Origin of the sequence: Albimonas donghaensis (genome assembly GCF_900106695.1) — a bacterium.
GTDB lineage: Bacteria > Pseudomonadota > Alphaproteobacteria > Rhodobacterales > Rhodobacteraceae > Albimonas > Albimonas donghaensis.
This window is the reverse complement of record NZ_FNMZ01000002.1, coordinates 452250-507924: the sequence shown is the minus strand read 5'-3', so window position 1 is coordinate 507924 and position 55675 is coordinate 452250. Positions and strand designations below refer to the sequence as shown.

General features: G+C 72.8%; 51 protein-coding genes (2 of these 51 only partly in view). 25 read left to right on the top strand and 26 right to left on the bottom strand.

Annotation, left to right across the window (positions count from 1 at the left end; translation table 11 throughout):
* A protein-coding gene (locus BLV24_RS08210) for a metallophosphoesterase (protein WP_092680680.1) crosses the window boundary here: on the bottom strand, positions 1-740 show its 5' portion. The gene continues 76 nt to the left of window position 1, outside the view; the window shows 740 of its 816 coding nt (coding positions 1-740); its start codon is at positions 738-740; its stop codon lies off the left edge, out of view.
* Positions 741-765: 25 nt separating this feature from the next.
* Complete coding sequence (locus BLV24_RS08205) at positions 766-3066, bottom strand: xanthine dehydrogenase family protein molybdopterin-binding subunit (protein WP_092680679.1); 2301 nt, start codon at positions 3064-3066, stop codon at positions 766-768.
* A gap of 278 nt (positions 3067-3344) precedes the next feature.
* Here BLV24_RS08205 and BLV24_RS08200 point away from each other — a divergent pair, with 278 nt between their 5' ends.
* Positions 3345-3599: a DUF3253 domain-containing protein gene (locus BLV24_RS08200; RefSeq protein ID WP_176954678.1), complete on the top strand. Its 255-nt coding sequence runs from the start codon at positions 3345-3347 to the stop codon at positions 3597-3599.
* A gap of 79 nt (positions 3600-3678) precedes the next feature.
* Here the strand turns inward: BLV24_RS08200 and BLV24_RS08195 are convergent, their stop codons facing one another.
* Genes BLV24_RS08195 through BLV24_RS08185 form a run of 3 tightly spaced genes read right to left on the bottom strand, consistent with a single transcriptional unit; the run spans position 3679 to position 6460 of the window.
* On the bottom strand, positions 3679-4617 hold the full coding sequence (locus BLV24_RS08195) for a hypothetical protein (RefSeq protein WP_092680678.1): 939 nt from the start codon (positions 4615-4617) through the stop codon (positions 3679-3681).
* Complete coding sequence (locus BLV24_RS08190) at positions 4614-5795, bottom strand: alpha/beta fold hydrolase (RefSeq protein WP_143040257.1); 1182 nt, start codon at positions 5793-5795, stop codon at positions 4614-4616. The genes BLV24_RS08195 and BLV24_RS08190 overlap by 4 nt, the downstream gene beginning before the upstream one ends.
* Complete coding sequence (locus BLV24_RS08185; RefSeq protein WP_092680676.1) at positions 5792-6460, bottom strand: uracil-DNA glycosylase family protein; 669 nt, start codon at positions 6458-6460, stop codon at positions 5792-5794. The genes BLV24_RS08190 and BLV24_RS08185 overlap by 4 nt, the downstream gene beginning before the upstream one ends.
* A 616-nt stretch (positions 6461-7076) precedes the next feature.
* Here BLV24_RS08185 and BLV24_RS08180 point away from each other — a divergent pair.
* From BLV24_RS08180 to folD, 4 genes are all read left to right on the top strand, one after another.
* The gene (locus BLV24_RS08180) at positions 7077-8261 is read left to right on the top strand and encodes an NAD(P)/FAD-dependent oxidoreductase (protein ID WP_176954677.1); all 1185 of its coding nucleotides are present in this window, start codon (positions 7077-7079) and stop codon (positions 8259-8261) included.
* 301 nt (positions 8262-8562) lie between these two features.
* Entirely contained in the window at positions 8563-9159 is a 597-nt protein-coding gene (locus BLV24_RS08175; protein WP_092680674.1) for a hypothetical protein, read from the top strand.
* 14 nt (positions 9160-9173) lie between these two features.
* Positions 9174-9635, top strand: a complete 462-nt coding sequence (queF, locus tag BLV24_RS08170; protein WP_092680673.1) for a preQ(1) synthase — start codon at positions 9174-9176, stop codon at positions 9633-9635.
* 118 nt (positions 9636-9753) lie between these two features.
* Complete coding sequence (gene folD / locus BLV24_RS08165; protein WP_092681004.1) at positions 9754-10674, top strand: bifunctional methylenetetrahydrofolate dehydrogenase/methenyltetrahydrofolate cyclohydrolase FolD; 921 nt, start codon at positions 9754-9756, stop codon at positions 10672-10674.
* A 193-nt stretch (positions 10675-10867) separates the two neighbouring features.
* Here folD and BLV24_RS08160 read toward each other — a convergent pair whose 3' ends face one another.
* The 6 genes from BLV24_RS08160 to BLV24_RS08135 all read right to left on the bottom strand — a co-directional run bounded on the left by BLV24_RS08160 (position 10868) and on the right by BLV24_RS08135 (position 17223).
* Positions 10868-11353: a PaaI family thioesterase gene (locus BLV24_RS08160; RefSeq protein WP_092681002.1), complete on the bottom strand. Its 486-nt coding sequence runs from the start codon at positions 11351-11353 to the stop codon at positions 10868-10870.
* Positions 11354-11605: 252 nt separating this feature from the next.
* Positions 11606-12052, bottom strand: a complete 447-nt coding sequence (locus BLV24_RS08155) for a PaaI family thioesterase (protein ID WP_092680672.1) — start codon at positions 12050-12052, stop codon at positions 11606-11608.
* Between the two features lie 100 nt (positions 12053-12152).
* Complete coding sequence (pdeM, locus tag BLV24_RS08150; protein WP_092680671.1) at positions 12153-12941, bottom strand: ligase-associated DNA damage response endonuclease PdeM; 789 nt, start codon at positions 12939-12941, stop codon at positions 12153-12155.
* Between the two features lie 396 nt (positions 12942-13337).
* A complete protein-coding gene (locus BLV24_RS08145) occupies positions 13338-13898 on the bottom strand; it encodes a GNAT family N-acetyltransferase (protein ID WP_092680670.1) in 561 nt (186 codons plus the stop codon).
* A complete protein-coding gene (locus BLV24_RS08140) occupies positions 13895-14566 on the bottom strand; it encodes an MliC family protein (protein ID WP_092680669.1) in 672 nt (223 codons plus the stop codon). Before BLV24_RS08140 ends, BLV24_RS08145 begins: the two co-directional genes overlap by 4 nt.
* 140 nt (positions 14567-14706) lie before the next feature.
* Complete coding sequence (locus tag BLV24_RS08135) at positions 14707-17223, bottom strand: ligase-associated DNA damage response DEXH box helicase (RefSeq protein WP_092680668.1); 2517 nt, start codon at positions 17221-17223, stop codon at positions 14707-14709.
* A 569-nt stretch (positions 17224-17792) separates the two neighbouring features.
* On the opposite strand from BLV24_RS08135, the gene BLV24_RS08130 reads away from it, so the two are divergent.
* The 8 genes from BLV24_RS08130 to BLV24_RS08095 all read left to right on the top strand — a co-directional run bounded on the left by BLV24_RS08130 (position 17793) and on the right by BLV24_RS08095 (position 27756).
* Positions 17793-19199: a circularly permuted type 2 ATP-grasp protein gene (locus tag BLV24_RS08130; protein WP_425426084.1), complete on the top strand. Its 1407-nt coding sequence runs from the start codon at positions 17793-17795 to the stop codon at positions 19197-19199.
* A 55-nt stretch (positions 19200-19254) separates the two neighbouring features.
* Positions 19255-20190, top strand: a complete 936-nt coding sequence (locus BLV24_RS08125) for an alpha-E domain-containing protein (RefSeq protein ID WP_092680667.1) — start codon at positions 19255-19257, stop codon at positions 20188-20190.
* A gap of 13 nt (positions 20191-20203) precedes the next feature.
* On the top strand, positions 20204-21088 hold the full coding sequence (locus BLV24_RS08120) for a transglutaminase family protein (RefSeq protein ID WP_092680666.1): 885 nt from the start codon (positions 20204-20206) through the stop codon (positions 21086-21088).
* Between the two features lie 172 nt (positions 21089-21260).
* The gene (locus BLV24_RS08115; protein ID WP_092680665.1) at positions 21261-21998 is read left to right on the top strand and encodes a proteasome-type protease; all 738 of its coding nucleotides are present in this window, start codon (positions 21261-21263) and stop codon (positions 21996-21998) included.
* A 395-nt stretch (positions 21999-22393) separates the two neighbouring features.
* Positions 22394-22795, top strand: coding sequence for a TadE/TadG family type IV pilus assembly protein (locus BLV24_RS08110; RefSeq protein WP_092680664.1), 402 nt, complete (start codon positions 22394-22396; stop codon positions 22793-22795).
* A complete protein-coding gene (locus BLV24_RS08105) occupies positions 22788-24203 on the top strand; it encodes a pilus assembly protein TadG-related protein (protein ID WP_092680663.1) in 1416 nt (471 codons plus the stop codon). The genes BLV24_RS08110 and BLV24_RS08105 overlap by 8 nt, the downstream gene beginning before the upstream one ends.
* Before the next feature lie 335 nt (positions 24204-24538).
* A complete protein-coding gene (locus tag BLV24_RS08100; RefSeq protein ID WP_092680662.1) occupies positions 24539-26023 on the top strand; it encodes a pilus assembly protein TadG-related protein in 1485 nt (494 codons plus the stop codon).
* A 284-nt stretch (positions 26024-26307) separates the two neighbouring features.
* A complete protein-coding gene (locus tag BLV24_RS08095; protein WP_092680661.1) occupies positions 26308-27756 on the top strand; it encodes a TadG family pilus assembly protein in 1449 nt (482 codons plus the stop codon).
* 187 nt (positions 27757-27943) lie between these two features.
* On the opposite strand, the gene BLV24_RS08090 is transcribed toward BLV24_RS08095, so the two are convergent.
* The 4 genes from BLV24_RS08090 to BLV24_RS08075 all read right to left on the bottom strand — a co-directional run bounded on the left by BLV24_RS08090 (position 27944) and on the right by BLV24_RS08075 (position 33000).
* Entirely contained in the window at positions 27944-29959 is a 2016-nt protein-coding gene (locus BLV24_RS08090) for a lytic transglycosylase domain-containing protein (RefSeq protein ID WP_092680660.1), read from the bottom strand.
* A gap of 124 nt (positions 29960-30083) precedes the next feature.
* A complete protein-coding gene (locus BLV24_RS08085; RefSeq protein ID WP_245710453.1) occupies positions 30084-30887 on the bottom strand; it encodes an SDR family NAD(P)-dependent oxidoreductase in 804 nt (267 codons plus the stop codon).
* Positions 30884-31708 carry a purine-nucleoside phosphorylase gene (locus BLV24_RS08080; protein WP_092680659.1) on the bottom strand — a complete coding sequence of 275 codons (825 nt, stop codon included), beginning with the start codon at positions 31706-31708 and terminating at the stop codon, positions 30884-30886. Before BLV24_RS08080 ends, BLV24_RS08085 begins: the two co-directional genes overlap by 4 nt.
* Positions 31705-33000 (bottom strand): amidohydrolase family protein, encoded by a 1296-nt coding sequence (locus BLV24_RS08075; RefSeq protein WP_092680658.1) that lies wholly within the window; start codon positions 32998-33000, stop codon positions 31705-31707. The genes BLV24_RS08080 and BLV24_RS08075 overlap by 4 nt, the downstream gene beginning before the upstream one ends.
* Positions 33001-33195: 195 nt before the next feature.
* Here BLV24_RS08075 and BLV24_RS08070 point away from each other — a divergent pair, with 195 nt between their 5' ends.
* The 6 genes from BLV24_RS08070 (at position 33196) to miaB (ending at position 37942) form a co-directional block, all read left to right on the top strand.
* Entirely contained in the window at positions 33196-33651 is a 456-nt protein-coding gene (locus tag BLV24_RS08070; RefSeq protein ID WP_092680996.1) for a universal stress protein, read from the top strand.
* Positions 33652-33876: 225 nt separating this feature from the next.
* Complete coding sequence (locus BLV24_RS08065) at positions 33877-34443, top strand: NifU family protein (RefSeq protein ID WP_092680657.1); 567 nt, start codon at positions 33877-33879, stop codon at positions 34441-34443.
* Positions 34444-34455: 12 nt separating this feature from the next.
* The gene (tsaB, locus tag BLV24_RS08060; RefSeq protein ID WP_092680656.1) at positions 34456-35262 is read left to right on the top strand and encodes a tRNA (adenosine(37)-N6)-threonylcarbamoyltransferase complex dimerization subunit type 1 TsaB; all 807 of its coding nucleotides are present in this window, start codon (positions 34456-34458) and stop codon (positions 35260-35262) included.
* Positions 35262-35819: a GNAT family N-acetyltransferase gene (locus BLV24_RS08055; protein WP_245710451.1), complete on the top strand. Its 558-nt coding sequence runs from the start codon at positions 35262-35264 to the stop codon at positions 35817-35819. Before tsaB ends, BLV24_RS08055 begins: the two co-directional genes overlap by 1 nt.
* Positions 35820-36020: 201 nt before the next feature.
* Positions 36021-36437: a Ros/MucR family transcriptional regulator gene (locus BLV24_RS08050; RefSeq protein WP_092680655.1), complete on the top strand. Its 417-nt coding sequence runs from the start codon at positions 36021-36023 to the stop codon at positions 36435-36437.
* A 200-nt stretch (positions 36438-36637) separates the two neighbouring features.
* Positions 36638-37942: a tRNA (N6-isopentenyl adenosine(37)-C2)-methylthiotransferase MiaB gene (gene miaB / locus BLV24_RS08045; protein WP_092680654.1), complete on the top strand. Its 1305-nt coding sequence runs from the start codon at positions 36638-36640 to the stop codon at positions 37940-37942.
* A 358-nt stretch (positions 37943-38300) separates the two neighbouring features.
* On the opposite strand, the gene BLV24_RS08040 is transcribed toward miaB, so the two are convergent.
* Positions 38301-39530, bottom strand: coding sequence for an FAD-dependent monooxygenase (locus BLV24_RS08040; RefSeq protein ID WP_092680992.1), 1230 nt, complete (start codon positions 39528-39530; stop codon positions 38301-38303).
* Positions 39531-39646: 116 nt separating this feature from the next.
* Between BLV24_RS08040 and BLV24_RS08035 the strand changes: the two genes are divergently transcribed.
* Positions 39647-40984, top strand: coding sequence for an amidase (locus BLV24_RS08035; protein ID WP_092680990.1), 1338 nt, complete (start codon positions 39647-39649; stop codon positions 40982-40984).
* 56 nt (positions 40985-41040) lie between these two features.
* Here the strand turns inward: BLV24_RS08035 and BLV24_RS08030 are convergent, their stop codons facing one another.
* The 8 genes from BLV24_RS08030 to BLV24_RS07995 form a co-directional block, all read right to left on the bottom strand.
* A complete protein-coding gene (locus BLV24_RS08030) occupies positions 41041-42372 on the bottom strand; it encodes a DUF8689 domain-containing protein (protein ID WP_092680653.1) in 1332 nt (443 codons plus the stop codon).
* A 284-nt stretch (positions 42373-42656) separates the two neighbouring features.
* Positions 42657-43658: a cysteine synthase A gene (cysK, locus tag BLV24_RS08025; RefSeq protein WP_092680652.1), complete on the bottom strand. Its 1002-nt coding sequence runs from the start codon at positions 43656-43658 to the stop codon at positions 42657-42659.
* A 63-nt stretch (positions 43659-43721) separates the two neighbouring features.
* Positions 43722-44171, bottom strand: a complete 450-nt coding sequence (locus tag BLV24_RS08020; protein ID WP_092680651.1) for an RrF2 family transcriptional regulator — start codon at positions 44169-44171, stop codon at positions 43722-43724.
* Positions 44171-44647, bottom strand: a complete 477-nt coding sequence (gene dut / locus BLV24_RS08015) for a dUTP diphosphatase (RefSeq protein WP_092680650.1) — start codon at positions 44645-44647, stop codon at positions 44171-44173. Before dut ends, BLV24_RS08020 begins: the two co-directional genes overlap by 1 nt.
* Entirely contained in the window at positions 44644-45885 is a 1242-nt protein-coding gene (gene coaBC, locus BLV24_RS08010; protein WP_092680649.1) for a bifunctional phosphopantothenoylcysteine decarboxylase/phosphopantothenate--cysteine ligase CoaBC, read from the bottom strand. Before coaBC ends, dut begins: the two co-directional genes overlap by 4 nt.
* Positions 45886-46212: 327 nt before the next feature.
* On the bottom strand, positions 46213-47214 hold the full coding sequence (locus BLV24_RS08005) for an adenosine kinase (protein ID WP_092680648.1): 1002 nt from the start codon (positions 47212-47214) through the stop codon (positions 46213-46215).
* Entirely contained in the window at positions 47211-47915 is a 705-nt protein-coding gene (nth, locus tag BLV24_RS08000; protein ID WP_092680647.1) for an endonuclease III, read from the bottom strand. The genes BLV24_RS08005 and nth overlap by 4 nt, the downstream gene beginning before the upstream one ends.
* 208 nt (positions 47916-48123) lie before the next feature.
* A complete protein-coding gene (locus tag BLV24_RS07995) occupies positions 48124-49350 on the bottom strand; it encodes an MFS transporter (protein WP_092680646.1) in 1227 nt (408 codons plus the stop codon).
* 418 nt (positions 49351-49768) lie between these two features.
* Here BLV24_RS07995 and BLV24_RS07990 point away from each other — a divergent pair, with 418 nt between their 5' ends.
* On the top strand, positions 49769-50059 hold the full coding sequence (locus BLV24_RS07990) for a DUF1127 domain-containing protein (protein WP_245710450.1): 291 nt from the start codon (positions 49769-49771) through the stop codon (positions 50057-50059).
* Between the two features lie 126 nt (positions 50060-50185).
* On the opposite strand, the gene BLV24_RS07985 is transcribed toward BLV24_RS07990, so the two are convergent.
* Positions 50186-51004: a methylated-DNA--[protein]-cysteine S-methyltransferase gene (locus BLV24_RS07985; protein WP_245710485.1), complete on the bottom strand. Its 819-nt coding sequence runs from the start codon at positions 51002-51004 to the stop codon at positions 50186-50188.
* 433 nt (positions 51005-51437) lie between these two features.
* Between BLV24_RS07985 and BLV24_RS21945 the strand changes: the two genes are divergently transcribed.
* The 4 genes from BLV24_RS21945 (at position 51438) to BLV24_RS07965 (ending at position 54685) form a co-directional block, all read left to right on the top strand.
* Positions 51438-51971 (top strand): acyl-CoA thioesterase, encoded by a 534-nt coding sequence (locus BLV24_RS21945; RefSeq protein WP_176954675.1) that lies wholly within the window; start codon positions 51438-51440, stop codon positions 51969-51971.
* 335 nt (positions 51972-52306) lie between these two features.
* The gene (locus tag BLV24_RS07975) at positions 52307-53500 is read left to right on the top strand and encodes an acetyl-CoA C-acyltransferase family protein (RefSeq protein WP_245710449.1); all 1194 of its coding nucleotides are present in this window, start codon (positions 52307-52309) and stop codon (positions 53498-53500) included.
* Positions 53501-53754: 254 nt separating this feature from the next.
* Positions 53755-54075, top strand: coding sequence for an ElaB/YgaM/YqjD family protein (locus BLV24_RS07970; protein ID WP_092680643.1), 321 nt, complete (start codon positions 53755-53757; stop codon positions 54073-54075).
* Positions 54076-54157: 82 nt separating this feature from the next.
* The gene (locus tag BLV24_RS07965) at positions 54158-54685 is read left to right on the top strand and encodes a hypothetical protein (protein WP_092680642.1); all 528 of its coding nucleotides are present in this window, start codon (positions 54158-54160) and stop codon (positions 54683-54685) included.
* A 507-nt stretch (positions 54686-55192) separates the two neighbouring features.
* On the opposite strand, the gene BLV24_RS07960 is transcribed toward BLV24_RS07965, so the two are convergent.
* Positions 55193-55675 carry the 3' portion of an alpha/beta fold hydrolase gene (locus BLV24_RS07960; protein WP_092680641.1) on the bottom strand. Its footprint extends 300 nt past the window's final position, so only the last 483 of its 783 coding nucleotides appear in the window; its start codon lies off the right edge, out of view; its stop codon occupies positions 55193-55195.

Below are 55675 nucleotides of genomic sequence, written 5' to 3'. Positions count from 1 at the left end.
GTGTCCACCGCCACCCGCCCCTGCGAGACATGGGCCTCGTCGACGACGTAGTGGCCGTAGACGCACCACAGCCCGTCCTTGCGCGTCACCTGGAAGAAGCGCGGCGCGCCCCAGATCAGGGTGCGTTCCGATTGCAGGTCCGGGGGCAGGTCGGGGTCGGCGCCGGCATGGCTGAACAGGACCGTGCCGAAGCGCAGCCAGACCGGCAGCTCCGCGATCATCTTCAGGTCGGCGTCCGCCGCGGCGGCGAGGGCGGCGGCGGAGGCGGTCAGGTCCGCGCCCTCGCGCGTCAGCTCCACCCCGCCCACCCCGTAGGAGACCATGGTCTGAAGCCCGCCATTGCGCAGCCAGCGGGGGCCGGCCTCGGGGGCCTCGGCGAAGGCGGCCATCATGGCTTCGTGGTTGCCGCGCAGGGCGTGAGTTTCGCCGGCGGGACTGTCGCCGGCCAGCAGGCCGCGGATGCGGGCGAGGACCTGGGCCGACTGCTCGCCCCGGTCCACGTAGTCGCCCATCAGCACCAGCCGCCAGTCGCGCCCGTAGCCACGCGCGGCGGCGTCGGCCTCGATGGTCCCGAGCAGGCGGGCGAGCAGGTCGTCCCGCCCGTGCACGTCGCCGATGGCGTAGGTCGGCAGGTCGATCTCCAGCGGGGCGTCGAAGGCGCGCGGATTGCGGGAGGGCTTGCCCCCTCCCGCGCCATCCTTGCCGCCGCCCCCGAAGAGGCGCCTGAAAAAGCCCGTCATGCGCCCCCCGACGTCATGGCCAGCCTCACTCGGCCGCGATCCTGGCCGAGGACAGCCACGACCAGACCCGCTGCGGGGTCAGCGGCATGTCCACATGGCCCACGCCCGCCGCGGACATGGCGTCCAGCGCCGCGTTGGTCACCGCGGCCAGCGCGCCGACCGTCCCGGCCTCGCCGCAGCCCTTCATGCCGATGGCGTTGGCGGTCGACGGGGTCGGCTCCGAGTGGAAGGTCATCTCGGGCATGTCGGTCGCGCGGGGCATGGCGTAGTCCATGAAGGTCGCGGTCAGAAGCTGGCCGCTTTCGTCATAGACCACCTGCTCCGTCACCGCCTGGCCGAGCCCCTGGGCCACCCCGCCATGCACCTGGCCGATGGCCAGAACCGGGTTCATCAGCAGCCCGAAATCGTCGGCTATGGTGTAGCGGTCGACGGCCAGCGTGCCGGTGTCCGGGTCGATCTCCAGCTCCACGATATGGCAGCCATTGGGGAAGGAGCGGCCGGGGACCACGTTCTCGGTCTCATGCACCAGCAGCTCGACCATGCCCTTGGTCCGGGCGGTCTCGGCCAGCTTTTCCAGCGTCACCGACTTGTCGGTGCCGGCGACGGAGAAGGCGCCGTCTTCGAACACCAGGTCGGCGGCGGCGGTTTCAAGCTCCTCCTCCGCGAGCGGGCGGAACCGCTCCACCATCTCGTCGGAGGCGGCGTTGATGGCGTTGCCCTGCATGGTCACGGAGCGCGAGCCGCCGGTGCCGCCGCCCTTGGCGATCAGGTCGCTGTCGCCCTGCACGATGCGGATCTTGTCATAGGTCAGGCCCGAGCGCTGGTGCAGGATCTGGGCGTAGACCGTCTCATGCCCCTGGCCGTTGGACTGGGTGCCGACATAGAGGTTGATGCCGCCATCCTCGGCGAACTCGATCTTGGCGGTCTCGTTCTGGGCGCCGAGGATCGACTCGATATAGGTGGCCATGCCGCGCCCGCGCAGCAGGCCCCTGGCGGCCGAGGCGGACTTGCGCGCTTCGAAGCCGGCCCAGTCGGCCTCCTTCATCGCGCGGTCCATGACCTTTTCGAAATTGCCGACGTCGTAAACCTGGCCGACCAGGGTCGTGTAGGGGAACTTGTCGGGGGCGATGAAGTTGCGGCGGCGCAGCTCGTCGGGCTCGACGCCCAGCTGGCGGGCGGAGAACTCCATCAGCCGCTCGATCTGGTAGATGGCTTCGGGGCGACCGGCGCCGCGATAGCTGTCCACCGGGCAGGTGTTGGTGTAGGCGCCCTTCACCTCGAACAGGCCGACCTGCACGTCATAGACGCCCGGCAGCACGTTCTTGGCGACCTCGGAGGGAATGTACTGGCCGAAGGGCGAGTTATACGCCCCCAGCCCGGCCACGACCGAGAACCAGATCGCCTGCAGCTTCAGGTCCTTGTCGAAGGCGGCGCGGGCCGTGGTGACGTGATCGCGCCCCATGGCGTCGGTCATCATCCCTTCGGAGCGGTCGGACATCCAGCGCACCGGACGGTTCAGCTCGCGCGAGGCGAAGCCCACCGCGAAATGCTCGGGGTAGGAGAAGGCCTTCATGCCGAAGCCGCCGCCCACGTCGGGATTGGTCACGCGGACCTGCCCGGCGTCGAGCCCCAGCTTCTTGGCCATCTCGTTCTTGAGGTTCCACACCCCCTGGCCGTTGGTGGAGATGTGCAGACGCTCGCCCGCCCATTCCGCCCAGGCGCCGCGGGGCTCCATCGGGTTGGCGATGACGCGGTTGTTGACCAGCGGCAGTTCGACCACATGAGCGGCGGCCTCGAAGGCGGCGCGGGTGGCGTCCTCGTCGCCGAAGGCCCAGTCGAAGGCGAGGTTCTTCGGGGCCTCGGGGTGAACTTCGGGTTCCTCGAAGGCGCCTTCGGTGGAGAACGCGGCCGGCAGCTCGTCGAAGTCGATCTCGATCAGTTCGGCGGCGTCGCGGGCCTGCTCGAAGGTCTCGGCGACCACGATGGCGATGGCCTCGCCCACATAGCGCACCTTGTCCACGGCGAGGATCGGCCGGGTGGGCGCGGCGCCGTTGGAGCCGTCGCGGTTCTTCACCACGCCGGCGTTGACGAAGTTCTTCATCTTTCCGTCGAGATCGCCGGCCGCATAGACGCCGATGACGCCGGGGGCGCCGCGGGCCGCGGTCAGGTCGGGCGCGGAGAAGGTCGCGTGCGCGATCGGGGAGCGCAGGAAGAAGGCGTGGGCCGCGCTTTCAGGCGCGATATCGTCCACGTAGCGGCCGTGGCCGGTGAGAAGTCGGACGTCCTCCTTGCGGAGCACGGGCTGGGAAACGCCGAACTTTTCCATGAATCCACCCTGTCATTCTGGCGGGCCAGGCGGCCCTGTTTCGCTGCGAACCCTAACCGCGAGAGCCGCGAAGTCCATGCCCGAGGGGCGCCCGGCGCATGCGTCCTGATGCGCTTCGGCTTGCCTTGAGGGGGCTGGTAAGCCAAATGACGGGTCCGGTCCCGTCGCAACCCTCCGCTTCCCCGGCGGGGGTCGGCGCGCGCGCCGGAGCGTGGCCCGCATGTCATGGCGACCGCCCCATGCATGATACGATGGGCCCAAGGGAGGAGCGAATCATAATGACCACAACCGACGATCGAATCGCGGAGACGCTTCTGGAACTCGCTCGCAGCGGCTCGCTGGGCCCCAGCTTCTGTCCGTCCGACGCCGCGCGTCACCTGAACCCCGACGACTGGCGCCCCCTGCTGCCGCGGGTGCGCGAAGTGGCCGGTCGGCTTCAGCGCGACGGCCTGATTCACGTGACCCAGTCCGGCAAGGCGGTCGACGCCCTGTCCGTCAACGGTCCGATCCGGCTGTCCCGCCCCCTTCACTAAGCCCGCCCCCTCCACCAAGCCCGACCACAGCGTCGCCCGCCAGGGGCGGCGCCGTTTCGGTCAGCGTTCCGCGCGCGTCTCAGCGCAGTTTCGGCGGCTTGGCGGGGTCCATGCCGGGCGCCGAAGGGCCCGTTGCGCGCGGCGCTTCGGGTTCGGGCAGCTCGAAGCCCAGGCCGAAGCGGCGCGCGGCGGCGAGCGCGGGGGCGGTCTCCTCCACGAACATGGTCGCGAAGTCCGGACCCTCCGGCGCCGCCAGCCGGGCGGAGCGGGCGAGCGCCGAGACCATCGCCTCCCGCCGCGCCTCCGCCGCCATGTCCAGCGCCTTCTTGCCCGCGAGGTCGAGGCCCGGACGCTCCCGCAGGATCATCAGCAGGGTCGGGGCGGTCTCTTCCGCGCCGTCCTTGCCGTCCGCGCCGTCCGCACCGTCCGCGGGGGCTTCGGGGGCTTCGGGCGCCGCGGCCTGCACCAGCCAGGCTTCGGCCAGGTAGGTCGCCAGCGCGGCCAGGCGGCCGTCCAGCGCCGCCACCAGCGCCTCGGTCGCGGCGCGGGGCGGGCCGAGACGGCCGACGCGGGCGGCCTCGGCGCGGGTCTCGGCCTCTGCGGACTCCGCCATCCAGGTCAGCGCCGCGGCTTCATGGAACAGCTCCGACGGCGCGACGCCCGGGTTCACCGCCAGGTTCACCCCCTGCGCGCCCAGCAGCCGGGCCAGCGCCAGGCCGTTGATCTCGGCGTAGTCCGAGCCCCCGCCGAAAGCCGCCAGCCGGGCCTCCGCGTCGAAGGCGAGCGCGGTGGCGCCGGCCTCCAGCTCCAGGATCACCGGGCGCATTCGGTCGCCCTGAAGGGGGGCTTCGAGCAGCAGCAGCAGCTCCGAGCCCATCAGCGCGTCCACCGCCCGCCCGTCCGCGGCGTCGCCCCCGGCCATCCGCAGGGCGCGGTCGAGCGGGGTCTCGGCATCCGCGCCCGCATCGGGCTCGACGACGATTTCAGGGGCGGAAGTCGGCTCGTGGGCGTCGGTCATCGTGGGGTCGGGTCCCTGTTGTCTTGCGCCTCGGGCGGCGCGAGGGGCGCGGGCGCCCCGCGCGCGAGGATCCAGTCGGCGACCAGGTCATGCACCCGCTCCGCCTCCAGGTCGCGCAGCAGCATGTGCCAGCCGGTGGGCACATATTCGAAGGTCTTGGGGCCGGGCAAGGCGTCGAATGCGCGCCGCACCGAGCTTTCGGGCACCACCTCGTCATGGGCGCCCATGACCACCAGCGTGTCGATCCGGTCGCCGGGCGCGGCCAGCACCGCCCGGTCCATCAGCCGGATCAGCCCCATGAACTCCCGCGGGGAGGGGTTGGCGAAACGGGTCTTGTCGCGCGACAGCGCGATCAGCATGGGGATGTTGTCCGAGGGCATGATCCGCACCGGCGCCTTGGTGGGGGCGATGCGCATGTCCGGCGCCACCGTCGCCATGGTCCAGGCCGAGGCGCGGTAGAGCGGGTTCAGCGTGTCCCCGCCCCAGACCGCGGGGGCGAGCAGGGCGACCCCGCGCACGCCCTCCAGCCGCCCCTCGCCCGCCGCGGTCAGGGCGACGCCGCCGCCCATGGAATGTCCGGCGACGAAGAGGGGAACGCCGGGGCGCATCTCGGCGATGCGGGCGGCGGCGGCCTCCAGGTCCTCGACCAGCGCGTCATGGCCGGGCCAGCGTCGGTTCGACGGGTTCCGCCCGAAGCCCCGCTGGTCATAGGCGAAGGTCTCGATCCCGGCGGCGGCCCAGCGGCGGGCGGCGACGTCATAGGTGGTGGGCGCGTAGTCGCCATAGCCGTGCAGGGCGAGCAGCACGGCCCGCGGCGCCGCCGCCGGCCAATGCGACAGGGCGAGCCGGCCGGCGGGCAGGTCCAGCCATCCGTCGATGCGGGCCGGGGCGTCGGGGCTCCGCTCGGCGTCGGTCCGGGAGGGCGCGGCGTCCGCGGTCCCGCCCTTGGCCTCGCCCTCGGCCTCGGCCGGGGGCGAAGGCGCGATCCCCGCGCCCGCCGCGGGCGAAGGCGCGCCCCCCATCGCCACCGGCGTCGCGACCGGCCCGCCCGGCGTCGCGCAGGCCGCCAGCGCCAGCGAAAGCCCCGACAGGGCCCACCCCAGCCCGATCCGCCGGACCACCCGCAACGGAGCGGCGGGGCCACGGCCAGGCGTCGCGGCCGGCGCGGGGCGGGTCATGTCAGCTCGGACACGCGGCGACGCAGCCATGGGACCAGCTCCTCCTCGAACCACGGGTTTCGCTTCAGCCATCCGGTATTGCGCCAGGACGGGTGGGGCAAGGGCAGGACGCCGGGCGGCGCCTCGCGCCAGGCGGCGACGCGGGCGGTGACGGTGGCCCGTCCCGGCTCCCGCCCCTTCATCGCCCAGGCCTGGGCATGGCCGCCGACCAGCAGGGTCAGCTCCACCTGCGGCATGACGGCGAGCGCCCGGTCCCGCCAGGTCCGCGCGCAGATCGCGGGCGGCGGCAGGTCGGCGCCCGCGGCGTCGTAGCCGGGAAAGCAGAAGCCCATGGGCAGGATGGCGATGCGGGCGGCGTCGTAGAAGGTCTCGCGCCCGATCCCCATCCAGTCCCGCAGCCGGTCGCCGGAGCGGTCGTCGAAGGGCAGGCCCGAGGCGTGAACCCGCGCCCCCGGCGCCTGGCCCGCGATCAGCAGGCGGGCGGTGGAGGAGAGCCGCACCACCGGCCGCGGCTGATGTCCCGTGCGGGTGGCGGCGAAGCGCGGGGCGCAGAGCCGGCAGCCCTCGATCGCCCCCGCCAGCGTCGCCGGCGTCTCTTCCGGGGCGCGGTCGTTCGCGCGGAACCCGGAGGGCCGGGGCCTCGCGTCGCGCGGGGCTCGGGTCATGCGGCGCGGTCTCCTGTCAGCGCGGCGCGGCGCGCGGAGGGGCGTGGGTCCCGCGCAAGATGGGGCGGGGCGCCGTCGGGGCGCAACCCATCCGGCGCGCGCCCGGCGCGACGCGCGAGTCGATGGGCCGGGGCGCCGAGCTCCGCGGAACGAAGGGGGGGAGCGAAGGAGGAGAGGCATTCCATCGGCCCATCGGCGCGCGCGGCTGTCGTTCCCGTCCCGTGCCCCGCCGGTCCATGCGGACTCCTTGTCCGCCCCCGCGTCCGGCCCCGGCCGAGCCATGCGTGTTCGCATGGAGCGGCGCGAAACGATCTCGCCCGGCGGTCCCGCCTTGGGCGGTCAGCCCTGGGCGCCGGCCCGTCTGAAGATCAGGGACGATGACGCGGATCGCCTCCGCGCCATCCCGGGGCCATCCCCGCGCCATCCTCGCGCCGAGTTCCAGCGACCCGGGTCGCCAACCCGCCCCGAGGGCGGTCAGGACGGCCGCCGTCACCGCCTCGTTCGCAGGTCCGGGCCCCGGCGCGGCGCCCGGTTGCCTGGCCTGGCCTGCGATCCCGCCGCGCCGCGCGCCGCCGGCACTTGCCTGCGCGGGCCGGGCGGGCCATTCACGGGGACCATGCCGCGCCTCCCCGCCTCCCGTTCCGCACCGCCCGTCCCGTCCGATGCGCCCGACCTGCTGGTCATCGGCGCCGGCGCCTTCGGGCTCTGGTCCGCCCGCGCCGCGCTGGCCCGGGGACTGAGCGTCATCATCGCGGGCGAGCACGCGGCCCCCGCCGCCTCCGCCACGCCGGTCGGCGCCCTCGCCCCCCATCTCGCCGAGCCCTGGACCCCGCTCAAGGCCTTCCAGCTCGCCGCTCTTTCGGCGCTGGGCCCGGAGATCGCGGCGCTGGAGGCGGAGACGGGGCTTTCGGCCGGCTACGCCCGCCCCGGGCGGCTCAGCCCCCTGACCTCCGAGGCGCAGCGGGCCCATGCCGAGGCCCGCGTCGCCGATTGCGCGGCGCGTTGGGGGGCGGGGGCGGGGGTGACCTTGATCGACCGGCCGGACGCGGCGGGCGCGTGGGATCCGGCCTGGCTCGCCCCCGCCGCCCATGGCGCGCTGCATGACGACCTGACGGCGCGGGTCGATCCGCCGGCCCTGCTCGCCGCCCTGCGCGCCGCCTGCGCCGGGGCCGGCGCGGGGTTCGCGGACCTGGGCGGGTTTCTCGGCTGGTCCGCCGGGGCGGCGGGGTTCGAGCGCGGCGAGATCCGGGCCGGCGCCGCCATCCTCGCCGCCGGGACCGCGACGCTGCGGCTGTTCCCGTCGCTCGGCGGCGGGCCGGTCCACGGGCAGGCGGCGCGGTTGCGGGTGGCGGCGCCAAGGGGCGCGCCGCTGATCGGGGCGCCGGGGTTGTGGATCACGCCGCATGCGGGCGGCCGGGTGGCGGTGGGGGCGACGTCGCAGGGCGGGCGCGCCGACCTGACCACCGACAAGGCGCTGGACCGGCTGCTGGCCCGGGCCGAGGCCCATTGCCCCCTGCTGGCCGGCGCCGAAGTCGAGACCCGCTGGGCCGGTCTGCGCCCGCGGGCGGCGAGCTCTTCGCCCGTGGTCGGCCCCGCGCCCGGAGCGCCCGGGCTGGTGCTGGCCACGGGCGGCTACAAGATCGGCCTGGGCGTGGCGGCCGCCTGCGGGCGCGCCGCGGCGGCCATGGCGACGGGCGCGACGCCGGATGACCTCCCCGCCGAATTCCTTCCCCCCGCCGATGCGCCTCTGCCGGAGTTCCGCCGTCCGGGCGGCGCCGGGGCCGGTTCCGGCGAGGCCTGACGCGGGCCTTCGGCCAAGGCGCGGAGTCGGGGCCGGGCGCTTCCCCCTCCGGGGCTGGCGTCGCCCGGAAGACGCCGCCTGCGCAACGGGGCCGCCCGCGCCGGGCGCAGCCCTCGCCACGCCCGCCGCGCGCCGCGGGCGCGGCCCGTCCACCCGCGGGGCCTCGACGCGGCGCCTGGCCCCCCCGTCTCCGGCCCGCGGCGCCGCGACCGTCTTTCCGCGGCCGCCCGTCGGGCGTATGAGGGGGCCGGACACCGAGCGGCCCGGCGCCAGGCGCAGGGCGATGACGGGAGCGACCGACATGCAGCAGACAGTCCCCGAGGCCGGGATCTCCGGCCGCCCCGCTCGCCCCCCGGTTTCGCCGGGCGAGGCGCCCCGGGCCAAGGGCCGCGCCGCGCGGCGTAAGGGCCTGCGCGCCGGCGCGGCGCTGATGGCGCTGGGCCTCGCGGTCGCCGCCATCGCCGGGGGCGCGCCGGGCGCCGCAAGCGCCAACGACGGCGAGGACTACTACTTCCCGCCCGTCACCTCGCAGGAGAAGTTCGAGCGCTCGATGCTCGCCGGCCCCCGCCGCGACGGGCTCGACCGGGAGGCCTTCGTGGGCGCCATCGCCCGCGCCCAGGCCGAATCCGCCCAGACCCCGCGCTTCGCGCTCTTCGCCAAGGGCGACGGCTCCCGGCGGCTGATCATGATCGGGCTCGACGACCAGTCCTTCCGCACCCTGTTCCGCGCCCGCGCCGTGCTCGCCCAGCTCACCTATGGCATGCGCGCCACGCCGCTGTTTCGTTCCCAGGGGCTGGAGGCCAGCGCCACCTTCTTCGACGCGCTCAAGCTGCTGGGGTTCACGAGCCTGACCGTCTCCGACGGCGCCACCTGGACCCACCGCATCGACTTCGAGTGACGGGAGCTTCCGCCATGACCGACGACCTCGCCGCGATCACCACGCTGGGCCAGGCGGCCGAGCAGCCCGCCTCCCCCGAGGAGGCGCGGCTCGACCCCGTGCCCAACCCGCAGCGGGGGGAGCTGTTCCTCGCCCGCTTCGTGGCGCCGGAATTCACCTCGCTCTGCCCGGTGACCGGCCAGCCGGATTTCGCGCATCTGGTGATCGACTACGCGCCGGACGAATTCCTGATCGAATCGAAGTCGCTGAAGCTGTTCCTGACCAGCTTCCGCAACCACGGCGCCTTCCACGAGGACTGCACCGTGTCGATCGGCAAGCGCATCGCGGCGGTCGCGAAGCCGACCTGGATCCGCATCGCCGGCTACTGGTATCCGCGCGGCGGCATCCCGATCGACGTGTTCTGGCAGTCGGGACCGGCGCCGGAAGGCCTGTGGGTCCCCGATACCGGGGTCGCGCCCTACCGTGGGCGCGGTTGAGCGCGACGGCGTGCGGGGATTTGAGCGCCACTGCGCGCGGGGCTGTGAGCGCGAATGCGCGCGGGGACGTGAGCGCGAATGCGCGCGGGGATGAGCGGATGAGAGGAGCGGGCCGATGATGGATGCGAGCGCGAATGCCGGGTCGGCCCGGCGGATCGACGGCAAGGCCTTCGCCGAGGGCCTGCGGGTCCAGGTCGCCGCCGAGGTGGCGAAGCTGGCCGCGCAGGGCGTGACGCCCGGCCTTGCGGTGGTGCTGGTGGGCGAGGATCCGGCCTCGCAGGTCTATGTGCGCAACAAGGGCCGGCAGACGCTGGAGGCGGGCATGGCCAGCTTCGAGCACAAGCTGCCCGCCGACGCCTCCGAGGCCGAATTGCTGGAGATCGTCGCCCGGCTCAACGCCGACCCGGCGGTGCACGGGATCCTGGTGCAGCTGCCGCTGCCCGGCCACATGGACGCCGACCGGGTGATCGACGCCATCGCGCCGGAGAAGGACGTGGACGGGTTCCACGTGATCAATGTCGGGCGTCTGGCGGCGGGGCTGCCGGCGATGGTGTCCTGCACGCCGCTGGGCTGCCTGATGCTGCTGCGCGACCAGCTGGGGCGCCTCTCGGGGCTCGACGCGGTGGTGGTCGGGCGCTCGAACATCGTGGGCAAGCCGATGGCGCAACTGCTGCTGCGCGAGAGCTGCACGGTGACCGTCGCCCATTCCCGCACGAAGGACCTGGCCGAGGTCTGCCGGCGCGCCGACATCCTGATCGCCGCCGTGGGCCGGCCCGAGATGATCCCGGGCGACTGGATCAAGCCGGGGGCGACGGTGATCGACGTGGGCATCAACCGCATTCCGGCGCCGGAGCGGGGCGAGGGCCGGACCCGCCTGGTGGGCGACGTGCATTACGCGAGCGCGGCGCAGGTCGCCGGCGCGATCACCCCGGTGCCGGGCGGGGTCGGGCCGATGACCATCGCCTGCCTGCTGGCCAACACCGTCACCGCCGCCTGCCGCATCCACGGGATCGAGCCCCCCGCCGCCTTCGCCTTCTGACGTCGCCTTTTTTGACGGGGCCTTCTGACAGGGCCTTTTGGCGGGGCCCTCTGACGGGGCCGGCCGGTTCCGGACGCCCCCCGCGGCGTCCGGCCGGGGCCGCGCAGGCCCCGCGGACGGCGCCTCCGCGCCCGGCGCCGCGAGGCCGCCGCCCGGCCCGCCCGGCGGGGGCGGTCGCGCGGCGAGGCGCCGCTCAGGCCCGCGGGCGGATCACCGCCATCGTGCCGAGCATGATGGCGGCCCGCGTCGCCACGCCGTCCGCGTCGATGCTGTCGACCTCGGCCCGCACCACCACCACGCTGCGCCCCGCCCGCTCGACCCGTCCGCGGGCCAGCACCCGCGCGCCGTTCACCGGGGCGAGGAAATTCGTCTTCATCTCCAGCGTCACCACGCTGTCGCCCGGCGCCAGCATGGTCGCCGCCGCGATCCCCGCCGCCGTGTCGCCCCCGGCGAAGGCCATGGCCGCATGGGCGGCGCCCAGCTGCTGGCGGGTGGCCTCGCCGACGGGGGCCGAGAGATCCGCCGCGCCGGGGCGCAGGGTTTCGAGCCGGTAGCCGAGCAGGCGCATCATGTTCTGCACCTCGAACAGCGCGCGGGCGCGGGCTTCCCAGTCCGGGTCGCGGGGCGTGAAGGCGGGAGGCGCGGGGGCGAAACCGGGGGCGGGGCTGTCGAGGGTCATCATGTTCCGGAGCGTGAAGGGGGCGGAGGGGCCAGCAGATCCCCCGCCCGGCGGCGCATCAAGATCCGGGAGGTCGCGGGGCGCATCGGCCGCGGGGCGCGCGCCGGTCATGATCGGGCGAAGCGGGATCGCGAGCCTTGAAGGCCGCGCGCCCCGCCCACCCCGCCCGCCCCGCCCCGCGCGTCGGCGGGGTCGAGCCGTGCCGGGGCCTCGGAAGGCGGGCCGGATCGCCGGCTGGCCGTGGCGCTCCGGTCAGTCCATGCCGCCCATCACCGCCATCGTGCCCAGCATGGTGGCGATCGGCGTCTCCGCCCCCGCCTGATCCAGCGCGACCACGTCGGAGCGGACCACCGTGACCGTCCGCCCCGCGCGCTCCACCCGTCCCGTCGCCCGGATCGCCTGCCCGCGGGCCGGGGCCAGCAGGTTGATCTTCATCTCGATGGTCAGCACGCCGAAGCCCGGCGCCATCAGCGACTGCGCCGCGATCCCCGCCGCCGTGTCGCCCGCGGAAAAGGCCAGCCCCGCATGGGCGAACCCGTGCTGCTGCGAGATCTCGGGCCGGATCGGGGCGGTCAGCACGGCGATCCCGGGGGCGAGGCTTTCGATCGCGATCCCCAGATGGCCCATCATGCCCTGAAGGGCGAAGACCTTGCGGATCCGCTGCTCCCAGTCCGGGTCGCGAGGGGTGAAGGCGCTCATTTCGGGCTCCGTGTCGGGGGGGCGTGGGGGCGGATTGCGTGGGGGCGAGCCTGGATGCGGGGGCGCGGGCGTCCTGCGTGGCGGAGCCTCGCGGGCGGGTTCAGCGCCCCGTCGACGCCAGCCTTGCGATGGGGCGCAGGGCGGAGAGCGGGACGGGCGTCACCCGCGGGCCAAGCAGCAGGGCCAGCCCCTCGGGCGCCAGGGCGCGGATCGCCGGGTCGCGGGCGCAGAGGCCGCCGGTATAGCGCCCGAAGGCCGGCAGGATCAGCCGCCCGTGGGAGAGCACGAAACAGGCGCGCGCGCCGCCGCCGCCGGGCAGCCGTCCCTTGGGGTGATAGTGGCCGGAGACCTCGCCCCCCTCGCGCTCGCCCCCCTCGCCCGCGATCCCGCCCGCCCGCCAGCCCGGCGCGGCGATGTGGCGGAAGACCAGCGGCCCCGCCCGCAGTTCCGCCGCATGGGTCATGCCGGGAGCGGTCAGGCCGTTGGGGCCGGGATCGTGGTTGCCCTCCGCCCAGGTCCAGCGCCGGCCCTCGGCCATCTCCGCCAGCCGCGCCCGGGTCGCGGGGGCCAGCGCCGCGGCCGCGGCGGGGTCGTCGAAACTGTCGCCCAGGCAGACCACCTCGGCGGGGGCGAGCGCCGCGATCTCGGCCGCCAGCCGATCCAGCGTCTCCTCGGTCTCGTAGGGGGGCAGCAACGGCCCGCCGCGCCGCGCCATCCGTCCGGATTTGCCCAGATGCAGGTCGGCGACCGTCAGCATCCGCCGCGCCGGCCACCACAGCGCGCCCGAGGGCCGGGCGACCAGCGCCGCGCCCCCCAGCGCGAAGCCGAGCCCCTCCGCAGGGGCGGCGGTAGGCGAGGGGCAGGGGGGCAGGGGAAGCGAGTCGCTCATGTCCGCGATGTTAGCGAAATGTTCCCCCCGTCGCCAAGGGGCCGCGACGTGGGGACGAGGGCGCCCGCCGGGCCTCGCCCGGCGCGGGGCGGAGGGGGCTCGACGCCCCCTCCGGCCCGTCTCCCTCCGGCCCGTCTCCCTCCGGCCCGTCTCCCTCCGGCCCGTCTCCCTCCGGCCCGTCTCCCTCCGGCCCGTCTCCCTCCGGCCCGTCTCCCTCCGGCCCGTCTCCCTCCGGCCCGTCTCCCTCCGGCCCGTCTCCCTCCGGCCCGTCTCCCTCCGGCCCGTCTCCCTCCGGCCCGTCTCCCTCCGGCCCGTCTCCCTCCGGCCCGTCTCCCTCCGGCCCGTCTCCCTCCGCCCCGTCTCCCTCCGCCCCGTCCCCTTCCCCAAGGACCGTCCTCAGCCCAGCGTCTTGACCATGCGCAGGACCGGCACGGTCCGGCCCGCGACCGCCGGGGCCTCCATCCGCTCGACCTCCCGCCAGCCGGCGGCGCGGTAGAGCGGCGCGCCCGCCAGCGTGGCGATCAGCATGCCCTGGGAAAATCCCGCCTCGGCCGCGGCCGCCTCCGCCGCCGCGAGGATCGCCCGGCCGATCCCCCGCCGCGCGTGGTCGGGATCGGTGTACATGGCCCGAACCCGCGCCGGCTCCGTCGCCGGGTCGACCAGCGCGTCGTCGCGCCCCGCGCTGTGCCCGCCGCCATGCGACGTGCGCCGCTTCGACCAGCCGCCGCAGCCGATCACGGCGCCGGACGCGTCCTCGACCAGGAAATAGGTTCCGTCCGCCACCAGCTGCGGGTCCATGCCCATGATCGCGACGCTGTCCGCGACTTGCTGCGGCGTCAGGAACCCGTCCAGCAGCCGCCCGATGGCGCGGTCCATCACCGCGGTCATCGCGGGAATGTCCGCCGCCCGCGCCAGGCGCAGGGTCCAGGCGGGCCGCGTATCCGGGCGCGCGCTCATCCCGGCTCCTCGATCCCGCAGGTCATCGGCTCGCGGCCCGGAAGCTCGAACCGCGCCGCGTCGCCCTTCACCCAGAACAGGATCTCGCCGTCGCCCAGCCAGGGCGCGGCCTCGCCCGCCTCGGCGGCGTAGCGGGCGCCCGAGGCGCTGCGGCCCTGCGGCAGAACCACCGTCGCCTCCGCCCAGTCGAGCACCGCCAGCCCCGGCTCGGCGTCGATGAAGGTCAGCCCGACCAGCGCGTCGAGCCCCGGGCAGGCGGCGACGTAGGGGCCGGTGGAGATGCCGGCCGCGTCCTGCATCCGCGCGTCGGCGTAGCCCTGGCGCAATGCGTGGATCCGGATGGCCTGTTCGGCCCGCACGCAGGCCGCGAGGTCGTCGGCCTTCCAGCAGTCGTCGCGTCCCTTGATCCATCCACGCTGGGTGGGTTTGAGCGTGGCGAGCCGCTCGGCGTTCATATGCGGGCTCTCGACGGCGAGGCGGTAGAGCCGCGCCACCTCGCGGTCCAGCGCCGCCTGGGCGGGATCGGCGCAAATCAGCTTTTCGGCCGAGGATTCGGCCCTGGCGCAGTCGAAGGACGGGCCGGCGCCCTCGGCGCGCGCGCCCGGCGCGGCGGCCATAAGCGCGAGGCCGAGCGCGCAGGCGCCAAGACCGGAACGGGGATGGAGCATGCGCGGTTTCCTCCTCATCGCGCCCGAGCGGCCCGAGCCGCCGGATCGCCGGGCGAGGGGCGCGGGACGACTCGGGCAGCGGCCAATCTGCACCGGGCCGCCCGGTTGCGCCAGCGCGGGGCGAACCCGCGGACGGAGGCTCAGGGCTCCGGCCCCTCCTCCCGCACAAGCCCCTCCTCCCGCACAAGTCCCGCCTCGCGCAACAGGTCGGCTTCGCGCATCAGCGCCGCGGCCTCGCCCTCAAGAAGGCGCTGGCGGCCGTCGCCCTTGATCGGAACCTTGCCGACCTCAAGCATCAGGGGCGCGGCGAGCGGGGTGATCCGCTCGGCCCGCACCACCCGCACGTCGCTGCGGGCGCGGGCGCAGAGCGCCTCGATCCTCGCGAAGTCCACCAGGCCCCGCTCCGCTTCCCGCCGCGTGATGCGCATCAGCAGGTGGTCGGGGTCGAAGCGGCGCAGGGTGTCGTAGAGGATGTCCGAGGAAAACGTCGCCTGCCGCCCGGTCTTGCGCATTCCGGGCAGGTTGCGCTCGATCAGGCCGGCGATGATGGCGGCGGCCCGAAACGTCCGCTTCATCACCGCGTTCTCGCCCAGCCAGCCCTCCAGCCCCTCGCGCAGCCCTTCGGCGTCGAGCAGGGCGGCGGGGTCGGGGGCCTCCTCCAGCGCCCAGGTCATCAGGGCGTAGTCATTGGCGACGAAGCCGAGCGGACCCAGCCCGGCCGTCTCCATCCGCCGCGTCACCAGCAGCCCCAGCGTCTGGTGCGCGTTGCGCCCCGCGAAGCCGTAGATCACCAGGTGGCGGCGGCCGTGATGGGGGAAGGTCTCGCACAACAGGCCGCGGCGCGACGGCAGCGCCGACCGCTCGGCCTGAAGCGCCAGCCAGTCGGCGGTATGCGCGGGCAGGGCGCGGACGGCGGCGGGATCCTCCAGCAGGTCCATCACCCGGTTCGACAGCAGGGTGGAGGTGGAGAGCTTCGAGCCCCCGAACACCGCGATCCTGGGGGCCTTCGTCCGTTCCCGCGACACCAGGATGGTCAGGTCGCGCAGCCCCTCGAAGCGCACCACCTCGCCGCCGATCAGGAAGCTGTCGCCGGGCGTGAGGGTGGCGGCGAAATCCTCCTCGATCTCGCCCAGCTTGTAGCCGCCCCCGCCCCGTTTGCCGCCAAGCCGGACGGCCAGCGTCTCGGTCCCGATGATCGTGCCGAGGTTCATGCGGATCGCGCGCGAGGCGCGGGGGTCGCGCAGGCGGAAGGTTCCGGGGGGCCCCTCGGCGAGGCGTTTCCACTTGTCGTAGGCGCGCAGCGCGTAGCCGCCGGTGGCGCAGAATTCGAGGCAGTCGTCGAACTCCGCGCGGGGCAGGTCCGCGTAGGGCCCGGCGCCGGCGCGGATTTCGTCATAGAGCGCGGTCGCCTCGAACGGCCCGGCGCAGGCGGTGGCGAGGATATGCTGGCAGAGCACGTCCAGCGGCCCGTCCCGCGTCTCGTCGCCGTCGAGGTCATGATCCAGCACCGCGTCCAGCGCCGCCCGGCATTCCAGCACCTCGAAGCGGTTGGCGGGCACGATCAGCGCGCGGGACGGCGCGTTGTAGCGGTGGTTGGCCCGCCCGATGCGCTGCACCAGCCGCTTGACGTTCCTGGGCGCGCCGACCTGCACCACCAGGTCCACGTCCCCCCAGTCGATGCCCAGATCCAGCGAGCCGGTGCAGACCACCGCGCGCAGCGTCCCCTCGGCCATGGCGGCCTCGACCCTCTGCCTGGCCTCGCGGTCGAGGCTGCCGTGGTGGATGCCGATGGGCAGGGCGTCGTCGTTGACCGCCCAGAGCGCCTGGAAGAACAGCTCCGCCTGGGCGCGGGTGTTGTGAAAGACCAGCGTGATGCGATGGGCGCGGATCAGGTCCATGACGGCGGAGGCCGCGTGCCGCCCGCCCTGGCCGGACCAGGGCGGCGGGGCCTCGGTCTCCAGCATCCCGATATCCGGCTCGGGGCCGGGATCGGCGAGCAGGACGCGGCAGCCCGACGGGGCCAGCCAGCGGCCGAGGGCGGGCGGATCCTCGACCGTAGCGGACAGCCCGACGACCGACAGGCCGGGGGAGAGCCCGCGCAGCCGCGACAGCAGCAGGGTCAGCTGGTCGCCCCGCTTGGATTCGGCCAGCGCGTGGGCCTCGTCCACGATGACCCGCCTGAGGCCCGCGAAGATGCGCGGCGCGTCCTCGTAGGACAGCAGCAGCGCGAGGCTCTCAGGCGTGGTCAGCAGGATATGCGGCGGGGTCGCGCGCTGGCGGCGGCGGGCGGACTGGGTTGTGTCGCCGGTGCGGTCCTCGACCCGGATCGAGAGCCCCATCTCCTCGATCGGGCGGGCGAGGTTGCGGCGGATGTCGGCGGCCAGCGCCTTGAGCGGCGAGAGATAGAGCGTGTGCAGCCCCGGCGGCGGGTCCCCCTCCAGCGCCACGAGGGAAGGGAGGAACCCGGCCAGCGTCTTGCCGCCCCCCGTGGGCGCGACGAGCAGGTCGGCGGCGCCGGGGCGGGCGGAGGCGAGCAGGTCAAGCTGATGGGGATGCGGCGTCCAGCCCCGCCGGGCGAACCAGTCGGCGAAGCGGGGGGGCAGGGCGCCGGGCGCGGCGGAGGGCGGCGCGGGCGAGGGCGGGGCGGAGGCATCCATGGGACGGAGCATAGCCCGGCATGCGGTCGGGCGGAACAGGCCGGGAACACGAGCGCGAGAGCGAAGCGCCCGTCCCGCGCGGGCGCCCCGGGTTTGGGCGCCCGCGCGGGGCGGGCGCTCGGATTGGGCGGCGCGAATTTTCTTCCGGTCGCGGCGATGCGGCGATGACGCGGCGGGGGCCGGCGGCGCGCGGCGCGTTCCGGGGCGGGCGAAGGGCGGGAGGGCGCGTCGCGGCTGCGCGCCGCCGGGGACGACCGGGGCTCCGCCCGCCGCCCGGAACATGACGTCGGGGCTTCAGCATCTTGCCCTGGTCAGACCTGCGGAGGGCGGCCGCGGGGCGCCTCCGCCCCGAGGGTTCCGGGAGCGCCGGCGGCCGGTTTTCGCGCCCCTCTCGCGCCCCGCGCCGAGGGGGCGCGCAGCCCCGCCGGCCTCCCTGCGGCGACGCGGCGCGGGCTCGCAAGTTTCTGGGCGCCGCACTTGACCTTCCCCCATCGTCCGTCTCTGATTGCTCTGTAATCACCTGCGCCGCCGCCCTTCGCACGGGGGCGCGGCAAAGAGGGGGACGGACCGTGTTCAACGAGATGTCCGGATCGGACGGCAAGCTTCGCGACCCCTATGCGGGGATCGCGGAATGGCTGGAAAGCAGCGGCGTCGATCTGCTCAACCGCCGCTCGGAGGAGGCCGAGGCCATCTTCCGGCGCATCGGCATCACCTTCGCCGTCTACGGCGAGGGCGGCGACCCCGAGCGCCTGATCCCCTTCGACCTGATCCCCAGGGTCTTCGCGGCCGCCGAATGGCGCCGGCTCGACCGCGGCATCCGCCAGCGGGCGCGGGCGCTGAACGCCTTCCTCTACGACGTCTATCATCGCGGCGAGATCCTGCGCGCCGGCATCGTTCCGGCCCACCTGGTCTACCGCAACTCGGCCTTCCTGCCCGAGATGATGGGGGTCAAGCCGCCGGGCCGGGTCTATTCCCATATCGTGGGCATCGACATCGTGCGCACCGGGGCCGACGACTTCCAGGTGCTCGAAGACAACTGCCGCACGCCGTCCGGCGTCTCCTACATGCTGGAGAACCGGGAGATCATGATGCGCATGTTCCCCGAACTGTTCGACGGCGGCGGGGTCGAGCCGGTGGACGACTATCCCGACGCCCTGCGCAAGACGCTGGAGGAGGTCGCGCCGCCGGCCTGCAAGGGCGATCCGACCTGCGTGGTGATGACGCCGGGGCCGCTGAACTCGGCCTATTACGAGCACTCCTTCCTCGCCGACCTGATGGGCGTGGAACTGGTGGAGCCGCAGGACCTGTTCGTCGACGACGGCCTGGTCTGGATGCGCACCACCCGCGGCCCGCAGCGGGTGGACGTGATCTACCGGCGCATCGACGACGATTACATCGACCCGCTGTCCTTCCGCCCCGACAGCCTGCTGGGCGTGCCCGGCCTGTTCGACGCCTACCGGGCGGGGGGCGTGACGCTGTGCTCGGCGCCGGGCGCGGGGGTCGCGGACGACAAGGCGATCTACACCTTCGTGCCGGACATGATCCGGTTCTATCTCGGCGAGAAGCCGATCCTCGACAACGTGCCGACCTGGCGCTGCGCCGAGACCGACAGCTGCAAGTATGTGCTGGAGCATCTCGACGAACTGGTGGTCAAGGAAGTCCACGGCTCGGGCGGCTACGGCATGCTGATCGGCCCGAAGGCGACGAAGGAGGAATGCGAGGCCTACGCCAAGCGCATCCTCGCGGACCCCTCGGACTTCATCGCCCAGCCGACGCTGGATCTCTCGGCCACGCCGACGATTTCGGGCGGAGTGGTGTCGCCCCGCCATGTCGACTTCCGCCCCTACTGCCTCGTGGGGCAGGAGATGCGGCTGGTCCCCGGCGGCCTGACCCGCGTGGCGCTGCGCGAGGGCAGCCTGGTGGTGAACTCGTCGCAGGGCGGCGGGGTCAAGGACACCTGGGTGCTGAGCGAATGAGCATGACCGCGCACGCGCCGACCCACGGTCGGATCACCCCCCAGGGAGCTTTCGGATGCTGAGCCGGACCGCCGAGAACCTGTTCTGGATGGGCCGCTACATCGAGCGCGCGGAAAGCACCGCCCGCCTGATGGAGATGGGCCAGCGCATGGCCATGCTGCCCGGCGCGGGGGAGCGGGACGAGTGGCGCTCCGTCGTCACCTCCTGCGGGTCGGCCCACCATTTCGACAAGGCCGAGCGCATCTCGGAAGTCGCCGCCGCCCGCGCGCTGGTGCTGGACGGGGACAACCCGTCCTCGATCCGGGCCTGTCTTTCGGCGGCGCGGGCCAATGGCAAGGCGGTGCGCACCGCGCTGACGCGGGAGATGTGGGAGTCGCTCAACGACGGCTGGCGCAAGCTGGAAAGCGTCGATCCGGGCGCCCAGTCCCTGCGCCGCGAGTTGCCGGAGCTGCTGGACTGGACCAAGCGCCGGGCCAACCTGCTGCGCGGCGCCGCCGAGACCTCGATGCTGCGCAACGACGGCTGGGACTTCATGCGCATCGGCGGCTTCCTGGAGCGCGCCGACATGATCCTGCGCCTGCTCGACGTGAAATATTTCGTGCTGCTGCCCGAGACCGACGTGGTCGGCGGCGGGCGCGACCATCATCAGTGGACCTCGGTGCTGCACGCCACTTCGGCGACGCGGGCCTTCCACCATGTCTATCGCGGCGACTACGCGCCGTGGCAGATCACCGACTTCCTGCTGCTCAACCGCGCCTTCCCGCGGTCGCTGTCGCACTGCTACCGGCAGACGCTCGGCCATCTGGAGCATATCGAGCGACGCTACGGCGCGCGCCACCCCTGCCACGACACCGCGCTCGCGATGGTCGAACGGCTGGAAAGCGCGGGTATGGGCGAGCTGTTCAAGCAGGGCCTGCACGAATTCGTCTCCGACGCGCTGGCGGTGACCGCCCGCCTGTCGCGCGAGATCAAAGAAGCCTACCATTTCTGAGGGGACCGTTCCGATGCGCCTGAGCATCCGTCACCGCACGGTCTACGAATACGACCCCGCCGCCCTGCGCCTGGCCCTGCGCCTGCGCCTGTGGCCCTCGGTCTACGAGGGGCAGGCGCTGCCGGACTGGACCGTCACCGTCAACGGCGAGCCGGTGAAGCCGCTGCTCACCGATGATTTCGGCGACGTGGTGGCGCTCTGGCACGCGCATCAGCCGATCGGTTCGGTGGAGATCATCGCCCAGGGCGTGGTCGAGACCTCCGACACCGCCGGCGTGGTCCGGGGGCTGGGCCATGCCAGGGCCGCCGGCGTGTTCCTGCGCGAGACCGAGCTGACCCGGCCCGACGACGCGATCTGCGAACTCGCCGCCACCGTGGCCGCGGAGAAGGGCGACGACGGCACGCTCGCCGTCATGCACGCCCTGTGCAACGCGGTGCGCGAGGCGGTGGACTACCGCCCCGGCGTGACCGACGCCGACACCACCGCCTCCCGCGCCCTCGCGCTCGGGGCCGGGGTCTGCCAGGACCATGCGCATGTGTTCATCGCCGCCGCCCGCTCGCTGGGCGTGCCGGCGCGCTATGTCTCGGGCTATCTGCATGTGGACCCCGTGGAGGATGACGAGGACGCGGACGACGCCGACCGGATCCGCACGGACGACCTGACCGAGACGCACGCCTGGGCCGAGGCCTTTCTCGAAGGGCTGGGCTGGGTCGGCTTCGATCCGTCGAACGACGTCTGCCCGACGGAGGGCTATGTGCGGCTGGTGACGGGGCTCGACGCGAACGAGGCCGCGCCGCTGCGCGGCTCCGTCACCGGGGCGAGCGAGACCACCCTGACCGCCGAGGTCGAGGTCGTCCAGGCCGAGGGGCCGGGCCAGAGCCAGAGCCAGCAGCAGTAAGCCGGCCGGGGGCCGCCAGCCGCAGCAGGCCCACCGGGGTCCCGCGGGGCGCGCGATCTCCCGATCCGGCGACTTGGCGGCGCGGCGCGGATGACATCCGCCCCGCGCCCCTGTATCCCCGCCCGCGACTCGGGCGCCGCGCCGGCGCCCTGGACCCGAGGGAGAACCCGCCGTGACCTATTGCGTGGGCCTGCGCCTGGACGCCGGGCTGGTGATGCTGTCCGACACCCGCACCAATGCCGGGCTCGATAACATCTCGCGCTTCGGCAAGATGTTCTCCTGGGAACGGGAGGGCGAGCGCGCGCTGGTGGCGATGACCGCCGGCAGCCTGTCGATCACCCAGGGCGTGATCACCGCGCTGAACGAGGCCTGCGCCCGCGCCGAGGCCGGCGAGGATGTCGAGAGCGTCCTGACCTGCGACAGCCTGTTCCGCGCCGCCCAGCTTGTCGGCGACGCCATGGCCGCCCAGCAGCGCCGCTACCGCGAACGGCTGGAGGAGGCGGGGGCGGGGACCGGCGCCTCGATCATCCTCGGCGGCCAGCGCAGGGGCGGGCGGGCGCGGCTGTTCCTGATCTACGGGGCCGGCAACTTCATCGAGGCCACCGAGGACACCCCCTTCTTCCAGATCGGCGAGCACAAATACGGCAAGCCGATCCTCGACCGGGTGATCGAGCCCTCGACCCCGCTGCCCACCGCGCTGAAGGCGGCCTTCGTGTCGATGGACTCGACCCTGCGCTCCAACCTCTCGGTGGGGATGCCGCTGGATCTGGCGGTGATGGAGGCCGGGTCCCTGCGCGTCGACATCCGGCGGCGGATGGAGCAGGACGACCCGGAATTCGCCAAGGTATCCGGCGCCTGGGGCGAATCGCTGAGGGACGCGTTCGCGCGGCTTCCCGAGATCGTGTTCTGACCCTGCGTCGCCGGGGCGCAGGTCCGGACAGTCATCAGGTCGGGCTCGGGGACGCGCCCGGCCGGATGGCGAAAGCGCGGATTTCGGGACGAAACGGCTGAAAAGTCAGCCGGGGACATGCCGGGCGGCGCATATGAAGCCGGAATGACCGCGTCCGGCGTCGTTCGGAGTCCGGGGGCGGCGACGCGCGGAAACGCATTGTATCCGCGGCGCGCGACGTTATTGGATGCCTTGTCGAAATCTGAAAACGGATTAATATCAATTCACGTGACGGGCACGATTCTCAACGTGGGGAAAAGGGTCGGTTACTTGAACCGAAGGTGAACAGGGGGCGTCCCGCGTAGCACGGACGAACGTTGTCTTCGGGTGTAGCGTAGCGTGTCCTGGAGGACGAAATGAGCGTCATTCGGCGCATCCGCGCATGCAGGCGCGACGAGTCGGGGTCAGCGACCGTCGAGTTCGTGCTGTGGCTTCCCATCTTCTTCATGGTTTTCTGCGGCGCTACTGACGCCACTCTGCTCATGCACAAGCAGACGCAGATGATCGACGTGGCCCGGTCCGCATCGCGCGCCGTGTCGATGGGCGTGTCATCCCAGGCCGAGGCCGAGGCCTTCGCGCTTCAGCAGATGAACAGCGACAATTCCGAGAACGTGTCCGTCACGGTGCAGAACGGCTTCGTCACCGCGACGCTGAACATGCCCTATTCGGACGTCGTGATCTTCGGCTCGTTCCTGGCGGGGGACAGCGCGCTGGGCGCATCCGTCACCATGGTCGACGAATCCTCGACGAATGGCTGAGGGTCACGGCCGGAGGCCGTTCGCAACCCTGCGCCGCCTCGTTCGCGACGAGGCGGGGGCGGGCAGCGTCTTCTCCGTCCTCTGGCTGATGGCGCTGATGATCATCGCCGGCGTGGCGGTGGACGTCTCCAACGCCTACCGGGTGCGCGCCCAGCTTCAGGCCACGGCGGACGCCGCCGCGCTGGCCGCGATCCTGCGCGTCGGCGATCCGGACGGGGCGCGCGCCGCGGCGCGCCAGCTCGCCAACATCAACATGCCCACCGACCTCAACGGCGACGTGATGCCGACCGCGCTGGTCGAGCTCGGCATCTGGGAGCAGGCGAGCGGAACCTTCGTGCGCACCGAGCTGCCCCTGTTCAACGCCGTGCGGGTCACCGCCAAGCGGGGCGATGACGGCGGCGACGTGGTGCCGACCTTCCTGCTCGGGCTGATGAGCAACGAAAGCTGGACCATCGCCGCGTCCTCCACGGCCGTCTACCGGCCGACCTCGGCGAATGCCGACGGCAACCAGTGCGGCGGCGGCCTGATCATGTCCGAAAAGGACCTGCAGATGGGCGGCAACAACGAGCTGACCAACGGCATCTGCGTGCATGGCGAGACCGGGGTGAAGTTCGGCGGCTCCAGCTTCTTCACCGACGATGTGCGGATCAGCGCATTCGACCCCGACACCATCGAGATCGGCAGCGTCGACAACGGCTCCGCCACCGAGGATCAGGTGAAGGTCGACGAGCCGGTGCACATGGAGGCCAAGATCCTCCCCCAGCTCGACACCATGTTCGACGATCTCTGGACCGAGATCTTCGAGAGCGGGATCTCCACCTATTCCGGTCCGCTGATCCCCGATTTCATCTACAACGACGCGGGCTACGCCAACGTGGTGCGGGTCGATCAGTGGTGGTGGACGGTGCAGCCGGGGGATCTCAACCCCCACACCATCTACGTGGTCAATCACGGCATGCAGCTCGCCGGCAAGGTGGACGCGCAGAACGTGGCGATCATCGCCAAGGGCCAGATCGGCATGGGCGGCGGGCCGGCGCTGACCTTCGACAAGGTGCTGATCTTCGGCGAGGGCAACGTCAACTTCGCCGGCTCCGCCTCCTACGGGGAGGAGGACCACTACTGCGACGACGGCGAGTTCGACGTCTACATGTTCTCCAAGACCAAGATCCTGCTGGGCGGCTCCGACCCCAAGGCCTGGACCCATGCCTTCATGGCGGCGGCGCCGGACTTCCATCCGGGCGGGTCGTTCAAGAACGGCGGCGGGATCTATGTCGAGGCGTCCGAGCAGGTGCATCTCGGCGGCAACGCCCAGATCGCGGGCTGTCCGGGCGACATGTCGGGGCACTACGAGACCATCACCGTCGAAGACGACAGCATGATCTCCTACAGCGCCGCCCTGGTGCGCTGACGGGGCCGCCCGGTCCCGAGGGATCCCTCCATCGTGTCCGGGTGTCCGGCCGCGTCGCTTGCAGGGCGACGCGGCCTTTTTCATGCGGGTTTCTTCGGGGGCCGGCGGCGAGGCTGAACCGTCATTAATAATTCCCGCCCCAACATGAACGAAACCTTGCGCCGCTTCATTGAAATGAATAGAATGACTCGGACGGCCGTTGCGAGCCGGGGCGCCTGGCGGCGCTTCTTCGCAGGGCGGCCGGCGGGTCGATCGGCGGCCAGACGCGCCCTTTCTTTGCGTTTCGGGGCGCGGTCGCGACGATCCTGTGCGTTGTGTGCGTTCGGGAGCATGTCATGCGCGTCTTCAGACGCTACGGGCGCCGCTGCGCCTGGCGGAGCCGGGCCGACCGGGCCTCCGAGGTTCGCCCTGTTTCGGGCCGCCGCGCGCTTGGCGCCGCGCTGCGCCGCTTCGCGACGGAGCAGGCCGGGTCCGGCTCGATCATGTCGGTGCTGTGGCTCACCATTTTCCTGATGTTCATGGGCGTCGCCGTCGACGTGTCCAACGCCTACCGGGTGCGCGCCCAGCTTCAGGCCACCGCCGATTCCGCGGCGCTCGCGGCCATCCAGCGCATCGAGTTCCCGGACCAGGCCAAGGCCGCGGCCCGCCAGCTCGCGAACATCAACATGCCGACCGACGTCAACGGCGACGTCATGCCCGAGACCCTGATCGAGCTGGGCCTCTGGGACGAGGTCACCGGCAGCTTCTTCTCCTTCGGCGTCCCGCCCTACAACGCCGTGCGCGTCACCGCGAAGCGCGGCGATGACGGCGGCGACGCGGTGCCGACCTTCCTGCTGGGCCTGCTGCAGAACGACGCCTGGACCATCGCCGCCTCCTCCACCGCCACGATGCGGGCGAAAGTTGGCAATCCGGGCGGCAACCTGTGCGGAGGCGGGCTGCTGATGTCGGAGACCGACCTTCAGATGGGCGGCAACAACGAGCTGACCAACGGCATCTGCGTGCATGGCGAGACCGGGGTGCATTTCGGCGGCTCCAGCTTCTTCACCGCCGATGTGCGGGTCAGCGCATTCGACCCCGACACCATCACCATCGGCAACGTGGACAAGGGCTCGGCCACCGAGGACATGGTGAAGGTCGACGAGTCGGTGCACATGGAAGCCAAGGTCCTGCCCAAGCTCGACACCATGTTCGACGACCTCTGGACCGAGCTCTTCGAGAGCGGGATCTCCACCTATTCCGGTCCGCTGATCCCGGAATTCGTCTACAACGAAGCGGGCTACGCCAACGTGGTGCGGATCGACCAGTGGTGGTGGACGGTGCAGCCGGGGGATCTCACGCCCCACACCATCTACGTGGTCAATCACGGCATGCAGCTCGCCGGCAAGGTGGACGCGCAGAACGTGGCGATCATCGCCAAGGGCCAGATCGGCATGGGCGGCGGGCCGAGCCTGCTGTTCGACAAGGTGCTGATCTTCGGCGAGGGCGACCTGAACTTCTCGGGCTCCGCCTCCTACGGGGAGGAGGACCATTTCTGCGACGACGGCGAGTTCGACGTCTACATGTTCTCCAAGACCCGGGTGTCGCTGGGCGGCTCCTCGCCCCGGGCCTGGACCCACGCCTTCATGGCGGCGGCGCCCCAGTTCCATCCGGGCGGGTCGTTCAAGAACGGCGGCGGGATCTATGTCGAGGCGCGCGACCGCCTTCAGCTCGGCGGCAACGCCCAGATCGCGGGCTGCGACACGGCGATGAGCGGTCACTATGAGACCATCGTGGTGGAGGACGAGAACAACATCACCTTCGCCGGGGCGCTGGTGCGCTAGCCGGGCCGGGCCGTCGCTCGCCCGGCATGCGCCGCATGGGGCGCGGGGCCCACGGCGGACGCTGCGTCATGCGGGCGCCTGTTCGGGGCGGCGAAACCGCATGACGGGGCGTCGATTGCCGTCAGGTCACCAAATTCCCTTGATACAGTTCATGAAAATTAACTAAAAGGCCATTGGGGTTGCCCGGATCGGGCGCCGGCTGCGTTGGGAACCGCGGCGGGCGCGTCCGAGCCGGCGAACGAGGGGTCGTTCGTCGGGATCGTTCGGGCCGATTGGAGTTGGTGATGGCTTTCCATGTCGCCGCCGCCTGGCCGGTTCGCCGCGCCTTGCGATGGCGCTTGCGCGTTTTCGGGTATGCGCGCGCGGTGTTCAGCGACCAGGCCGCCAGCGCCACCGCGATGTCGGTGGTCTGGCTGGTGGCGTTGATGATGCTGGCGGGCGTCGCGGTCGACACCGCCAACGCCTTCCGGATTCGCGCCCAGCTACAGGCGACCGCCGACGCGGCGGCGCTGGCGGCGGCGCTGCGCCTCCAGAACCCGGACCAGGCCCGCGCCGCGGCGCATCAGCTGGCCGAGCTCAACATGCCCGCCGACAGGAACGGCGACGTGCTGCCTGACCAGCGGGTCGAGCTCGGGCTCTACGAGGCCGCGACCGGCATCTTCCTGTCGGGCATGATCCCCTACAACGCCGTCCGCGTGACCGTGCTGCGCGGCGACGACGGCGGGTTGGAGGCGCCGACCTTCCTGCTGGGGCTCGCCGGGCATGACAGCTGGACCGTGGCGGCCAGCGCCATGGCCACGGTGCGTCCGATGTCCGGCGGGGCCGGCGGGCAGGTCTGCGGCGGCGGCCTGATCATGTCCGAGGCCATGGTGCGGATGGGCGGGAACAACACCCTGGTCGACGGCATGTGCATTCACGGCGAGCAGGGAGTGCATTTCGGCGGGGCCAGCTATTTCACCGATGACGTCCGGGTCTCCGCCCTGCTGCCGCTGACCATCCGCATCGGCCATACCCGAGGCGGCTCGGCCGATGCCGACGCCGTAAGGCAGGACAGGCCCACGCATCTCGAGGCGCTGACCCTGCCGCGGCTCGACGCCATCTTCGACGAATTGTGGACCGCGCTGAACGACAGCGGCGTGGATCGCTATCACGGCGACCTGGTTCCGGACTTCCTCAAGAACGCGGAGGGCTACGTGAACGTGGTCCGCGTGGACAACTGGTGGTGGACGGTGCAGCCGGGGGACCTGGAGCCCCACACGATCTACATGGTCAACCACGGCATGCAGCTCGCCGGCGGGGTCGACGCGCGGAATGTGGGCCTTGTGGTCAAGGGACAGATCGGCATGGGCGGGGGGCCGGACGTGGCCTTCGACAAGGTGCTGTTATTCGGGGAAGGGGCGCTGAACTTCTCCGGCAACGCCCAGTATGGCGAGGCCGAGCACTACTGCGACGACGGCGCGTTCGACGTCTACCTGATGTCCAAGGACGCCATCTCGCTGGGCGGCTGGGGCCGGTCGGCCTGGACCCATGCCATGATGGCGGTGGCCCCGACCTTCGCGCCCGGGGGCGCGATGAAGAACGCCGGCGGGATCTACGTGGAGGCGCGCGACACCGTCCAGATGGGCGGCAATGTCGACCTCGCGGGCTGCGACACGGACCTCACCGGCCATTATGAGACGATCAGGATCGGGGACGCGGCGCCGCTGGCCCTCGGCGCCGCCCTGGTGCGCTGAGCCGCCCGTCCCGCTCGTCGCCCGCCCCGCCCGTCGCCCGCCCCGCCCGTCGCCCGTCCCGCCCGTCGCCCGGCCCGCCCATCCGCGGCGCCCATCCCCCGCGGCGCGCTCCCGACGAAAAAGGCCCCGGATGCGCCGCATCCGGGGCCTTTTCCCTGTCCGCTTGGGGCCGTCGCGCCCCGGCGCGTCAGGGCCGCGCGAGCCGGGCGGTCAGCAGCGGTCCCTGGGCCTGGCCCGACAGGCGGGCGTCGTAGACATGCAGCCCCTCCATGACCCGCTGCACGTAGTTGCGGGTCTCGTCGAAGGGGATGGTCTCGATCCAGTCGATCATGTCGATCCGCCCGGTGCGCGGGTCGCCATAGCGCTCCACCCATTGCCGCACCCGGTTGGGGCCGGCGTTGTAGCCCGCCGCGGCCATGGGCAGGGAGCCGAATTCGTCCACCAGCCCGGCCAGGTAGTCGGTGCCCAGCCGCGCGTTGTAGCGCCAGTCGCGGGTCAGCGCGCCCAGGTCGTAGGCGATGCCCAGCCGGCGCGAGACCAGCTTGGCGGTGCCGGGCATGAGCTGCATCAGCCCGCGGGCGCCGGCATGGCTGATCGCCTCGGGGTTCATCTCCGATTCCTGCCGCGCGATGGACAGCGCCAGCGACGGCGAGATCGGGCCCGAGGCGTTGGCGAGGTCCATGACCGGGTAATAGTAGTTCGGCAGCACCGCCCCGTCCGAGGCCGCCGCCTTGCCCACCCGCACCGCGACTTCCGGCCGGTTGAGCTCCAGCGCCAGCTGGCCCAGCGCGGCCTGGGAGCGCGGGTTGCGCGCCTCCTTCGCGGCGTTGGTGATCAGCCAGTGCGACCGCCCCCGCTCCCCCGCGTAATGGAGCAGCACCGCGGCGCGGACCTGGCTGGTCTGGAGCACCGCGGCCGAGCGCCAGTCGGTCGGCGGCGACACCCCGGCCAGGGTCGGATCGGCGGGGGCGCCGGCGCGCTCGGCGGCGAGCTGGCCGTAGAAGCTGGTCTGCCAGCGCGCGCCTTCGCGATAGGCGTCCGCCGCGCCGCTGCGGTCGCCCTTGGCCTCCCGCGCCCGGCCCAGCCAGTAATAGCCGCGCCCGAGGCTGATCGGCGAGGCCACGGCGGCGGTGAAGCGGGCGAAATGCGCCTCGGCCGCGGCCGGGTCGTTCATCTTGCGCAGCGCCAGCCAGCCCGCCAGCCATTCCAGTTCGGCGTAGTCGTAGCCGTCATCGGGGTCGGTGAAGTGGCGGGCGGCGAGCAGATAGGCCACCCGCGTGCGGCCCGCCCGGTCGGCGGCGCGCACCATGTCGATGCGCTCGTCGGCCCACAGGCCCGGGCGCCCCAGCGACGCGGCGGAGGTGGAGCGCGCGAGGATCAGCTCCTCCGCCCCCGCGTCCAGCCCGCGCTTTTCGCGCCAGCGGAAACGTTCATAGGCCAGCCCCGCGTCGTCGGCGTAGCTGGCCGGAATGCGGGCGATCAGCCCGTCCACCCCGGCGGCGCCGCTGCGCAGCGCCAGCCGGGCGCGCCCCAGCGCCGCCATGCCGGGATCGACGCGGGCATACATCCGCTCGGATTCCCCCGCCAGCCCGCGCCACAGCAGCATGTCGAGCCGCTCGGCGTCATGGCGGGCCAGCTCTCCGCCCCAGCCGGCGAGCAGGGCCTGCTCCTCCGACGGGGTCAGCGACAGCCTGGTCCAGGCGCGCACGGCCTCGGCGGCGGCGTCGGCGCCGCGGCCGTCCCGGGCCAGCGCCGTGGCCAGCCGAACGGCGCCCGAGCCGGTCTGCGGCGCGGCGCCGGCGAAAAAGGCCATGACCTCGGCGCCGGGCAGGTCGGGGGGCATGCGCTGTTCGGCGTAGCGGCGCAGGCGCTCGCTTCCCGGCCAGTCGGCGTTGCGCTTGAGGAACTGGGCGTAGTCGAACCAGCCGCCGGCCTCGTTCCACAGCATGCGCCAGGTGATCAGGTCCACCGCCGCCTGATCGCCCAGGGTGCGCGCCAGCGACAGGGCGGAGCCCCAGTCCTCGCGCTGCATGGCGTCGAGCGCGGGGGCGAGGCGCGCGGCCTCGCTCGCGGTGGGAAGGTTGGCCTGAGCCCGCGCCGCCGACCAGGGCGGAGCCGCGACGGCGGCCGCCGCCAGGCCGAATATCAGGGCCGCGACCGTGCGCTGCCGCACGGTCCGGCGGTTGCGCCGAACGTGGATCATGTCTTGCTCGCCTTTTCACGCCTCAGGCCGCCGGTCTGCGCCGGCTGGCTCCATGCTTCAGTCTAGCACGGCGCTGCGTCGCTGAGCAGGGGATGTTTGGGAAGCGCGTCCCGTCCTGCGGGTTTCACCAGCCCGGACCGGCGGACAATCCGCCGTCGGCGACCAGCGTGGTCCCGGTGACGAAACGCGCGGCGTCCGACACCAGGAACAGCGCCGCGTCGGCGATCTCGGCCGGGTCCGCGGGCCGCCCGAGCGGCGCGGCGGCGCGCCAGCGGGCCAGCCCCTCGGGCCATTGTTCGGCCAGGCCGGGGCGGTCGATCAGCCCCGGCGCCAGCGCGTTGACCCGCAGGGGCGCGAACTCCGCCGCCGCCGAGCGGACCAGCGATTCGAGCCCGGCCTTGGAGGCCGCGTAGGCCGCGTGACCCGGCAGGGGCCGCGACGCCTCGACCGAGGACACCAGCGCCGCCGCCCGCGGGACCGGGTCCGTCTGCGCCGCGAAGGCCGCCAGCAGCGCCCGCGCGGCGTCCAGATTGGCGCCGACCACCGCCGCCCAGTCCCCCGCGGCCATGTCGGAGACCCCGCCCATGTCCTGCCTTGCGGCGGCGTGGATCAGCAGGTCGGCCCCGCCGGCGTCGGCCAGCAGCTCCGCCGCCGCGCCGGGCGCGGTCAGGTCCGCCTGGGCCGCGTCCGCCTCCAGCCCCGCCGCGCGCAGGGAAGCGGCGAGCGCCCGCGCCCGTTCCGGACGGGTGGCGGCATGGCAGATCACGAAGGCCCCGGCCTCGGCCAGCCGGCGGGCCAGCGCCTCCCCCAATCCGCCCGAGGCGCCGGTGACCAGCGCCCGCCGCCCGTCCAGCGCCAGCAGGTCGCGGGCGGCGGGCGGGGGCGCGGTCTCGGCCTCGCGCCGGGGGGGCGGGGGGCGGCGGCTCACGGCAGTTCGGGGACCAGGGCTTCGAGGATCCTGGCCATGCGGGCCCCGGCGGTCGCGGCGTTGGCCAGCACCTCCTCGATCGTGTCGGGCTGCTGGTCCGGCCCGCCATCCGCGGCGTTGGTGATGGCCGAAAGTCCCAGCGCCTTCATCCCGCAATGGTTGGCCGCGATCACCTCCAGCACCGTCGACATGCCCACCGCATCGGCGCCGGTGGAGCGGAGCCAGCGGCGCTCGGCCGAGGTCTCCAGCGACGGGCCCGCGATGCCGGCGTAGATCCCCCCGGCCATCTCCTCGCCCGCCTTCGCCGCCGCGGCGACGGCCAGCGCCCGCAGCTCGGGCGCATAGGCGCGGGACATGTCGGGAAAGCGCGGGCCGATGGCCTCGTCATTGGCGCCGATCAGCGGGTTGGTCCCGGTGAAATTCAGGTGATCCTCGATCAGCATCGGCACGCCGGGCCTGAGGGCGGGGTTCAGGGCGCCGGCGGCGTTGGTCGCGATGAAGGTCCGCGCCCCCATCCGGTTCATCAGCCAGACCGGCAGCGCCACGTCCTGCGCGCTCCACCCTTCGTAAAGATGCACCCGCCCCTGCATCAGCGCCGCGCGCCGCCCGTGCAGCGTCCCGATCACGAAGCGCCCGGCATGGGAGGGCGCTGTGGACACGGGAAAGCCCGGGATCTCGTGATAGGGGATGGTCACCGGGTCGGTCACGGCCCCGGCCAGCCCGCCCAGCCCCGAGCCGAGCGCGATGGCGATGTCCACCGGCGCGCCCATGCGGGGCAGGACCACCGAGGCGGCGGCGTCGAGGCGGGCGGCGAGGCTCATGCGATGGATTCCTTGATGGCGGGAACGAGCGCGCGGATCTCGTCCAGCGTCTCGGTCATGTCGAAGACGGTCAGCGCCCGGTCGCGCACCCGCCATTGTCCGTCCACGAAGACATGGCGGACGTCGGCGCGGCCGGCGGAATAGACGATATGGGTCAGCGGGTCGAAGATGGGAACCGCATGGGGGGCGGAGGTGTCGAGCACCACCAGATCCGCCGCCTTGCCGATCTCCAGCGAGCCGGTCACGGTCCCCAGCCCCATGGCCTCGGCCCCGGCCAGCGTCGCCATGTGCAGCGCCTCGCGCGTGGTGATCACGTCGGCGCGGCCCGAGGCGGCCTTGTGCAGGGTCGCCGCCAGCCGCAGCGCCAGCCACATGTCGATGTCGTTGCCCGAGATCGCGCCGTCGGTGCCCAGCGTGACATGCACGCCGGCCTCCAGCATGTCGGGGATGCGGGCGAAGCCGGAGGCGAGCTTGAGGTTCGACACCGGGTTATGCGCCACCACCGCCCCGCTGCGGGCGAGAATGGCGATCTCCTCGTCATCGCAATGGACGCAATGGGCGAGGATGGTGCGGGCGTCGAGGATCCCCAGCGCCTCCATGTGCCGGATCACCGAGGCGCCGTAGCTGTCCTGCACCGTCTGCTGCTCGACCGTCGTTTCGGCCGCGTGGGTGGAGAACAGGGCGTCGTGATCGTCGGCCAGTTTCTTGGCGATCTTCAGGTTCTCCGGCCCCACCGTGTAGGCGCCGTGCGGGAAGGTTCCGGGGCGCAGGCGGTCGGTCCGGGGATGATCGGCGAAGAAGGCCTCGGCGTCGGGCAGGCGGGTGTCGACGGTCTTGCCGTCCATGCCGGGGAAGTCGAAGAACAGCCCCCCGCAGGATACCCGGAGGCCCAGCTCGGCGCCGGCCCGCGCGGTCGAATGCGGGTGCCAGAACATGTCGACGACCGAGGTGCAGCCCGACAGCAGCAGCTCCGCGAAGCCCAGGCGCGCGCCCAGCCGGCAGGTGGCGGCGGTGAGGATCGCGCGCTCGGCCTTCCACACCGTCTGCAGCCAGGGCTCCAGCGGCAGGTTCTCCACCAGCCCGCGGAACAGGCTGTCGGCGGCGTGGCAATGGGTGTTGACCAGGCCCGGCATGACGATGCCGCCCCGCGCGTCCACCACCTCCTGCGCGCGGTCGGGGACCTCGCCCAGATGGGTGATGCGGCCGTCCTCGACGGCGACGCCGCCGGTCAGCACGGTCCCCGCACGGTCGGCGGTGACGATCGTGGCGTTCTTGATGATGAGGTCGGTCATCGCGGCGCTCCAGCTTCCAGGGGCCAGCCTCCAGGGGGACGAGCGAGGCGGAGCGTATCCACCGGCGCCGGGCTTGGAAAGACGGAGCGGGGGGAGGGAGAGGAGGCGGGGGACCGCCGCGCGGCGCAACGCTTGCGCGCAAGTCGCGGTTGCAGGACAATGGGGTTTCGGCCGCAGCCCTCCGCGAAGGACCCGATGCGCAAGTTCCTCGTCGTCGTCGACGAAAGTCCGGAATGCATGAACGCCATCCGCTTCGCCGCCCGCCGGGCGAAGAAGACGGGCGGCGGGTTGCAGATGATGTTCATTCTCCGCCCCGCCGAGTTCCAGCACTGGATGGGCGTGCAGGACATCATGCGCCAGGAGGCCCGCGAGGCCGCCGAGGCGCGGTTCCAGGAAGTCGCCGGCAAGGTCACGGAGAATGTCGGGATCTATCCCGAATTCGTCATCCGCGAGGGCGAGCCGGTCGAGGAAGTCCTCGCCCAGATCAGGGAGGACCCGGAGGTCGGCGTCCTCGTGCTCGGCGCCGGGGTGGAGAACGGGCCGGGGCCGTTGGTCAGCCACCTGGTCGGCAAGCTCGCGGGCGACCTGCCGGTGCCGGTGACCGTGGTGCCCGGCGCCCTGTCGCGCGACCAGGTGATCGCGCTGGCCTGACGCCGCCGCCCGCCTGTCCGCCGCGCGAACCGGGGCGCCGCGCCGTAGGGCGGGCTTCAGCCCGCCGCGCCTTTCCCCCCGCGCCTCCCCCGGCGCCTTCCCTGAGGCCGTTCCCGCCCGTTCCCGACCCGGCGTCAGGTGGGATCCGACGCCCCAGTTTGGAATGATTCTTGATTTCGGCGCGCGACCGGTCCACATGTGTCCCTCAAACCGGAGGGCCGCGCCATGTTCATTCAGACCGAATCCACGCCGAACCCGGCGACGCTGAAATTCCTGCCCGGCCAGACCGTGATGCAGGCCGGCTCCGCCGACTTCCCCGCCCGCGAAGGGGCCGCCGCCTCGCCGCTCGCCACCCGCATCTTCTCGGTGGACGGGGTGCAGGGCGTGTTCCTCGGGCCCGACTTCATCACCGTCACCAAGGCCGAGGACCGCGACTGGGCGCATCTCAAGCCCGGCGTGCTCGGCGCGATCCTGGAGCATTTCCAGTCCGGCGCCCCGACCATGGAAGGCGAGGGCGGCCAGACCGGCCATGCCGAACATACCGGCCCGGACGGCGAAATCGTCTTCCAGATCAAGGAGCTGCTGGACACCCGCGTGCGTCCCGCGGTGGCCCAGGATGGCGGCGACATCACCTTCCACGGCTTCGACCGCGGCGTCGTCTACCTGCACATGCAGGGGGCCTGCGCGGGCTGCCCGTCCTCGACCATGACCCTCAAGATGGGCATCGAGAACCTGCTCAAGCATTACATCCCCGAAGTGTCCGAGGTGCGCCCCGTCGGCGTGCAGCTCTGACCCCGGTTCGACGTGACCGGCGCGGGACCGCTTCTGGCGATCGACACCGCCGCCTCGCAATGCGGGGCGGCGATTCTCGTTGACGGCCGCGTGGCGGCGGAACGGCTGGAACTGATGAGCCGCGGCCAGGCCGAGCGCCTGATGCCGATGATCGCGGAATTGCTGGCCGAACTGTCGCTGGCCCCGCGCGACCTGCGCGCCGTCGCGGTCTGCGAGGGGCCGGGGAACTTCACCGGCATCCGCATCGCCGTCGCCGCCGCCCGCGGGCTGGCGTTGTCCACCGGGCGCCCGGCGCTGGGCGTCGGGCGGCTGGATGCGTTGGCGGAGACGGAGGCCTGGGGCCTCGGCCTGCGCCTGTCCGGCGGAACCCCGGGCGCGGCGCCCCTGCGCCTGCTCGCCACCGCCGAGGCGCGACGCGGCGAAATCCTCGCCCAGCCCTTCGAAATCCATGCCGGAGAAGCGCCCCGCGCCCTCGCCCCGCTCGCGCAGGGGGAGGCCGAGACGCTCGTCCCCGCGCTGGCCGAGGCGCTGGCGTCCTCCCCGGTCCCCGGCCCGGTCCGGGTCTGCGGCCCCGATGCGCCGCGGATCTCCGCGATGCTGGAGGCGGCGGGCCTCGCCGTGGCGCTGGGCGATCTGGGCGACATGGCCGACCCGGCCTCCATCGGGCGGCTGGCCGGCGCGGCGCTGGACCGGCTGGCGGCGGAGGAGACGCCGCCCCCTCCCGCGCCCCGTTATCCCCGCCCCGCCGACGCCGCGCCGTCGCGGGAGACGCCGCCCCCCCTTCTGCCGCCCACCCCCCTGCCGGACCCGCCGGCGTGATGAGCCGCGTTCCCGCGGGCGTCCTCGCGGGCGATGCGCGCGATCCCGCCCGGCGCGATCCGCCGATGGGGCCGGACGAGGCCGCCGCCGCCGCCGTCCTTCACGCGCTGGCCTTCGCCGGGCCGGAGGCGATCCGGCCCTGGACCGCCGCCGACTTCGCCGGATTCTGCGAAAGCCCCGGCGCCTTCCGCATCCTCGCGCCCGAAAAGGGGCGGCTCGACGCCCTGATGCTCGGCCGGGTCATCGGGCCGGAGGCGGAGCTGGTCACGCTCGCCACCCGCCCGCTCTCCCGCCGCCGGGGCTTCGCCCGCGCGCTGCTGGCCCGGTTCGCCATCCGCGCCGTGGCGCTGGGCGCGGAGACGGCGTTTCTGGAAGTCGCCGAGCCCAACGCAGGCGCGCGCGCGCTCTATGCCGCAGCGGGATGGGCGGAGGTCGGCTTTCGGCGCAACTGCTACCGCCTGTCCGGGGGCGGTCGGGCCAACGCGGTTGTAATGTCCTGCGATCTTGGGGCGGTTCCCGCAGAAAACGCGGGCGATCGTCAGACGGACTGGGTTTAATCGGTCGTTCAAGACCAGATGAACCGCCGCGGCGACGGATAAAGTTCACGAGAACGACGGTCGAAAATGAATTGACCTTGCAATAACGCGCCTCTATGACGCTCGCAGGTATGAAAAGCTCGTTGGAACTGAAGGACCACGCCAGTTGGCGTTGCGTCGCCCTTCCGACCTGAGCCCGTAGCCGTCAGCTTGAGAGAAAACATGTCCGAGACCCAGAATATCGAGAAGTCCGAACTGCTCGCCCTCACGGCGGACATCGTGTCGTCTCATGTATCCAACAACGCCGTCTCCCCGCAGGAACTGACCGGCGTCATCGAGCAGGTGTTCTCGAAACTGACCGAGCTGGCCTCCGACACGCCGGAGCCGGTGGAGGAGCTGATCCCCGCCGTTCCCGTGAAGAAGTCGGTGACCGACGAGTTCATCATCTGCCTCGAAGACGGGAAGAAGCTGAAGATGCTCAAGCGGCATCTGAAGACCGCCTATGACATGACGCCCGAGGACTATCGCGCCAAGTGGGGTCTGTCGGCCGACTATCCGATGGTCGCCCCGGCCTATGCCCGCAAGCGGCAGGAACTGGCCAAGCAGATCGGCCTCGGCCGCAAGCCCAAGGCGAAGTGATCCCCGCGCGCTCCGGTCCGCGGCCCTGAGGGGCGCGGCCGGGGCGCGGCGGCGACATTTGCGGCGCGCGAGGGGCGACCCTCGCGCGCCGTTCCGCGTTTCGCGGCCCCGTTCCGCCCCCGCCGTTGCGCGCAGGGGGGCGAGCCTGTATGCCGCCCGCAACGCAAGATCCCAGTTTTCCGCCCGAGGGAGCCCCGCCCATGGCCCGCAAGCTCTTCGTCAAGGCCTATGGCTGCCAGATGAACGTCTACGACGCCGAGCGCATGGCCGGGGTCATGGCCGCCGAGGGCTATGAGCAGACCGACCGGCCCGAGGACGCGGATCTGGTGCTGCTCAACACCTGCCATATCCGCGAAAAGGCGGCGGAGAAGGTGTATTCCGAGCTCGGCCGCCTGAAAAAGCTGAAGGACGCGCGCCCCGATCTGAAGATCGGCGTGGCCGGCTGCGTCGCCCAGGCCGAAGGGGCCGAGATCCAGACCCGCCAGCCGGCGGTGGATTTCGTGGTTGGCCCGCAGGCCTATCACCGGCTTCCGAAACTGGTGCGCGACGGCGGCGTGGACACGGAATTTCCGGTCGAGGACAAGTTCGCCGCCATGGCCCCGGCGCCGCGGCGCCGCGCGCCCTCGGCCTTCCTGACGGTGCAGGAGGGCTGCGACAAGTTCTGCGCCTTCTGCGTGGTGCCCTATACGCGGGGCGCGGAAGTCTCGCGCCCCGCCGCCCGCCTGATCGACGAGGCGAAGGCGCTGGCGGATCAGGGCGTGCGCGAGATCACGCTGCTGGGTCAGAACGTCAACGCCTATCACGGGGCCGGGCCGGACGGGGCGGACTGGACGCTGGCGCGGCTGCTGGAGGCGCTTTCGGAGATCGAGGGCATCGCGCGGCTGCGCTACACGACCTCGCATCCCAACGACATGGGCGAGGATCTGATCGAGGCCCATGCCGGGCTGGAAAAGCTGATGCCCTACCTGCATTTGCCGGTTCAGTCGGGCTCGGACCGGATCCTCAAGGCGATGAACCGGCGGCACACGGCCGACGCCTATCTGCGCCTGATCGAGCGGATCCGCGCGGCGCGTCCCGACATCGCCCTGTCGGGGGATTTCATCGTCGGCTTCCCGGGGGAGACCGAGGCGGATTTCCAGGCGACGCTCGATATCTGCGAGGCGGTCCGCTACGGCTCGGCCTATTCGTTCAAGTATTCGTCGCGCCCCGGCACCCCGGCGGCGGGCGCGGGCGAGCAGGTGGCGGAGGACGTGAAGTCCGAGCGCCTGTCCCGCCTGCAGGCCCGGATCGAGGCGGACCAGCGGGCCTTCCAGGTGAGCATGGCGGGGCGGGTCCTGCCGGTGCTGGTGGAGAAGGCGGGGCGGATGCCGGGGCAGATGGTGGGCAAGTCGCCCTGGCTGCATGCGGTGCATTTCGACGCCGGGCCGGAGCTTGCCGGGCAGGTGGCGCAGGTGGAGATCCTGGAATCCGCGCCCAATTCGCTGTCGGGGCGCCTGGCGGGCTGACCGTCGCGGGCCGCGCGTCCGCGGTCGTGTCGGCGGCGCCGGGGCGCCCGCGCGGCGCTGAGGCGTGGCGCCGGTTGCGGGCGCCTGGATCGGCGGCCGGGGCGCGCGCGTCTTTTTCCGCATTTGGCTGAGAAGGCCCGGAGGCGGGCCTTGTCCGAGCGTGCGCGAGGATCAGCGCGCGTCAAGGCCAAGCCGGCTGCGCCGGTCGCTGCGCGAGCCTTGACCCGCGCTCATCCCCGCAGGGTTTCGGGGTGGGGAGACGTCTCGGGGCGGGGAGACGGGGCCGATCGCGGTGACGGCGCCGCGCCGCGCGGGCGCCCGCGCGCCGACGGCGAGACGTCCGACGCGCGGCCCGGGTTCAGACGGGCAGGCCGCGCAGCATTCTGGGCACGTCGCCGGAAACGCCCGCGGCTTCGCGCATGAAGAAGCGCCGCGCCGGGGCCAGCCGCCCGGCCAGCGCCAGGCCCGCGTCGCGCAGCAGCCGCAGGCCCGGATCGTCGTTCGAGAACAGCCGGTTCACCGCGTCCATCCCCAGCGCCATCGACACCCCGTCGAAGCGCCGCCAGCGCACATAGCGCTCCAGCACCTGCTCGGCGCCGATATCCTCGCCGCGCCGCCGCGCCTCGGCCAGCACCTCGGCCAGCGCCGCGGCGTCGCGCAGGCCGAGGTTCAGGCCCTGGCCCGCGATCGGATGCACCGCATGGGCCGCGTCCCCGGCCAGCGCCAGCCGCGGTTTCGCCCAGGCGTCGGCCACCGACAGTTTCAGCGGATAGCGCCAGCGCCGCCCGGCGAGGCTCACCGCCCCCAGCGCGCCGCCGAGCCGCGCCTCCAGCTCCACCAGATAGGCCGCGTCGGGCAGGGCGTGGATGCGGGCGGCCTCGGCCGTGCGCTCGGTCCAGACCAGCGAACTGCGATGGCCGCCGGGCAGCGGCAGCACCGCGAAGGGCCCGCCGGGCAGGAAGCGCTGACGGGCGACGCCCGCATGGTCCGCCTCGTGTTCGATGGCCGAGACCAGGCCGGTCTGGTCATAGCCCCATCCCACCCGCCTTATGCCGGCGCGGCGCGCCACGGGGCTCTCGCGCCCGTCGCAGGCGATCAGAAGGGGCGCGCGGAGGGTCTCGCCGCCCGCCACCTCGGCTTCGGCGGCGCCCGGACCCTGGCGGGTGGCGATCACGTCGGCCCCGCCGCGCAGGGTCACCCCGGGATGCGCCGCGGCCGCGGCCAGCAGGGCGGGGCGCAGCACGCGGTCTTCGAGGATCACGCTGACCGGGCCTTCGTCGAGCTCCGCATGATCGAAATGCGCCAGCGCCGGGGTGGGCCCCGCGCCGGGCCGCGCATCCTCCAGCGCCACGCGGGTCACGGGCTGGGCGGCGTCCGCCACCGCGCCCCAGACCCCGGCCACCTTGAGAAACCGCTGCGAGCCGAGGCCGAGATTATAGGCCCGCCCGTCGAATGCCGCCGCCGTCGCCGCATCCAGCGCCGCCGCGTCCAGCACCGTCACGCGCATCCCCGCGCAGGCCAGCGCAAGCGCCATGGCCGGGCCGTTCAGCCCGCCCCCCACGATCAGCGCGTCGGCGTCCATGCTCATGCCGAAGAAGTGGCGCGCGCGCCCGCGATTGTCCATTCCCATCCGCGCCGTTACCGTGCGGCGGAACGCGCCGCCGAACCGGGCGGACATCGCGCATGGACGAGGGGAGCGGGCGGATGAGCGACAGCTGGCGGAGCATGAGAGCGGCGGATCTGGGCCGCGCCATCGGCGCGAAGGAGATCGACCCCGTCGCCCTGACCGAGACCTTCCTCGCCGCCGCCGAGGCGCATCCGGAGGCCGGCCGCATCTATGTGGACCTGACCCCCGAGCGCGCCCGCGCCGAGGCCGAGGCCGCCGCCGCGCGCGCCCGGCTCGGCACGCGCCGCCACCTGCTGGACGGCGTCCCGATCTCCTGGAAGGACCTATACGAGGTCGCGGGGACCCGGGCGCAGGCGGGCTCGGCCATGCTGGATGACCGCCCCTTCGCCGAGGCGGATTGCCCGGTGCTCGCCCGCGCCACGGCGGCGGGCATGGTGTGCCTTGGCAAGACGCATATGTCGGAACTGGCCTTTTCCGGGCTGGGCGTGAACCCGGTGACGGCGACCTCGCCCAACCCGAATGACGGGGACTGGGCGCCGGGGGGCTCGTCCTCGGGCGCGGCCTCCTCGGTGGCCTTCGGGCTGGCGGCGGCGGGGATCGGGTCGGATACCGGGGGCTCGGTCCGCATTCCCTCGGCCTGGCAGAACCTGACCGGGCTGAAGACCACGCTGGGGCTGATCCCGGTGGAGGGGTCGGTGCCGCTTTCGGCCGCCTTCGACACGGTGGGGCCGCTGTGCCGGTCGGTCGAGGACGCCGCCGAGATCACCGCGATCATGGCCGGGACGGCGGCGCCGGACCTGGCGGGGGCGAGCCTCCAGGGCAAGCGCATCCTGGTCGACGAGGCGACCATGCATGACAACGCCGAGGACGCGCCGGTGGCGGCCTTCGAAGCCGGGCTCGCGAAGCTGGAGGCCGCGGGCGCCGAGATCACCCGCGAGACCATCCCCGAATTCGCCGCGGTGCTGCCCCTGTCCGGCACGCTGGTGGCGGGCGAGGCCTGGGCGACCTGGGGCAAGGTGATCGAGGCCCGGGGCGACCGCATGTTCCACCAGATCCGCAACCGGACCATGGGGGGCGCGGCCTTTTCGGCGGCGGATTACCTGCGGGCCTGGACCGCGCTGCGGACCCTGCGGGAGAGCTACCTGGCCCGCGTCTCGGCCTATGACGCGGTGGCGGCGCCGACCGCGCCGATCCTGCCGCCCTCGGTCTCGCGGCTTCTGTCGGACGACGCCTATTACGAGCGGATCAACCTGATGGCCCTGCGCAACACCCGCATCGGCAACCTGCTGGGGGTGAGCGCGCTGACCCTGCCGCTGGAGGCGCCGGGCTGCGGGCTGATGCTGATGGCGCGGCCCTTCGCGGAAGGCGCGCTGTGCCGGCTGGGCAAGGCCGCGGAGGACGCGCTGGCGGGCTGACGGCGCGCGGGCGGAGGGCGGCGGGTTTGAACCCGCCCTACAGCCCCCCGCCCGGCTCAGGCGTCGGCGATGATCGAGAGGTTGCCCCAGGCGTCGCCCATGAAATCCGGGCGCAGCTGCCGGGGCAGGCCGTGGAAATCGCAGGACGCGATGCACTGGTCCACCACGTAAACCGCGTGATAGGCGGCGAAATCCAGCCCCGATTGCGGGTAGAGCACGTCGAGAATGTAGCGCACCGCCTCGGGCGGCGCGGCGACGCTGCGGGCCTCGCAGACCCGCAGGAAGATCTTCACGAAATCCTCCTGGCTCGGCCGGGCGATCATGATCTTGTAGTAGATCCGGCGCAGGCCGGCGCCGTCCAGCAGGTCGTTGGGCGGGATGTTGGTCGACAGGATCATCAGCGTGTCGAAAGGCACCTGGAAGCTCATCCCCGATTGCAGGGAGAGATAGTCCACCGCCTCCTCCATCGGCACGATGAGCCGGTTGATGAGCGTCTGCGGGGTCTGCCGCTGGCGGCCGAGGTCGTCGATGATGAGCACGCCGTTGGCGGCCTTCATGTGCACCGGCGCCTGGTAGGTGCGCGAGGTCGGGTTGAAGCGCAGGTCGAGCATGTCGGTGGTCAGCTCCGCCCCCGTCACCACCGCCGGGCGCACGCAATGGGCGAAGCGCAGGTCGGGGGCGCCTTCCTCGAGCAGGTCCCTGGGGGTCCAGGGATCGTCCTCGGGGATCATGCGGTGCAGCGCCGGGTCGAAAAGCTGGATGATCTCGCCGTCCACCATGATCGCGTAGGGGACGTGAATGCCGCCCTCCATGGCCTTGGCGAGCGCGTGGGCGTAGCTCGACTTGCCGTTGCCCGGCGGGCCGTAGAGCAGGATCGAGCGGCCTGAATTCACCGCCGGGCCCAGCCGGTCGAGCACGCCTTCGGGCGTGATCAGCTTGGCGAAGGCGGCCTCCATGTCGGCGCGGGAGATGCGGTGATCCTTCACCGACTGGGCGGCGACCTGGGCGCGGAACTGCTCAAGGGTGACGGGGCAGGGGCCGGCGTAGTCGACGCGGCCCACCGCCTCCATGGCGCGCAGGCGGCCGATCTCGGTCAGCTCGAAGCGCATTTCGGCGCGGACGTCGGCGCGCAGGCTGCCGAGCGTGGCGATCAGGCGGTCGTCGCGCAGGATGCCGAAGATGTCGGACAGGATGCCGGGCGAGATCCGGGTGATTTCGGAGATCGCCGAGACCGTCTCCACCCCGCGGCGATACATGACCTTCAGCGCCAGTTCGATGAGGAATTCCCGGGACATGCCGGTTTCCTCGATGGTGCGGGGGGCGATGGGCGCCGCGTCGTCGTCGCCCGCGAAGGCGGCGGCGGGGGAGAGGGACGCGGAATCGGACATGCAGGGCTCCTCGCGCCTGGGGCGCGGCGGGGGACGGGGACGCGAGAAAGGAAAAGCTTTTCGGTCGGGCGCGCAAGGCTCGCGCCGCGCCGCGGCGGGCCGGGTTTCGCCGGGTGTCTCCGGGTTCCGCCGTTTTCCTCCGGGGCCGGAGGCGGGAGTGCCGCGTCATCCGGCGCGCCGCCTGCGCCGGAGCGCCCGCGGCGCGCCGTGAGGGCGTCGCGGGCGGAGAGGGGCGCGGGCGGGCGGCGGAGCGCCCCGTCAGAACCCGGTTGACGGGACCGGGGTCAAAGCCCGTCGAACAGCGCCGTGGACAGGTAACGCTCCGCGAAGCTGGGCAGGATGGCGACGATGCGCTTGCCGGCCATCTCCGGGCGCTCGGCGATCTCGATGGCCGCGGCGATGGCGGCGCCGGACGAGATGCCGCCCGGAATGCCCTCCGTGGCCGCGACCCGGCGCGCCATCTCGAAGGCGGTCTCGTTGCCGATGGTCAGCACCTCGTCGATCAGGGCCCGGTCGAGATTGCCGGGCACGAAGCCCGCCCCGATGCCCTGGATCTTGTGCGGCCCCGGCTCTCCGCCCGACAGGACCGGGCTGTCCTCGGGCTCCACCGCCACGATGCGCACATGCGGCGCGCGGGCCTTGAGCACCCGGCCGACGCCGGTCAGCGTGCCGCCGGTGCCGACGCCCGAGATGAAGACGTCGATCTCGCCGCCGGTATCGGCCCAGATCTCCTCGGCCGTGGTGGCCTCGTGAATCGCGGGGTTGGCGGTGTTCTCGAACTGCTGGGGGATCACCGAGTCCTTGATCTCCGCCGCCAGCTCCTCGGCCCGTTCCAGCGCGCCGCGCATGCCCCTGGCGGGGTCGGTCAGCTCCAGCTGGGCGCCGAGCAGGGCGAGCATTTTGCGGCGTTCGACCGACATGCTCTCGGGCATGCACAGGATCAGCTTGCGGCCGCGGGCGGCGCAGGCGAAGGCCAGCGCGATGCCGGTGTTGCCGGACGTGGGCTCGATCACCGTGGTATCGGGGCCGAGCCGGCCCTGACGCTCCAGGCTTTCGATCATCGCGACGCCGATGCGGTCCTTGACCGAGCTCAGCGGGTTGAAGAATTCCAGCTTGCCGAGGATTTCGGCCTTCAGGTCCAGCTCCACCGCGATGCGGCCGAGGCGCACCAGCGGCGTCGCGCCGATGGTCTGGGTGATGTCGTCATAGATGCGCCCGCGTGGCGGCGTGTAGCGGCCCTGCGCGGTGATCTGGGCGTCGTGAGCGTGGGGTCCGGGGGCGTTCATCGTCGGGGTCCTCCCTGCGTCCGCGCGTCGGGGCGGGATCGGGTCGCCCCGCTCCGCGGCGGATCAGATTGTGAAATCGGGGCGCGCCTCGTCGGCGCGCGGCACCCGCTTGCGCTGCGCCTCGCGGCACAGGTCCTCCATGGTGACTCGGTCGAGCCGGTCGAGCAGTTCCCGCTGCATCTCTTCCCATATGGGAGCGACCACGCCCAGCCCCAGCGCCGAGGTCACGCCTTCGTCGCCGTCCTCCTGGTCGAGGGTCGAGACCACGCGCACCACGTCGCCGACGGTGATGCGCCGACGCTCGCGGGCCAGCGTATAGCCCCCGCGGGGGCCGCGCACGCCCTTCAGCACGCCGGCGCGCACCAGCGCCTGCATGACCTGTTCGAGGTAACGCTGGGGGATGCCCTGGCGCTCGGTCACGTCGCGGGCCTGCACCGGGTCGGGGCGGGCGTTGTAGGCGATGTCGGCCACCGCCTCGATGGCCAGCAGCGTCTTGCGGGTGAGCTTGAGCATCAGACGCCCCTTCCCGCGCCGACCCCGGTGGAGCCGAAGCCTCCGGCCCCGCGGTCGGTGTCGTCGAGGCGCTCCGCCTCCGTCCAGACCGCGCGGGTGACGGGGGCGACGACCATCTGGGCGATGCGGTCGCCATGTTCGACATGGACCGGCTCGCCGCCGAGATTGATCAGGATCACCCCGACCTCGCCGCGATAGTCGCTGTCCACGGTGCCCGGCGCATTGGCCACGGTGATCCCCTTCCTGAGCGCGAGGCCGGAGCGGGGGCGGACCTGCGCCTCGAACCCTTCGGGCAGGGCGATGGCGAGGCCGGTGGGGACCAGCAGCCGCGCGCCCGGCGCCATCTCGCGCCCGTCGCGGCCGGGGAAGCAGGCGCGCAGGTCCATGCCCGCGGCCCCCGCGGTCTCGTAGCCCGGCAGGGGCAGGTCGGGGTCGTGATGGGGCAGGCGGAGGATCCGCACGGGAAGGTCGGTCATGCCGCCCCCCGATCTTCGTGATCCGGCCCGGTCAGATGCGCGGCGATGCGGGCCGCGAGCCTTCGGGCGGTCTCGGTCTTGGTCAGGCGGGGCCATTCCTCGGCCCCCGCGTCGGAGATCAGGGTCACCGCGTTCTCGGTCCCGCCCATGATGCCGGTGGCGGGGGAGACGTCATTGGCCACGATCCAGTCGCAGCCCTTGCGCAGGCGCTTGGCGGTGGCGTGGGCGATCACGTCGTCGGTCTCCGCGGCGAAGCCCACCACGAGGCCCGGCCGCCCCTCCGCCCGGCGCGCGACGGTGCGCAGGATGTCGGGGTTCTCGGCGAATTCCAGGGCGGGCGTGGTCCCGTCGGGACGTTTCTTGATCTTCGAGTTCGAGGCCGAGGCGACCCGCCAGTCCGCCACCGCGGCGGCGAAGACGGCGGCGTCGATCGCGGGGGCGTCGGGGGCGAGCGCGGCGTCCACCGCCTCCAGCATGTCGCGCGCGGACTGCACCTCGATCACCCGCGCGCCGGTGGGGCGGGGCGCGTCGGCGGGGCCGGTGACGAAGACCACCTCGGCGCCCAGGTCGCGCAGCGCCTCGGCCAGCGCCGTGCCCTGCGCGCCGGAGGAGCGGTTGGCGATGTAGCGCACCGGGTCGATGGGCTCATGCGTCGGGCCGGAGGTGACCAGCACCCGCCTGCCGGTCAGGGGGCCCGCGCTCAGGGCGGCGTCGATGGCGGCGACGATGGTTTCGGGCTCGGCCATCCGGCCCGGCCCGAACTCGCCGCAGGCCATGTCGCCGTCATCCGGCCCGCAGACCAGCACGCCGTCGGCGATCAGGGTCCGGAGGTTGCGCTGGGTGGCCGGGTGCTCCCACATCCGCACGTTCATGGCGGGCGCGATCAGCACCCGCTTGTCGGTGGCCATCAGCAGGGTCGAGGGCAGGTCGTCGGCGTGCCCCCCCGCCATCTTGGCCATCAGATCGGCGGTGGCGGGGACCACGACCACCAGGTCGGCGGCGCGGGACAGCTGGATATGGCCCATCTCCGCCTCGCGCGTCAGGTCGAACAGCGCGCGATGCGCTTCCACCCCCGCCAGCGAGGACACCGAAAGCGGGGTCACGAACTGCTCCGCCGCCTGGGTCATCGCCGGAACCACCGAGGCCCCGCGCGCGCGCAGCCGTCGGATCAGGTCCAGCGCCTTGTAGGCGGCGATGCCGCCGCCGATCACCAGCAGTATCCGCTTGCCCTCGAGCATTTGGCCACCCTCCCGCGGGTATTGGCGAGCATTCACGAGTGCGGAACGTAGTTTGCGCACGCCCGCCCCGCAAGCCGGGGATTTGGGTGAAGCACGATCCGGGCGCGATCCGGGCGCGGTTCGGCGGGTCCGAGAGGTTGGGGCAGGGCGGGCGCGCCGGCTTGCGCGGATCGCGGGGCGGGCGAACGCGGCGGCTCCGGTGGCGGCGGCGGCCAAGAATGCGAGCGGCCCGCGATCTCCGGGGCCGCGCTGCAAGGGAAAGGGGGCCGGGCGTCGCGCGCCCGGCCCCCCCCCATGTTTTCCCGGTTCTCGCCCCGGCGTTGCGGGTCAGTTCAGGCCGAAACGGTCGAACAGCTCCTTCAGGTTCTCCTCCGGACGGGCGCCGATATGGGAGATGATCTCGCCCGCCGCCACGCAGCCCATGGTCCCGCAGGTCAGCAGGTTGCGCCCGCGGGTCAGGCCGTAAAGGAACCCCGCCGCGAACATGTCGCCGGCGCCGGTCGCGTCCACCCGCTTCATCGGGGCGGCCGGGGCGTGGACCGTGCGCTCGCCCTGCAGCACATAGGCGCCGGCGGGGCCGACGGTGCAGGCCACCAGCTCGACCTCCTTGCGGGCGAGGTCCATGGCGTCCTCCAGCGTCTCGGTCTGGTAGAGGCTGACCAGCTCGTGCTCGTTGGCGAACAGCAGGTCCACCTCGTCGCGCACCATGGTGCGGAACAGGTCGCGGTGACGCTCGATGCAGAACGGGTCCGACAGGGTGATCGAGACCTTGCCCCCCGCCCCCCGGCAGGCGGCGATGGCCTTGCGGAAGGCCTCCTGGCTTTCGAACCCGTCGAAGCGGTAGCCTTCGAGGTAGAGCCACTTGGTGTCGGCCATCAGGGCTTCGTCGATATCCGACACCGCGAGGTCCGCCGAGACGCCGAGATAGGTGTTCATCGACCGCTCGCCATCCGGCGAGACCAGCACGATGCAGCGCCCGGTCTCCTCGTCCAGCCGGTCGCGGCCGGTCATCGGCGTGTCGAAGGCGACGCCGAGCGAGCGGATGTCATGGGCGAAGATGGCGCCCAGCTGGTCGTCCTTGACCTTGCCCACGAAGGCCGACTTCGCGCCCAGCATCCCCAGGCCCGCGATGGTGTTGGCCACCGATCCGCCCGAGATCTCCTGCGCCGGTCCCATGGCGCCGTAGAGCGAGATGGCGCGCTCCGCGTCGATCAGGGTCATGATGCCCTTCTCGACCTTGTTCTCGGCCAGGAATTCTTCGTTGACGCGCGCCAGCACGTCCACGATGGCGTTGCCTATGCCGACGACGTCGAAGCGTTTCTCGCTCATGCGGGCTCCTTCGGGGGTTGGAGCGCCTTGCGCGCCCGTTTGGGTTTCGGGGCTTCGGGGAGGGTCTTCTCCTCGAAGCCGCAGAGATCGGAGATCAGGCAGTCCGGGCAGCCCGGCTTGCGGGCGAGGCACACGTAACGCCCATGCAGGATCAGCCAGTGATGGGCGTGCTGCTGGAATTCGGCGGGGACATGATCCTCGATGGCGCGTTCCACCGCGACCACGTCCTTGCCGGGGGCGAGCCCGGTGCGGTTGCCGACCCGGAAGATATGCGTGTCCACCGCCTGGGCGGGGTGCCGGAACCACATGTTGAGCACGACATTGGCGGTCTTGCGTCCGACGCCGGGCAGGGATTCCAGCGCGGCGCGAGAGGATGGCACCTCGCCGTCGAATTCCTCGATCAGCTGGCGGGACAGCTTGATGACGTTTCGGGCCTTGTTGCGGAACAGGCCGATGGTCTTGATGTGCTCGGTCACGCCCTCTTCGCCGAGCGCGAGCATCTTTTCGGGCGTGTCGGCGATTTCGAACAGGGCGCGGGTGGCGCGGTTGACCCCCTTGTCGGTGGCCTGGGCGGACAGCGCCACGGCGACCAGAAGGGTGAAGGCGTTGACGTGGTCGAGCTCGCCTTTCGGCTCCGCCTGTTCCTCGCGGAAGCGGGTGAAGATCTCGCGGATGTCGGCGTAGGGGAGCTGGGCGGTCATGATGCGCGAACCTTGCCCCGGAGGCGGGGCGCGGCGCAAGGCGGCGGGGGCGGGGCGAGGCGCCGCGTCGGGGGGGGGCTTCGGGGGGGCGCCGCGTCGGGTGTCGCGCCGATCGAGGCCGGGGCGCCCGCGGCGCGCTGAACCGCAGGCGCGGGTCGCGAGGGTCGGGCGGGTCCGTAGGGCGGGTGCGAACCCGCCATCCGCGGTTTCAGCCCTTGTCCGACATCCGCCAGATCGCGGCCAGCCCGATGGCCGACACGGCGGTGACCGCCAGCAGGGCCGAGCGGATGCCGATCAGGTCCGACAGCACGCCGATGCCGATGGCCCCCAGCGAGGTGCCGCCGATCGCCACCAGCAGCCACAGCGACATGACCCGTCCGCGGCGCCCGTCCGAGGTCTGGGTCTGGGCGATGGTCTGGTTCGACACGCCCACCGCCGTGCCCAGAAAACCGAGCCCCGCGACCAGCGCGATGGCGGCCGGCCAGCTCTCGATCAGCCCCAGCAGGGCCACGCAGGCCAGCGAGATCGCCGCGCAGACCATCGCCCGCCGCCGCATCCGCGCGGCGCTGGGCGAGCCGCGCGCCAGCCAGATCGCGGCCACCACCGCGCCGCCCCCGGCCGTCGCCGTCAGCGCCCCGAAGCCGCCCGCGCCCTGGCCGTAGAGCCCGTCGGCGGCCACGGGCAGCAGCTCCAGCGCCCCGCGGGCGGGGAGCGAGACCACCGCGGTCAGCAGGATCGCGTCGCGGATCAGGGGGCGGGCGGCGACATAGCGGGCGCCCTCGGCCATCTCGTTGAAGATGCCGGCGATCCAGCCGCGGGCCGGGGCGCCGTCGGCCTCGGGCGCGCGGGGCGTCGGAGGCATGGCCGGCATGGTGGCGAAGGAATAGATCTGCGGCAGGAACAGCATGCCGGCCAGCGCGATGGTCACGTCCGAGCCCTGATGCGCCAGCAGCCAGCCGCCCAGCGCCGGGCCCAGCATCCGCGTGCAGTTGAAGTTCAGCGCGGTCATCGCCACCGCCTGGGACAGCGCCTCGCGCGGGACGAGCCGGGGGGCGAGGGTCATGCGCAGCGGGTGATAGGCCGAGGCCGCGAGCCCGATGCCCAGCGACATCACCAGCAGGACCGGCGCGGTGATCGCGTCCTGGGCGGCCAGCGCGAACAGGGCGCCGGCCAGCAGGAATTGCAGCGACTGGGTGGCGACCAGCCCGTGACGCGGGTCGATGCGGTCGGCCAGCACGCCGAAGACCGGGCCGGACACCAGCGTCGGCGCGAAGTTCAGGAAGGCCACCAGCCCGGTGATCGCGGCCGAGCCGGTCAGGTCCCAGGCCAGCCAGCCCATGGCGATGCGCAGGATCCACATGCCGTTCAGCCCGGCGAAGTTGCCGGCGAGATAGGCGCGGAAGGCGGGGTGGGCGAGAGCGGCGGGCAGGGTCATTGCCGGCCGATAGATGGCGCCGGGAGCGGCTCGCGTCCAGAATTAGTTTTGCCGCCTTATCAAAGCGGCGCGCTCTATCTCTCTTGTGATGGGCTCTCTTGTGAGGGGTCTCCTTGCGAGGGACTGTTTGCGAGGCCGCCGGCCGGGTTGGCGATGCTCGGGAAAAGGGCGCGGCCGGGGGCGGCGCGCCTGGCGCCGGCGAATGCGGTGCGATTCCCTCTGAAATCATCGCCCGGCGCGCCGCCGACAGGTCCGGGCCGAGACCGCTGAACCCCGATCTGGAGCGGGTGACGCAGCGCCTCATTATGCTGCGATGCAGTAGCTGCGCTGCGGTATGTGCGCTGCACAACGCGGCCATGCATGAACGTCAGTTGTCCATATCGTAAAGCGATTTTACTTCTCGTCCCAACGGAAGCCGGTGACCTCCCACGCCGGCCAGACCAAGGACGACAACACGATGGCTCTGATCGCGGACGCCCCCCTCTCCCGTTCCGACATGGCGCATGGCGCCTCCGTTTCGGGCTCGACCCCCACTTTCGGCCAGATCGGCGCCGGCCTGCTGGCCTCCGGCGGTCGCCGCTTCGCCGCCTGGCGCGAATACCGCCGGACCCTGGCCGAGCTGCAGGCCCTCGATGACCGCGCCCTGCGCGATCTCAGCCTGAGCCGCGGCGAGCTGCGCCACGTCGCGCGGATGGCCGCCGGCCTCTGAGCCGCGGAGGACCGCGCCGCCCCCGGCCCTCCCCTCGGCCCTTGGGCGCGGCGTCACGAAAAAGACCGGCGGCGCGCGTCAGCGCCGCCGGTCTTCTCGCGTTCCGGGGGGGGCGTCAGGGCGTGCTCAGGCGGCGTCCTGCTCCGAACGGGTCAGCTCGGCCGTCTCCCAGGCCAGCATCGCGCGCTTCACGCCCAGCCCCCAGTGGTAGCCGCCCAGCGCGCCCGACTTGCGCAGCGCCCGGTGGCAGGGGATCAGCAGGCTGACCGGGTTGCGCCCCACCGCCGTGCCCACCGCCCGCACCGCCCTGGGCGAGCCGATCACCCGGGCGATGTCTGAATAGGTGGTGACATGGCCCGAGGGGATGGCCAGCAGCGCTTCCCAGACCTTGATCTGGAAGGGCGCCCCGATCAGCTGCAACCGCGCCTCGCCCCGGCGGCGGAAGGCGGCCTCCACCCAGGGGGCGAGCGCGGCGGGGTCTTCGATATAGCGGGCCTCGGGCCAGCGGGCGCGCAGGTCGGCGAGGGCGGCGTCCGGCCCGACCTCGGCGGCGAAGGCGAGGCCGCAAAGGCCCCGATCTCCGCCCATGGCCAGCGCCGGGCCGAAGGGGCTGTCGAACCAGCCGTAGCGCAGGGTCAGGCCCTCGGCGCCGCGGGCGAACTCGCCGGGGGTCATCGCCTCCCAGCGCAGGAACAGGTCATGGAGGCGCGAGGGGCCGGAGAGGCCGGACTCCAGCGCCGCGTCCAGCAGCGAATGCCGGTCGCGCAGCAGGGTCCGGGCGTGGTCGAGCGTGAGCCATTGCAGGTAGCGCTTGGGGCTGACCCCGACCCAGCGGGAGAACAGGCGCTGGAAATGGGCGGGCGAAAGACCCATGCGGGCGGCCAGCGCGTCGAGCGAGGGCTGGCGGCCGGCCTCGGCCTCGATCAGGCGCAGGGCGGCTTCCATCAGGTCGTGGTGGAAGCGGTCCGAGGCGTCGGGGCCGTCGAAGCGGGCGTCGGCGCCGGTGTTGGCGTCGGCGTCGGCGTCGGTCGGCGCGGGGGCGGCCGCGGCCTGCGGGGCGCGGGGCATGGCGGGGGTCGCGGAAGCGGTCATGTCGATCTCTCCTGTCTCGTCCCCTGATATGCGCGCTGCGGGCCGGCGCCGCGACCCGAATCCTGCTTTCCGACGCCGGGCCCGGCGGCCTCCGAGGTCCCGCGCCCTCGCCGCCCCGCGCCGTCGCCGCCCGCGCAGCGCCTGCCGCGCGCCGCGGGCGTTACGGCGCCGCCGGCGCGCCCTCTGCGCGGCGCCTTCGCGAAGCGGGCCATCTTGCGCGCGCGGCCCGTCCCGCGCCAGTCTGGCCGGCCGACCCACCGGTCAACGGGCCATCAAGAGGGGCTCCATGTATCCGATCTTCCGCGTCCGCCGCGAAATCCGCAAGGCGCTGCGCGCGCCCCGTCTCGCCCCCGGCGAGGTCCATGTCGCCCGCACCCGCTGCTGGCCCACCGACATCGATCACTTGTGGGAGCTCAACAACGGCCGCTCCCTGACCCTGATGGACATGGGCCGCATGGCCTGCATCCGCCAGACCCGCATGGTCGAGGACCTGGCCCGCCGCGGCGCCCGCATCGCCATCGCCGGGTCCTGCGTGCAGTATCGCCGCCGGGTGAAGCTGTGGGAGGCGCTGGAGATCCGCTCGAAGATCATCGGCTCGGACGCGCGCTTCATCTACATGGAGCAGGTGCTGCTCGCCTCCGGCGCCTTCGCCCATCACGCGGTGTTCCGCGTGGCCTGCGTCGGCCCGTCGGGGATGCTGCCCATCGCCGAGGCGCTGCGGGATTTCGACCATCCCGGCTGGTTCGCGCCCCTGCCCGCATGGATCGCCGAATGGTCGGCGGCCGAGGCGAAGCGGTCGCGCCCGGATTTCGCCGCCTGAGCCGGCTTCGGCGGGGGGAGCCGCGCGTCGACCCGGACGCGGGCCGCGCCGCTGCGCCCGCGCGGCGCGGGAACCGGGCGCCCGGCGGCGCCGGGGCGGCGCCAGGGCGGGGGGCGAGGGAAGGCTTTCACAGGCGCGATTTCGCGGGCCGCGCGAAACGCAACGCATGGCGCCCGGATCATCAAGCAATTAAGTTACGCGCCGACGCCGGGCGGCCCCGCCGGCGCGTCGATGCGGCCGGGCGTCTCCGCGCCCCGCCGGCCGGCGCGCGACGGCCCCGCCAAGCGATTGAAAGCGCGCGCACAGTCGCGCCGACCTGACAAAGGAAGCGCTCCATGCCCAAAGACGCCATGCCCCGCGAGATCGTGATTCTCTCAGGCGCCCGCACCGCCATCGGCACCTTCGGCGGCAGCCTCGCCGGGACCGCCCCCACCGCCACCGGCGCCCTTGTGGCCAAGGAGGCGATGGCCCGCGCCGGCGTCGATCCCAAGCAGATCGGCCATGTCGCCTACGGCCACGTGATCAACACCGAACCCCGCGACATGTATCTGTCCCGCGTCTCCGCCATCGAGGCCGGCATCCCCGACGAAACCCCGGCGATGAACGTCAACCGGCTCTGCGGCTCGGGCGCCCAGGCGATCGTGTCCGCCGCCCAGTCGATCCTGCTGGGCGACGCGGAATACGCGCTCGCCGGCGGGGCCGAGGCCATGTCCCGCGGGCCCTACATCCTGCCCTCCGCCCGCTTCGGCCAGAAGATGGGCGACATGAAGGGCATCGACATGATGGTCGGCGCGCTCAACGACCCGTTCGGCCACGGCCACATGGGCATCACCGCCGAGAACGTCGCCGCCGAGCACCAGATCGGCCGCGAGGAGATGGACGCCTTCGCGCTGGAATCCCAGGCCCGCGCCAAGGCCGCGATCGAGGGCGGGCGCTTCGCCGACCAGATCGTGCCGGTCGAGGTGAAGAAGGGCCGCGAGATGGTCGCCTTCGACACCGACGAGCATCCGCGCATGACCTCGGCCGAGGCGCTGGCCGGCCTCAAGCCTGTGTTCCGGAAGGACGGGATGGTCACCGCGGGCAACGCCTCGGGCATCAATGACGGCGCCGCGGCGCTGGTGCTGGCCTCGGGCGAGGCGGCGGCGGCGGCGGGCCTGAAGCCCCGCGCCCGCATCCTCGGCTACGCCCATGCCGGCGTGCGCCCCGAGGTCATGGGCATCGGCCCGGTCCCGGCGGTGAAGCAGCTGATGGAGCGCACCGGTCTGACCGCCGCCGACTTCGACGTGGTCGAGTCGAACGAGGCCTTCGCCGCCCAGGCCTGCGCGGTGAACAAGGGGCTCGGGCTCGACCCGGCCAAGGTGAATCCGAACGGCGGCGCCATCGCGCTGGGTCACCCGGTGGGCGCCACCGGCGCGATCATCACCGTGAAGTGCCTCTATGAGCTGGAGCGCATCGGCGGCCGCTACGGCCTGATCACCATGTGCATCGGCGGCGGGCAGGGCATCGCCATCGCCATCGAGCGGATCTGATCCGCGCCCGGCCCCGGCGCCCGGCGCGCCGGGGCCGGGCATGACAGGCGACGGGGCGGGCCGGCGACGGCCCGCCCCTTTCTTGTTCCGGGAAGCCCGCTCGCCTTTCTGGAAGGGGGGAGCCGGGCCGGACAGGGCGAAAGCGGCGGGCTCGCCCCAACCGTGACTCTTTCGCGACGGGACTGGACAGAGCCGCGCGCCCTTCTACGTGATGGGATACGTTTGCAAGTCCAACCTCAACGGAGGAGGCCGCCATGGCGACCGCCGTGAAGACCCCGGAAGACAAGTACGACGACCTCTCCCAGCAGATCGACGCCCTGCGCGCCGACCTCGCCGGGATCACCGAATCCGTGGGCGCCATCGCCCGCGAAGAGGCCCAGTCCGCCAAGGCCCGCGTCAACGGCGCGGTCAACGACGCCGCCGCCCGCGGCCGCGCCGCCGGCGAGCATGCCCGCGCCCAGGCCGAAGACGGGGTGGCCCATGCCGCCGATTACGTCCGCGAGAACCCGCTGACCGCCGTCGCCGGCGCCGCCGCGCTGGGGCTGGTCTTCGGTTTCCTCACCGCGCGCCGCTGAGCGGGCGCGGCATGACCCGCAGGGGGAATATCGGCGGCGGCGCGCTTGCGCCCGCCGCGACCGCCGCGCGAGGGCCGGACGCATGAGCCCGTTCACCGACCGCATCACCCGCGAGGCGGTCCGGACGGCGAGCGAGGCCTCGGCCGGCGCCGCCGCCTCGGTCGTGGCGACGCTGATCGCGCCGCTGGCCATCGGATTCTGCGCGCTGATCGCGGCGGGGCTGCTGACCGCGGCGGCGTTGCTCTACCTTGCGCCGCCGCTGGGCTGGCCCGGTGCGATCGGCTGCCTGGGCGTGTTCTGGGCGGCGATCGGGCTGGCCATCGCCGCGGGCAAGGGCTTCCGTCCGGCGCGGCCGATGATCCCCGCCGACGTGGCCGCGCCGCGGATGGCCGCCGCCGCCCGCGCCGCCGGGGCGCCGACCCCCGCCGCGATGACGGCGGAGGAGGCCGCCGCCGCAGCCGCGACCGGGGCCACGGCCCCCGGCCTGGGCGGCATCCCGCCCCGTGGCGCGGTGCTGACCGATCTGGAACTGGCCGAGATGGCGATCCGCGCCTTCCGCGACGCCTCGATGGCGGGCCGGGCCATGCGCGGCGGTCGTCGCCGCCGTTGACGCGCACCGCCCGCGCCGGTCTCCGGCGCGGGCGGTCGGGCGCCCGCCCCACGCCTCCTCGCGCCGTCGCAACCGCATGACCGGCGACCGGTCCGCCTGATCCTCCCCGTCGCCGCCGGGGAGGCGTGCTCAATTCATTGTCACCTGGATGGAATTTGACGTAGGGTAATGGCCTGTGTGGAGCGTGTTTCGGCAAGGAGTCGGAGACAATGAGAGGAAACGCCTCGAAATTGGTCCCGGACGCCTGCGTCGAACCGGGCGCGATCCCGGATATCTCCCGCACCGTCATTCCCGCTGCGGCGCCCCCGTTGGGGAGCGCCTTCGACCTTCGCGCGCTTTTCCGGAGCCTTTCCGGATGCCGGAGCGGGATCGCGGCCGGTTCCTGACCCGGACGCGGGGGGCGCGCGCGGGACCCTCCCGCACCCGCGCGCGCCTCGTCGACGCGAAGCGGCGGGCCTGAGCTCGCGCCCCGGGGACAGCGGCGCGCGTGCGGGACGCGGCGCCTCCCTACCCGTCCAGAAAGCCTGCGCAGATCCGGGCGAATTCGTCCGGGGCCTCCGCGTGCAGCCAGTGGTCGGCGCCGGGGATCGCGTCGAAGACCGCCTCGGGGAACATCGCGCGGATCGCCGGGTGATGGGCCTCGGTCAGGTAGCTGGACTTGCCGCCCGCCAGGAACAGCACCGGGCGCGCGAACCGTCCCGAGGGCGCCGGCCAGTCGATCAGCCCCGCCATCCCCGCCGCCAGCGCGTCGAGGTTCAGCCGCCAGCGCAGCCCCTCGGGCGAATTGGCCAGCGAGTGCAGCAGGAAGGCCCGCATCGAGCGGTCGGCCACATGGGGCGCGAGCAGCGCCTCGGCCTCCGAGCGTCGGCTGAGGGCGGAAAGGTCGATATCGCGCATCGCCTGCACATAGCCCGAATGGCTGTGGGAATAGGCCACCGGCGCCACGTCGGCCACGATCAGGCGGCGCAGGGGCGCGGGTTCGGTCAGCGC

Bases quoted from the DNA above. Each gene is read 5' to 3' on its own strand.
- BLV24_RS08205 (WP_092680679.1), bottom strand. From the start codon at position 3,066: ATGGAAAAGTTCGGCGTTTCCCAGCCCGTGCTCCGCAAGGAGGACGTC.
- BLV24_RS08200 (WP_176954678.1), top strand. From the start codon at position 3,345: ATGACCACAACCGACGATCGAATCGCGGAGACGCTTCTGGAACTCGCT.
- BLV24_RS08195 (WP_092680678.1), bottom strand. From the start codon at position 4,617: ATGACCGACGCCCACGAGCCGACTTCCGCCCCTGAAATCGTCGTCGAG.
- BLV24_RS08190 (WP_143040257.1), bottom strand. From the start codon at position 5,795: ATGACCCGCCCCGCGCCGGCCGCGACGCCTGGCCGTGGCCCCGCCGCT.
- BLV24_RS08185 (WP_092680676.1), bottom strand. From the start codon at position 6,460: ATGACCCGAGCCCCGCGCGACGCGAGGCCCCGGCCCTCCGGGTTCCGC.
- BLV24_RS08180 (WP_176954677.1), top strand. From the start codon at position 7,077: ATGCCGCGCCTCCCCGCCTCCCGTTCCGCACCGCCCGTCCCGTCCGAT.
- BLV24_RS08175 (WP_092680674.1), top strand. From the start codon at position 8,563: ATGCAGCAGACAGTCCCCGAGGCCGGGATCTCCGGCCGCCCCGCTCGC.
- queF (WP_092680673.1), top strand. From the start codon at position 9,174: ATGACCGACGACCTCGCCGCGATCACCACGCTGGGCCAGGCGGCCGAG.
- folD (WP_092681004.1), top strand. From the start codon at position 9,754: ATGGATGCGAGCGCGAATGCCGGGTCGGCCCGGCGGATCGACGGCAAG.
- BLV24_RS08160 (WP_092681002.1), bottom strand. From the start codon at position 11,353: ATGACCCTCGACAGCCCCGCCCCCGGTTTCGCCCCCGCGCCTCCCGCC.
- BLV24_RS08155 (WP_092680672.1), bottom strand. From the start codon at position 12,052: ATGAGCGCCTTCACCCCTCGCGACCCGGACTGGGAGCAGCGGATCCGC.
- pdeM (WP_092680671.1), bottom strand. From the start codon at position 12,941: ATGAGCGACTCGCTTCCCCTGCCCCCCTGCCCCTCGCCTACCGCCGCC.
- BLV24_RS08145 (WP_092680670.1), bottom strand. From the start codon at position 13,898: ATGAGCGCGCGCCCGGATACGCGGCCCGCCTGGACCCTGCGCCTGGCG.
- BLV24_RS08140 (WP_092680669.1), bottom strand. From the start codon at position 14,566: ATGCTCCATCCCCGTTCCGGTCTTGGCGCCTGCGCGCTCGGCCTCGCG.
- BLV24_RS08135 (WP_092680668.1), bottom strand. From the start codon at position 17,223: ATGGATGCCTCCGCCCCGCCCTCGCCCGCGCCGCCCTCCGCCGCGCCC.
- BLV24_RS08125 (WP_092680667.1), top strand. From the start codon at position 19,255: ATGCTGAGCCGGACCGCCGAGAACCTGTTCTGGATGGGCCGCTACATC.
- BLV24_RS08120 (WP_092680666.1), top strand. From the start codon at position 20,204: ATGCGCCTGAGCATCCGTCACCGCACGGTCTACGAATACGACCCCGCC.
- BLV24_RS08110 (WP_092680664.1), top strand. From the start codon at position 22,394: ATGAGCGTCATTCGGCGCATCCGCGCATGCAGGCGCGACGAGTCGGGG.
- BLV24_RS08105 (WP_092680663.1), top strand. From the start codon at position 22,788: ATGGCTGAGGGTCACGGCCGGAGGCCGTTCGCAACCCTGCGCCGCCTC.
- BLV24_RS08100 (WP_092680662.1), top strand. From the start codon at position 24,539: ATGCGCGTCTTCAGACGCTACGGGCGCCGCTGCGCCTGGCGGAGCCGG.
- BLV24_RS08095 (WP_092680661.1), top strand. From the start codon at position 26,308: ATGGCTTTCCATGTCGCCGCCGCCTGGCCGGTTCGCCGCGCCTTGCGA.
- BLV24_RS08090 (WP_092680660.1), bottom strand. From the start codon at position 29,959: ATGATCCACGTTCGGCGCAACCGCCGGACCGTGCGGCAGCGCACGGTC.
- BLV24_RS08080 (WP_092680659.1), bottom strand. From the start codon at position 31,708: ATGAGCCTCGCCGCCCGCCTCGACGCCGCCGCCTCGGTGGTCCTGCCC.
- BLV24_RS08075 (WP_092680658.1), bottom strand. From the start codon at position 33,000: ATGACCGACCTCATCATCAAGAACGCCACGATCGTCACCGCCGACCGT.
- BLV24_RS08070 (WP_092680996.1), top strand. From the start codon at position 33,196: ATGCGCAAGTTCCTCGTCGTCGTCGACGAAAGTCCGGAATGCATGAAC.
- BLV24_RS08065 (WP_092680657.1), top strand. From the start codon at position 33,877: ATGTTCATTCAGACCGAATCCACGCCGAACCCGGCGACGCTGAAATTC.
- BLV24_RS08055 (WP_245710451.1), top strand. From the start codon at position 35,262: ATGAGCCGCGTTCCCGCGGGCGTCCTCGCGGGCGATGCGCGCGATCCC.
- BLV24_RS08050 (WP_092680655.1), top strand. From the start codon at position 36,021: ATGTCCGAGACCCAGAATATCGAGAAGTCCGAACTGCTCGCCCTCACG.
- miaB (WP_092680654.1), top strand. From the start codon at position 36,638: ATGGCCCGCAAGCTCTTCGTCAAGGCCTATGGCTGCCAGATGAACGTC.
- BLV24_RS08040 (WP_092680992.1), bottom strand. From the start codon at position 39,530: ATGAGCATGGACGCCGACGCGCTGATCGTGGGGGGCGGGCTGAACGGC.
- BLV24_RS08035 (WP_092680990.1), top strand. From the start codon at position 39,647: ATGAGCGACAGCTGGCGGAGCATGAGAGCGGCGGATCTGGGCCGCGCC.
- BLV24_RS08030 (WP_092680653.1), bottom strand. From the start codon at position 42,372: ATGTCCGATTCCGCGTCCCTCTCCCCCGCCGCCGCCTTCGCGGGCGAC.
- cysK (WP_092680652.1), bottom strand. From the start codon at position 43,658: ATGAACGCCCCCGGACCCCACGCTCACGACGCCCAGATCACCGCGCAG.
- BLV24_RS08020 (WP_092680651.1), bottom strand. From the start codon at position 44,171: ATGCTCAAGCTCACCCGCAAGACGCTGCTGGCCATCGAGGCGGTGGCC.
- dut (WP_092680650.1), bottom strand. From the start codon at position 44,647: ATGACCGACCTTCCCGTGCGGATCCTCCGCCTGCCCCATCACGACCCC.
- coaBC (WP_092680649.1), bottom strand. From the start codon at position 45,885: ATGCTCGAGGGCAAGCGGATACTGCTGGTGATCGGCGGCGGCATCGCC.
- BLV24_RS08005 (WP_092680648.1), bottom strand. From the start codon at position 47,214: ATGAGCGAGAAACGCTTCGACGTCGTCGGCATAGGCAACGCCATCGTG.
- nth (WP_092680647.1), bottom strand. From the start codon at position 47,915: ATGACCGCCCAGCTCCCCTACGCCGACATCCGCGAGATCTTCACCCGC.
- BLV24_RS07995 (WP_092680646.1), bottom strand. From the start codon at position 49,350: ATGACCCTGCCCGCCGCTCTCGCCCACCCCGCCTTCCGCGCCTATCTC.
- BLV24_RS07985 (WP_245710485.1), bottom strand. From the start codon at position 51,004: ATGGAAGCCGCCCTGCGCCTGATCGAGGCCGAGGCCGGCCGCCAGCCC.
- BLV24_RS21945 (WP_176954675.1), top strand. From the start codon at position 51,438: ATGTATCCGATCTTCCGCGTCCGCCGCGAAATCCGCAAGGCGCTGCGC.
- BLV24_RS07975 (WP_245710449.1), top strand. From the start codon at position 52,307: ATGCCCAAAGACGCCATGCCCCGCGAGATCGTGATTCTCTCAGGCGCC.
- BLV24_RS07970 (WP_092680643.1), top strand. From the start codon at position 53,755: ATGGCGACCGCCGTGAAGACCCCGGAAGACAAGTACGACGACCTCTCC.
- BLV24_RS07965 (WP_092680642.1), top strand. From the start codon at position 54,158: ATGAGCCCGTTCACCGACCGCATCACCCGCGAGGCGGTCCGGACGGCG.